Origin of the sequence: Arcicella gelida (genome assembly GCF_034931025.1) — a bacterium.
GTDB lineage: Bacteria > Bacteroidota > Bacteroidia > Cytophagales > Spirosomataceae > Arcicella > Arcicella gelida.
On sequence record NZ_JAYGIL010000007.1, the window covers coordinates 1 to 57,671 of the forward strand.

At 36.8% G+C, this 57,671-nt stretch carries 37 protein-coding genes (1 of these 37 running past the window's edge); 26 read left to right on the plus strand and 11 right to left on the minus strand.

Annotated elements, in window-relative coordinates; translation table 11 throughout:
- On the plus strand, nt 1-1,029 hold a 1,029-nt coding region (locus VB776_RS07255), incomplete at its 5' end, for a serine hydrolase domain-containing protein (RefSeq protein WP_323327514.1).
- On the opposite strand, the gene VB776_RS07260 is transcribed toward VB776_RS07255, so the two are convergent.
- A complete protein-coding gene (locus VB776_RS07260; protein ID WP_323327516.1) occupies nt 995-1,189 on the minus strand; it encodes a hypothetical protein in 195 nt (64 codons plus the stop codon). The genes VB776_RS07255 and VB776_RS07260 overlap by 35 nt on opposite strands.
- Nucleotides 1,190-1,384: 195 nt before the next feature.
- On the opposite strand from VB776_RS07260, the gene VB776_RS07265 reads away from it, so the two are divergent.
- The gene (locus VB776_RS07265) at nt 1,385-1,777 is read left to right on the plus strand and encodes a hypothetical protein (protein ID WP_323327518.1); all 393 of its coding nucleotides are present in this window, start codon (nt 1,385-1,387) and stop codon (nt 1,775-1,777) included.
- A complete protein-coding gene (locus tag VB776_RS07270) occupies nt 1,777-2,082 on the plus strand; it encodes a hypothetical protein (RefSeq protein WP_323327520.1) in 306 nt (101 codons plus the stop codon). Before VB776_RS07265 ends, VB776_RS07270 begins: the two co-directional genes overlap by 1 nt.
- A gap of 292 nt (nt 2,083-2,374) precedes the next feature.
- Here VB776_RS07270 and VB776_RS07275 read toward each other — a convergent pair whose 3' ends face one another.
- From VB776_RS07275 to VB776_RS07295, 5 genes are read right to left on the minus strand one after another with little or no spacing between them, the layout of a single operon-like run.
- Complete coding sequence (locus VB776_RS07275) at nt 2,375-5,485, minus strand: type I restriction endonuclease subunit R (RefSeq protein ID WP_323327522.1); 3,111 nt, start codon at nt 5,483-5,485, stop codon at nt 2,375-2,377.
- Nucleotide 5,486: 1 nt separating this feature from the next.
- Entirely contained in the window at nt 5,487-6,647 is a 1,161-nt protein-coding gene (locus tag VB776_RS07280) for an AAA family ATPase (RefSeq protein ID WP_323327524.1), read from the minus strand.
- Nucleotides 6,648-6,661: 14 nt separating this feature from the next.
- Nucleotides 6,662-7,816 carry a restriction endonuclease subunit S gene (locus tag VB776_RS07285; RefSeq protein WP_323327526.1) on the minus strand — a complete coding sequence of 385 codons (1,155 nt, stop codon included), beginning with the start codon at nt 7,814-7,816 and terminating at the stop codon, nt 6,662-6,664.
- A 19-nt stretch (nt 7,817-7,835) separates the two neighbouring features.
- On the minus strand, nt 7,836-8,852 hold the full coding sequence (locus VB776_RS07290; RefSeq protein WP_323327528.1) for a PDDEXK nuclease domain-containing protein: 1,017 nt from the start codon (nt 8,850-8,852) through the stop codon (nt 7,836-7,838).
- A gap of 3 nt (nt 8,853-8,855) precedes the next feature.
- Complete coding sequence (locus tag VB776_RS07295; protein ID WP_323327530.1) at nt 8,856-10,403, minus strand: type I restriction-modification system subunit M; 1,548 nt, start codon at nt 10,401-10,403, stop codon at nt 8,856-8,858.
- Nucleotides 10,404-11,097: 694 nt separating this feature from the next.
- Here VB776_RS07295 and VB776_RS07300 point away from each other — a divergent pair.
- The 4 genes from VB776_RS07300 (at nt 11,098) to VB776_RS07315 (ending at nt 14,736) form a co-directional block, all read left to right on the plus strand.
- Complete coding sequence (locus VB776_RS07300) at nt 11,098-11,550, plus strand: DUF1281 family ferredoxin-like fold protein (protein WP_323327532.1); 453 nt, start codon at nt 11,098-11,100, stop codon at nt 11,548-11,550.
- A 774-nt stretch (nt 11,551-12,324) separates the two neighbouring features.
- Complete coding sequence (locus VB776_RS07305) at nt 12,325-13,059, plus strand: DUF6577 family protein (protein WP_323327534.1); 735 nt, start codon at nt 12,325-12,327, stop codon at nt 13,057-13,059.
- A gap of 5 nt (nt 13,060-13,064) precedes the next feature.
- On the plus strand, nt 13,065-14,123 hold the full coding sequence (locus VB776_RS07310) for a nucleotidyl transferase AbiEii/AbiGii toxin family protein (RefSeq protein WP_323327536.1): 1,059 nt from the start codon (nt 13,065-13,067) through the stop codon (nt 14,121-14,123).
- A gap of 457 nt (nt 14,124-14,580) precedes the next feature.
- On the plus strand, nt 14,581-14,736 hold the full coding sequence (locus tag VB776_RS07315; RefSeq protein ID WP_323327538.1) for a hypothetical protein: 156 nt from the start codon (nt 14,581-14,583) through the stop codon (nt 14,734-14,736).
- Nucleotides 14,737-16,019: 1,283 nt separating this feature from the next.
- On the opposite strand, the gene VB776_RS07320 is transcribed toward VB776_RS07315, so the two are convergent.
- The gene (locus VB776_RS07320) at nt 16,020-17,483 is read right to left on the minus strand and encodes an ATP-binding protein (protein ID WP_323327540.1); all 1,464 of its coding nucleotides are present in this window, start codon (nt 17,481-17,483) and stop codon (nt 16,020-16,022) included.
- A 722-nt stretch (nt 17,484-18,205) separates the two neighbouring features.
- Between VB776_RS07320 and VB776_RS07325 the strand changes: the two genes are divergently transcribed.
- Entirely contained in the window at nt 18,206-18,679 is a 474-nt protein-coding gene (locus VB776_RS07325; protein WP_323327542.1) for a DUF1281 family ferredoxin-like fold protein, read from the plus strand.
- 103 nt (nt 18,680-18,782) lie between these two features.
- On the opposite strand, the gene VB776_RS07330 is transcribed toward VB776_RS07325, so the two are convergent.
- Nucleotides 18,783-19,652: a helix-turn-helix transcriptional regulator gene (locus VB776_RS07330; protein ID WP_323327544.1), complete on the minus strand. Its 870-nt coding sequence runs from the start codon at nt 19,650-19,652 to the stop codon at nt 18,783-18,785.
- A gap of 254 nt (nt 19,653-19,906) precedes the next feature.
- Here VB776_RS07330 and VB776_RS07335 point away from each other — a divergent pair, with 254 nt between their 5' ends.
- On the plus strand, nt 19,907-20,773 hold the full coding sequence (locus VB776_RS07335; protein WP_323327545.1) for a sugar phosphate isomerase/epimerase family protein: 867 nt from the start codon (nt 19,907-19,909) through the stop codon (nt 20,771-20,773).
- Between the two features lie 31 nt (nt 20,774-20,804).
- Nucleotides 20,805-21,524, plus strand: coding sequence for a 3-keto-disaccharide hydrolase (locus VB776_RS07340; protein ID WP_323327547.1), 720 nt, complete (start codon nt 20,805-20,807; stop codon nt 21,522-21,524).
- A gap of 324 nt (nt 21,525-21,848) precedes the next feature.
- Here VB776_RS07340 and VB776_RS07345 read toward each other — a convergent pair whose 3' ends face one another.
- The gene (locus tag VB776_RS07345) at nt 21,849-22,445 is read right to left on the minus strand and encodes a hypothetical protein (protein ID WP_323327549.1); all 597 of its coding nucleotides are present in this window, start codon (nt 22,443-22,445) and stop codon (nt 21,849-21,851) included.
- A gap of 115 nt (nt 22,446-22,560) precedes the next feature.
- Between VB776_RS07345 and VB776_RS07350 the strand changes: the two genes are divergently transcribed.
- From VB776_RS07350 to VB776_RS07375, 6 genes are all read left to right on the plus strand, one after another.
- Nucleotides 22,561-22,728 carry a hypothetical protein gene (locus VB776_RS07350; protein WP_323327551.1) on the plus strand — a complete coding sequence of 56 codons (168 nt, stop codon included), beginning with the start codon at nt 22,561-22,563 and terminating at the stop codon, nt 22,726-22,728.
- Between the two features lie 558 nt (nt 22,729-23,286).
- On the plus strand, nt 23,287-26,403 hold the full coding sequence (locus tag VB776_RS07355) for a SusC/RagA family TonB-linked outer membrane protein (protein ID WP_323327553.1): 3,117 nt from the start codon (nt 23,287-23,289) through the stop codon (nt 26,401-26,403).
- Nucleotides 26,404-26,421: 18 nt separating this feature from the next.
- Nucleotides 26,422-27,963, plus strand: a complete 1,542-nt coding sequence (locus VB776_RS07360) for a RagB/SusD family nutrient uptake outer membrane protein (protein ID WP_323327555.1) — start codon at nt 26,422-26,424, stop codon at nt 27,961-27,963.
- Nucleotides 27,964-28,225: 262 nt separating this feature from the next.
- Nucleotides 28,226-30,613, plus strand: a complete 2,388-nt coding sequence (locus VB776_RS07365; protein ID WP_323327557.1) for a glycoside hydrolase family 95 protein — start codon at nt 28,226-28,228, stop codon at nt 30,611-30,613.
- A gap of 274 nt (nt 30,614-30,887) precedes the next feature.
- The gene (locus VB776_RS07370) at nt 30,888-34,100 is read left to right on the plus strand and encodes a SusC/RagA family TonB-linked outer membrane protein (protein WP_323327559.1); all 3,213 of its coding nucleotides are present in this window, start codon (nt 30,888-30,890) and stop codon (nt 34,098-34,100) included.
- Nucleotides 34,101-34,120: 20 nt separating this feature from the next.
- Nucleotides 34,121-35,746 carry a RagB/SusD family nutrient uptake outer membrane protein gene (locus VB776_RS07375; protein ID WP_323327561.1) on the plus strand — a complete coding sequence of 542 codons (1,626 nt, stop codon included), beginning with the start codon at nt 34,121-34,123 and terminating at the stop codon, nt 35,744-35,746.
- Between the two features lie 224 nt (nt 35,747-35,970).
- Here VB776_RS07375 and VB776_RS07380 read toward each other — a convergent pair whose 3' ends face one another.
- A complete protein-coding gene (locus tag VB776_RS07380; RefSeq protein ID WP_323327563.1) occupies nt 35,971-36,834 on the minus strand; it encodes an AraC family transcriptional regulator in 864 nt (287 codons plus the stop codon).
- 234 nt (nt 36,835-37,068) lie between these two features.
- Nucleotides 37,069-41,259: a hybrid sensor histidine kinase/response regulator transcription factor gene (locus tag VB776_RS07385; RefSeq protein WP_323327565.1), complete on the minus strand. Its 4,191-nt coding sequence runs from the start codon at nt 41,257-41,259 to the stop codon at nt 37,069-37,071.
- Between the two features lie 177 nt (nt 41,260-41,436).
- Between VB776_RS07385 and VB776_RS07390 the strand changes: the two genes are divergently transcribed.
- From VB776_RS07390 to VB776_RS07435, 10 genes are all read left to right on the plus strand, one after another.
- Nucleotides 41,437-43,899 carry a glycoside hydrolase family 95 protein gene (locus VB776_RS07390; RefSeq protein WP_323327567.1) on the plus strand — a complete coding sequence of 821 codons (2,463 nt, stop codon included), beginning with the start codon at nt 41,437-41,439 and terminating at the stop codon, nt 43,897-43,899.
- 58 nt (nt 43,900-43,957) lie between these two features.
- Nucleotides 43,958-46,489: a glycoside hydrolase family 2 protein gene (locus VB776_RS07395; protein ID WP_323327568.1), complete on the plus strand. Its 2,532-nt coding sequence runs from the start codon at nt 43,958-43,960 to the stop codon at nt 46,487-46,489.
- Between the two features lie 279 nt (nt 46,490-46,768).
- Nucleotides 46,769-47,884: an acyltransferase family protein gene (locus VB776_RS07400; RefSeq protein WP_323327570.1), complete on the plus strand. Its 1,116-nt coding sequence runs from the start codon at nt 46,769-46,771 to the stop codon at nt 47,882-47,884.
- 63 nt (nt 47,885-47,947) lie between these two features.
- The gene (locus tag VB776_RS07405; protein WP_323327572.1) at nt 47,948-50,149 is read left to right on the plus strand and encodes an alpha-N-acetylglucosaminidase; all 2,202 of its coding nucleotides are present in this window, start codon (nt 47,948-47,950) and stop codon (nt 50,147-50,149) included.
- Between the two features lie 70 nt (nt 50,150-50,219).
- Nucleotides 50,220-50,780: a Crp/Fnr family transcriptional regulator gene (locus VB776_RS07410; protein ID WP_323327574.1), complete on the plus strand. Its 561-nt coding sequence runs from the start codon at nt 50,220-50,222 to the stop codon at nt 50,778-50,780.
- Between the two features lie 100 nt (nt 50,781-50,880).
- Nucleotides 50,881-51,261 (plus strand): ferredoxin reductase domain-containing protein, encoded by a 381-nt coding sequence (locus VB776_RS07415; protein WP_323327577.1) that lies wholly within the window; start codon nt 50,881-50,883, stop codon nt 51,259-51,261.
- A 60-nt stretch (nt 51,262-51,321) separates the two neighbouring features.
- Nucleotides 51,322-52,341, plus strand: coding sequence for an efflux RND transporter periplasmic adaptor subunit (locus VB776_RS07420; protein WP_323327579.1), 1,020 nt, complete (start codon nt 51,322-51,324; stop codon nt 52,339-52,341).
- A gap of 8 nt (nt 52,342-52,349) precedes the next feature.
- The gene (locus tag VB776_RS07425; RefSeq protein ID WP_323327581.1) at nt 52,350-55,460 is read left to right on the plus strand and encodes an efflux RND transporter permease subunit; all 3,111 of its coding nucleotides are present in this window, start codon (nt 52,350-52,352) and stop codon (nt 55,458-55,460) included.
- Entirely contained in the window at nt 55,450-56,793 is a 1,344-nt protein-coding gene (locus VB776_RS07430) for a TolC family protein (RefSeq protein ID WP_323327583.1), read from the plus strand. The genes VB776_RS07425 and VB776_RS07430 overlap by 11 nt, the downstream gene beginning before the upstream one ends.
- 61 nt (nt 56,794-56,854) lie before the next feature.
- Nucleotides 56,855-57,671 carry the 5' portion of an adenylate/guanylate cyclase domain-containing protein gene (locus VB776_RS07435; RefSeq protein ID WP_323327585.1) on the plus strand. 257 nt of this gene lie beyond the right edge of the window, so the window shows 817 of its 1,074 coding nt (coding positions 1-817); the start codon lies at nt 56,855-56,857; the stop codon falls past the right edge of the window.

Here is a 57,671-nt window from a genome sequence, read left to right on the forward strand (position 1 = left end):
TATGGACAAGAAAAAGACGACTATTCTTCCAAAATAGATAGTTTAATCAAAATGACAAATCCGAGAAGTTTCAACGGAGTAATTTTGATTACTCAAAAAGGTAAAACAAAATATAAGAAAGCGTTTGGATATTCAAATTTGGAAAACAAAACTCCTTTAACAACCAAAGACAATTTTATTATTATGTCAAACAGTAAACAAATTACAGCTGTTTTGACTTTAAAAGAAGTTGAAAAAGGGAAAATTGATTTACAAAGTCCAGTTAGAAAATATTTACCCGACTTACCCCAAACTTGGGCAGATACTGTTACAGTCCATCATTTATTGAACTTCTCTGCTGGAATAACTGATATTGACAAACCCTTGATTTTTAAACCAAGTTCTGACTTTAAATATGGCAACACAACTTATATAATGCTTGGAAAGATAATAGAAAAAGTTACTGGCAGAAGATATATTGATGTAGCAAATGACTTGTTTAAAGAATTGAAAATGAAAAACACATTTTGTTTCGAGCAAGGGAAAGAACAAAATAGAGTTCAAGGTTATCGTAACACAAACAATAATTTTACAATAGTAGAAAAGCCAATTGAAAATAATGATATGGTTTCTGCGGCTGGAATTATCTCAAATGTAATTGACCTAAATACTTGGGACAAATTATTACACAAAGGAAAAATCCTAAAACCAGAAACCTATAAACTAATGACAACTTACAGCATTACTGCACAACATAACGCTTTTGGAAAAGAAAAAATAGGTTACGGTTATGGCATAAGAATAAGTGACAAAACTCCAATCAAATATGTAGGACACACAGGGGGCGGTTCAGGTTTTGTATCATTTAAAGTGTACTTCCTAAAAACAGACGTGGACGTGGTTGTATTAGAAAATCAATCTAATGAGAACATAGATTTATTCTATGAATTTGAAATTAAAATTAGAGAAATAGTAATGAATAGTAGCTTAATAAAAAAAAAACTGCTACCAATAGCTAAGGTTTCGTGGTGGCTGAAAGCCAAACCATGAAGGCATGGTGGACGGCTAGTCTTGAACTTAACTTGGGGTAGCGGTCGGCTTCGATTGTTTCTTTTATGGAGTTGTCGTTCGATTTGAAGATTTTGCAAGAGTAGGTTTTGCCTGCTTTTTTTGTTTTTAGGGCTTGTTTCTCATTTATAGTTATACCCATGTTTTAAAGTAAGTCTTTCGAAAATTGTTAGTCCGTTTGACCAATTAAATCTAAAATAAGCGAATTGTTTAGAATTACTAAGAAAACAACTACTTTAGGAAGTACAAAAACTGGCGCAACAATACAAAAAGTACTACAAAACTTTCGCATATTAGCGAGATGTGTGTGGCACTTTAACGAAACATGCACACACTAATGACAACAAAGCATTATGACATATTTCTTGACGACAAACTAATAGGAACGACTGAACTTGATAAAGCAGATGCACCTATGGGTGTTGTATTTGGACTAATACATTTTACGGACAATATTTTAGATTACAAATTTTTTAAAAAGTACTGTCTTGATAACAAAATAGAATTAGTGGACGATTACCCTGATGACAAATTAATTTCAACTCGAACAATAGAGAACTTAAAAGTTATAAACGAAAACGGAATAGAAATAAAAGCATTAGGAAACCAAATTAGTGGAATGGACGGAGAGGAATTTGAAATCACATTAGAAGGAGTAGCTTATCCATTCTTTGAAGAAGAGTTTCTACATCACGTAAAAGCATATAACAACCAATTCAAAGAAAGCTAATGACAATAGACAAAATTTTAGAAATTGGTATTGATGACAAAGAGCGACTTTTTATTAAGCCAGACAGAGAACGCTTTAGTTTGATTTATAGAACAGCAACAGAGGTTCATTGGGACAACAACAGGCTTTTTCTCTATTCGCCAAAACCAAGAGAGTGGACGTATTTTGATTGGTTCAGACAAATTACGGGTGTGACAGAAACTGAATGTAACTGCAAACTTATTTTGACGGATGTAACAGAATGGACAAATGTATCAGATGAACTAAAACAAAAAATAATTGAATACCAAAAAGCGACCGTATAACGTCGATAGTAGTTGCAGAACCCACTCCCCCAAATCCCCAAACTAGTCGTAGGTTGTTTCCTACGACTCAAAATGTTAAAGAGCGTCACGCAGTACAATGTATCAGGGATAAATATTCCTTTTGCCTTGCAACATTTTAATATATTCAATAAGCCCTTTCGAGCGTGAGGCTCTTACTTGTTTTAGGTCTTAGAGAGCCCTAAGACTAGTTGGAGTAAAAATAACTATCTAACGAGATGGTATAAGAAAATGTTGACCAGTTAGTACTATTTTTACAAATAGCTTCCTGTCGTTAAAGCTGGCCACCTACACCCTTAAACTTCTCAATAAAGGCAGTAATCTTTTGAAAAATACGTTGCTTTTTGGTTAAATACTGTGGATTTAATGGACTCATCTTGGGTAAAATAGCATTCAGTTCTGTTCCGTTTTCCGAAGCATATTCACGCTTTAAGGATGTTGTAATATATCTTTTTGCTGCTTCTACATTCAAATTCTCTTCTGTAATTAGTTCAGAAGCCTCCATTTTCTGTTTATCTTGAGCATAAGAGAAGAAAGCATCTATAATGTTTGCTTTATCTTGAATAGCATCAAGCTCTGTTTCATTAATAAAATCAACAACCAAACTTTCTTTTGCTCTATTGGCTATGCTGGCACGGATAACCCTACGAATTTCTTCTATTAACTCAACTTTATCTTTATTTTTTTTATTGTTTTCAAAAATTAACTCAAGAATATAGTCTAAGTTGATCTCTTGTGATTTAAGCAGGTCTATTTCAAAAACTACATCATCCCAATCAATTTTTGATTCTTCGGTTGCTGCCCCGCTTTTTTGCTGTCTTAGCCAGTCACGAATATCATTATAAGTAGAACGATAATCTTGAACAGTTCTTTCTTTTAGCAATTCAATTGCTTGCATACCAGCTATATCGTCATCCGTTACAAAATGAGTCGCTTTAAATGCCTCTACAGCTTCGGCATCATGTATATCTATTGTTTGAAGTGCTCTTACATGCGTAAATTCATCATAATTCTGTAATATGTTTTCTACACGCAAGTACTCTCCAAATAGCTTTGAGAACTCTTTTTTGTCTTTCTCCGTAACTATTTCATCAGGATTTGGAAACTTCTCATTTAATTCTTTTACAATATCGCTATAACCTCTGCGTGCTTCTCCTGTGGCAATGTCCGTAAAGCCTTCCAAATATTCTTTGTAACTCTTTTCAAGGACTACGTTTTTGGTGCTGCTATCTCCAAACAGCGTAATGGCATCTATAGTTGCTTTTTCTAAATCTCTGAAAGTAACAATATTACCAAAGGTTTTTGTGGCATCATAAATACGGTTGGTACGTGAAAAAGCTTGCATTAAGCCATGATAACGCAGATTCTTATCAACAAACAGCGTATTAAGTGTAGGGGCATCAAACCCTGTAAGGAACATACCAACAACGATGATAAGGTCAACCTCTTTACTCTTTACACGTTTGGCAAGGTCTCGATAATAATCTTGAAACCCTTTACTATCAATACCATAATTCATTTTAAACATGGCATTATAGTCATTGATGGCTTTTGTTAAAAATTCCTTGGCACTGCTATCCATTGCTGAGGGTTCAAAAGTCTCATCCACGATAGTACCTATGGCATTCTGTTCTTCATTGGCTGCAAAGGAGAAGATTGTTGCTATTTTTAGTGGCTTATCGCCATCTTTTTGCAAACGGTTTAGTTCCTCATAATAACATTTGGCGGCATCAACACTACTTACTGCAAACATGGCATTAAAACCTTTGTTACTCCCTTGATTTCTATGGGTTTTTAGCCTGAAATTCTGTAAAATATATTGAGAAATTTCTTTGATACGAGCAGGATGAAGTAAAGCTGTTCTGTTTTCTGCTGCACTTAGTTTTTGCTCATCTTGTTCTGATTCTATCCCTTTAAACAGTGGACGAACATTGTTATAATCAACTTTGAATTTTAGTACCTTTTCATCTCTAATGGCATCCGTAATTACATAAGAATGTAACTCTCTACCAAATACACTTTGGGTACTCTCTGCTCCAAGAGCGTTTATTCCTGCGAAAATGGGCGTTCCTGTAAAACCAAATTGATAGAACTTTTTAAACTTCTTGTTTAAGTTCTTTTGTGCTTCGCCAAATTGTGAGCGATGGCACTCATCAAAGATGAATACTACTTGCTTTTGATAGATGTCTAAATCGCTCTCACTTTTCATGAGGTTATTCAGCTTCTGAATGGTGGTGACAATGATTTTGTTATCGTCCTTTTCAATATTCCGCTTTAAGCCTGCTGTACTGTCTGAACCGTTCACACTATCGGGCGAAAATTTCTTATACTCATTCATGGTTTGATAGTCTAAATCCTTTCTATCTACCACAAAGAATACTTTATCAATGAAACTCATTTGCGTGGCTAATTGTGCGACTTTAAAACTCGTAAGGGTTTTGCCTGAGCCTGTAGTATGCCAAATAAAACCGCCACTTTCGGTTTTGGACCAATTTTTAGCTTGATACGAACTAGCTATTTTCCATAATATTCTTTCTGTGGCTGCAATCTGATAGGGTCTCATAATTAGCAGCGTATCGCTGGTATCAAAAACCGAATAGGTGAGCAATACATTTAAAAGTGTTTGTTTCTGAAAAAACGTTGCCGTAAAGTCTTTTAGGTCTTTTATCAAGGTATTGTCAGCCCTTGCCCAGTTCATCGTAAAGTCAAAGCTGTTTTTATTTCGCTCTACAGTGTTGGCAAAATAACGGCTGTCTGTACCATTTGAGATAACAAAAATCTGTACATATTTAAAAAGAGAGTTTTTACTATTAAAACTCTCTTTAGTATAACGGTGTACTTGATTAAAAGCTTCTCGGATAGCCACTCCACGCTTTTTTAGTTCTACTTGCACTAAAGGCAAACCATTGACTAATATGGTTACATCATAACGGTTGGCTTGTGTGCCTTTTTGTTCAAATTGTGATATTACCTGTACTTTATTACGGGCAATATTCTTTTTATCAACTAAGTAGATATTTTGGATATGTCCATCATCAAATACAAAATCGTAAATATAATTATCATGTATCTTCCTTGTTTTTTCAACAAGGTTATCACTTGGCTTGTCTAAATATTCCTCTATAAATCGTTTCCATTCACTATCCAAAAAACTCATGTTGTTGAGTGCCTGTAATTGAACTCTTACATTGGCAAACATGGCTTCCATCGTGCTAAGGTCGGAGCGATATTCATAACCTTGATTCTGTAAATCTTGGATTAGCTCTTTCTCTAAAGCTGCTTCTGTTTGATAGCTAACAGATAATTCAAAAACTTCTGAAAGTTTAGTATATCTATCAAGGACTATGAAGTTATTTGATTCTGCGATGGTATTATACTGTGACATTTTATTCTGTTTCGCTATTATTAACAATTGTATTAAAGTGGTAAACGCTTTTTACTTCACTCACTAAGAAACTTAACACTCTCTTGTCATTATCATCAATAATTGAAATTTCTTCTCCATTATGTTTAGAATGACTTGAGAGATTGATTATTCGTCTATAATATGCTTCACGTGACTCTTGTGGCAAAAGGTCTTCCCATTTATTGTATCCAAGAAAGGTGGACGTTTTTTCTAAAATGTTACGAAGAAAATTATAGTGATACTTTTGAATATTCCCAGAAGCTATTGCCTTTTCAAGTTCAGATATAAGAAAAAGATGATAAGAAAAAGGTGAGTCTTTGGGCTGGACATCAAGTGAAAAAGTACCATCACTCAATTTTTCTAATCGTTTCTTTTCACAGTGTTTGGGTTTGTAACCAAAACGTGAATCAGCATTGTTAAATTCATTGAATAGCACATTATAAAATAAAGGATTGTGTGTTGTAATAATGAATTTTAATTCCGAAGTGCTTGACTTAATTAACTCCGCAATATTTACAGCCAATTCAATTAGATGTGTATCATCTAGTGAACTCACAGGGTCATCAATAAACACATATTTTAAATTGTCAAACTGATTGGTGGCTCGTTCGTCTGGTTCTGGAACGTTTAAAATCTCAACAATTTGTTCAAGTAGGCTGTAAAATACACACCAAATAAAATTACTTTCTTCTCCTTTAGATATTTTTACATTATTAACACTTTGGTCATCACCTCGTTCTATTGAAAAGGTTACCTCAGAAAAATCTGAGCTGAATCTTGCTGTTAAGAATTGATTAGTATAATGTTGAAAGTTAGAGACGATGTTACTATCAAGACCTTGGTCTTTAAGAAAACCGAGAGCTAAATTAGTAAAACCATTGGGACGTATGGTAAGTTTTCTAATTAGGTCAGTATCCAAATCATTATCCCAGTAGAACAAGTCTTCTGTAAACGCATTGTAGTACATTATTTTAATACTTGATTCTTTTTGTTCTTCTGTATCAGTCTCTTTGGGAGCTAACAATTCTTTAAATTCACGTGATAAGCGTGTTTTTCCTGTGCCGTTAAATGCGTAGATTAACTGCACTTTTTTTGTAGAATTCTTTAGTTCCTTTGCTATTTCGGTTAATGACTGACCCATATTATACTTTTAAATTACTCTTTTGGAAAAGTTAATAATAAATCTCGATAATACTCATACTGCTGCTTCCGTAAGGCTATCTCTTTTGGCAATCCTTCACTGATTGAAGTAGTGAGGGTATCGAATTTGTCAAGAATGGAAACGATACGAGTTTGTTCTTCTAGTAGTGGAACGGGGATAGGAAATTTAAGAAACATAGGTTTTCTCATGGATGTAACAGAGGAGCTAACAGAAGTTTTCTCTATGTAAGAATAGAAATTAGCTACGATATAATGATAAACATACCTTGGACTAATTTCTTTTACATTCGGTACAATCCTATAGGCTCTTTGGTGTAGTGCATATTTACCAACAGCCCAATGAAAAACCTTACCAACTCCCACGCCATCTCCTGCCGTAATAATGGACGTTTCATCAAAATCATATGTGTCCAACCTCAAAGGCGTAATACCTCTTGCATAAAAGATATAATCTCCATCAGGAATAGCATCTTGAGTATCATGACTACCTGTGCCAATGAAGGCTACCTCCCCCAAAGTTTTCCACTCCACTTCTCCCTCTTCAAAGCTTAGCAATTGCTCTCGATAATACTCATACTGCTTTTTACGAGCTGTTAGCTCCGCTGTTAGCTCCGCTGTTAGCTCCGTAAAAGTATCAAGAATACGGACAATTTCGGTTTGAGCAGAAAGGGATGGTACCGGGATAATCACTTTCTCAAAGCCTTTTGCATTAATCGCTGATATTTTTCCTGAAGAGATTGATTTTTTTATTTGATCATGAAAAAAGCTAGTTCTTGAAAAGTATGCTACATATTTAGGGTTTAATGAGCTTTTGTAAAAAAAACAGGCATCGTGAATAACGACATCTTCATCTCCTAACCACGCTGTACTTTTACCAATATCTTCAATCGTTTCACCAGCAGCAACAAAGACAACGTCTCCTTTAGATGCTGTCCGTAACTTAGATGCAAGTTCTGTACTTACAAATGATTTTGACTTATCAGCCCAAATACCATAGTGCGTGTACATTTCCCCATAATGAATACACGGTGTACCTTCTGAAATAATATCGGTTTTTACAAATCGTCTACCTCTAATAAACTCCCCAGTCTCCCCCAAAGTCTTCCATTCCACCTCAACGCCTTCTAATAATTTATCTAAATAGCTCATGCTTTTATTATCGTAATAATTAGTTGTTATAGGCTTTTATTTCATTGACCAACAAGTCTTGCAATTGGTCTTTTGGTAATAAAAGCTGATATTCTGCCACGCCAATGGGCTTATTGATGTCTTGGAGGGCAATTTCTACATCTAAATGGTCTTTATCGGCACAAAGAATAATTCCGATAGAATTATTTTCTGTTTCGCCCTTCTCCAATTTATCGAGCAACGACAGGTATAAATTCATTTTGCCTACATATTCGGCTTTAAAACTTCCTATTTTTAATTCAACAGCTATCAAACTTCGCAAACCACGATGAAAAAAAAGCATATCCACAAAATACTCTTTATTATTGTATTCTAAGCGGTGTTGGTTGCCGATAAACGTAAAGCCCTTGCCTAATTCCAAGACAAAGTTTTTGATTTTTTCTACCAATCGTTTTTCCAACTCCGTTTCTTTTACTTTTTCGATAATACCCAAAAAGCCAAGATTGTAACGGTCTTTAAACACTTCATTGGCATAATCTGCATCAATGGCGGAAAGTGTTTCATTAAAATTGTGCGATTTAATTTGTGTTTGATGATGGCTGAAGCTATCCATTTTGATAGCATTGAGCAACCAATCTCTGCTCCAGCCTTTGGCTATTGCTTCGTTAGCATAAAAAAGTACAGCTTCGAGCGACTGAACCTTATTGATTAACAACAAATTATGCCCCCATGGCAAAACTGCGACAGCCTGTCGCAGTTTTAAGTCTGCCAAATAGTAACGCTCATAAAACCGTTTCATATCCCACAAATTGCGGGGCGATAAGCCCATATCGGGAAATTCTTTTTTGAGGTCAACCGAAAGTTGATTAACCACGGCACTACCGTAACCTTCGGCTAATTGTTTTTCAGCAATCAACTTACCAAGATTCCAATAGATTGATTGTGTGGCACTGTTTAATTGTTTGGCAACAATTATTCTGGTTGTACGAATTTGCTCAACCGCTTGTTTCAAAATACTTTCGTATTCTTCTTTTTTTAGGCTTATTTCTTGGCTCATCGTTTAACCTTCAATCTCGTTTATAATGGCATCAATACTGCTACGTAGTGCATTTATTCTCTCTACGGTTGTGGCAATCTCTGCGTTTAATTGTACAATATCTACTTTCTCACGGGTATCTTTTGTTTCTATATAAGAGCTTACCGAAAGGTTATAATCGTTTGCTGCAATGATGGCATTGTCGATAGATTTAGCTACGTATTCAACATCAGCTTTGCTATCAAACATTGCCATAATCTTTTCAATGTGTTCATCATTAAGCACATTGTTATTGGTTGCTTTCTTAAAAAAATCTTCCCCACTTACATCAATAAACTGTGTTTTGGTATCAGGCTTATGTTTTGAAAGTACCAAAATAGTCACGGCGATAGAAGTACCAAAGAAAAGGTTGGGAGCTAAAGAGATAACGGTTTCCACAAAGTTATTGTCAACCAAATACTTTCTAATCTTTTGTTCTGCCCCACCACGGTAAAAGATACCCGGAAAACAAACCAAAGCCGCCCTACCTCTACCAGAAAGATAACTAAGGGCATGTAGCACGAAAGCAAAATCAGCTTTAGATTTAGGAGCAAGCACGCCAGCAGGAGCAAAACGGTCGTCATTAATCAAGGTAGGGTCACCGTCACCAATCCATGGTATTGAGTAAGGCGGATTAGAAACGATGGCATCAAAAGGTTTATCATCGCTAAAGTGTGGGTCTGTGAGCGTATTACCCAAAGCGATATTAAACTTGTCGTAATTGACATTGTGCAAAAACATATTCATACGAGCCAAGTTATAGGTCGTATGGTTTATTTCTTGTCCAAAGAATCCTTCTTCAATAATATGGTTATCAAAATGCTTTTTGGCTTGCAACAATAAAGAACCCGAACCCGCAGCAGGGTCGTATATTTTATTGACGGTGGTCTGCTTGTGCATGGCTAATTGAGCAATCAGTTTAGATACACTTTGTGGCGTAAAAAACTCACCTCCCGACTTACCTGCATTAGCGGCATAATTAGAAATCAGAAACTCATAGGCATCACCAAAAAGGTCGATTTCGTTATCTTCAAAATTACCAAAGGTCAGTTCAGCAACACCTTTGATAACCGCAGCCAAACGGCTGTTTTTATTTTCAACGGTATTGCCAAGCCGTGTACTGGTCGTATCAAAATCAGCAAATAATCCCTTTATATCATCTTCAGATGGATAACCGTTTGCTGAACTTTCGATAGCGTCAAAAATAGCTTTTAAGTCGGTATTAAGATTAGTATTGGTATTGGCAGTTTTAGCAATATTTACAAAAAGTTGACTGGGATAAATAAAATACCCTTTTGTTTTGATGGCATCATCTTTTATATCGTGAGTAATATCATTATCTGGATAGTTTGCGTAGTTGACACTATCATCTCCGCCTTCGATATAATTGGTAAAGTTTTCACTGATAAATCGATAGAACAGCGTACCTAATACAAACTGTTTAAAATCCCACCCATCCACTGAGCCACGTACCTCGTTGGCTATTTTCCATATTTTAGCTTGTAATTCTGCTCGTTGATTTGTACTTATCATTTTTTAATAACTCTTTGGGGTTTAATATCGTTTCCAATACTTCTTTCATGCTCTTCATTCCTGTTTGAAAAATGGTCGCTAAGATAGACCTAATATTTTAACTATCTCCTTTTGCAATATAAAATTAATGGATTTATTACCAATCCTTCTGTCTGTTGTCCGCTAAAAGGTTAACGTTAAAAATTTGTGTTTACTCTTGAAGTTCTATTGCTAATTTTCAATGGCTTCTTTGGTATGTGCATTTCTTGTTACTCCAAATTCTGCTGTATGTAAATACTGGTTAGTGTAACTAAATATACCTTCCCAAAATGCCTTTTCCATAGACTTCCACATAAGTTTTTATCCAAGAGCTAGATGCTGTTTTGTTCCATTTCAAGAGCAAAGGTATGAACGTGTTCTTAACTCAGGAACAAGGTCGCAGCCCTTGGGTTTGCCAAAAAATCTCCACCCATGCGGGTCGTATTTATTTGGTAAAACCTTGTTCCTGCTAAACACTAACCTTTTATGCTCGTGAAACGAAACAAAGCATACTCCGACTCTTTATACGAATAAAAAAAATGTCAGACATGAAAACATACAGTATTGAAAATGGCAATAAAGTGAAACGAAACAGCACCACCTCTCATTGCCGAATAAATCTAAATAAATCACATCAAATTCAATAATATAAAATATGGCAAATTGGTGCAGTAATATGGTTGTCTTCGAGGGAAGTACCGAAGCAATCAAACAGATACAACAGCTTTTCGAAGCAATGAAGGAAAACGAAGAGAAAACCGAAAAAGGGCAACTACCCGACTTTACAGACAATACTAACGGAGGTTATTTTTTCAATATCTATTGGAACGAGGGAGACGAAGGCATATTTCAGTATGAGACAAGATGGGCACCCAATTCCGAAATATTAAGAACGATAGCAGAACGGTATCTTTTGAACTTTACTCATGACTATGAGGAAATGGGCAACAATATATACGGTAGAGCAAGTTACCAAAATGAAATACTGGACGATGTATGTTTAAGCGATGAAGAATTGGAATTATATTCGTTTGACGAAGAAACAGATACCTATCATTTTGAAGGAGAAGTCTACGAAATTGAATATGAGATATTGGAAATTCTTCTGGAACGAAAACTATCTTTCTGAAATTAACAGATTTAAAGGTTTGTTGCCTCAATGTAACAAACCTTTAAAAGCTATAATTGCTCTAATGTAAAGCATACTAACTTGATTAAGAATATCTTTTTACCACAGTCTGGCAGATTTTACCAGAAGAAAAATTTGAGGGATACGAAACCAAGTTTAAAGAAGTGAACTGTATTAATTCTTTACTTAACATAATATTTATTATAATTCAAATCATATGCTACTGATTTAACTTGACACTTAAACGTTAAGTGCGTGAATATCAAGGAATTGAAAAGAAATAAAAAAATCGTAAATGTTCCTTTACCTCCGAAAAGTAGGAAGAATTTACCGTGTTGGATTCGTATCTTCCAAGGAATTAAAGACGGATTTGCACATGGATTTCAAGCGGGTTCGACAGTTGAACCGCTGGTATTTTAAACATCGAATTCTTCCATATTTAAAACCTAAAAGACGAAAGCCCATGAAGCCAGAAATCAACAAAACCAAAGACCATATGCTACTGCAGAAATGATACAAAAAAACAAAATGTTCAAGACACAATAAATCAAAATTATAGTCAAACAGCACCACTTGTGGATAGGTATTGCAAGGAAATAAAAATTAAACGATTGAAAGGATTGCTAAATCAAATGTCTGAAAAAAGAGAAAACACAGAAATATAAATAATAACTATCATCATAATTATTTCCTATTTATCGGCACATAAATACATTTGCTGCCGAAATATTAATTTTATATCTTTGTGATTGAAAATTAATATTTCGTAAGAAAATGAAGATTCAGAATATACATACGACTGATTTACGTCCAATTTTTGTGAAAAATCATGAATTGGATAGAGAAAGTATAGAAGACTATCTCAGAACGATTGGTAACTATAATGTTGAATATACCTTGAACAGTCTAGTTAAAAATGGTTTGCTCGAAAGAACAGGAAGAGGAAGATATTCACTTGGATTGAAACGGCAAATTTATTCCCCACCCTTAGAAAACGAAATCAAAAGAGTTTACGGATTAATTCAAGAAGAAAAACCATTACTTGAATGTTGTGTTTGGAGAACCTCCATTATCAATGAATTTACCTTACATCAAGCGGGGCGATTTGCCCAAATAGTTGAAATAGAACGAGACGGATTAGAAGCAGTCTTTGATTTATTACGTGACCATTACCCAAATGTCTATCTAAATCCATCGGATGAATTATTGGATAGATATATCGTTTACCAGAATGATGCTATCGTTATCGTTCCTTTAACCTCAGAAGCTCCAACGCAAGTTATTGATGGTATCAGAACGATAACAATTGAAAAACTTTTAGTGGATTTAATAGTTGATGTTAAACTTTATGAGTCATTTCAAGGAGCAGAACTTGCTTATATTATCAAAGAAGCATTCCGTAAATATCCAATTAATAAAGATAAAATGTTACGATACGCCAGGCGACGACGGAAAGGTAATAATGTTGAAAGTATGATTGAAATGAGTTTACAATTAGAAGATTTTTAAAAATTATGATTGATAAAAAAGTAAGTCACTCCCTTGAATGGCTCAATAAATTTTCTCAGTTAAATAACGGTGCGGATAAAATTTTGGTTGAAAAAACGGTGAGGGCATTAACTTTATTAGAAGGTTTAGTCGAAAGTAAACTGAATTTTATTTTCAAAGGTGGAACGGCTTTAATGTTGATGCAGCAAAATAATCCCAAAAGACTTTCGATTGATATTGACATTATTATCCCCAAAGTATCGGATGATTTATTAGATATTTTGAAACAAGTGTCAGAAAGTCAAGGATTTAGTAGAGTTGAAGGACAAGAAAGAAATTCTGAAATAAATATTACAAAAGAGCATTTTAAGTTTTTTTATATTCCCACACACCTAACAAATCAGTCAGAAGACTATATATTATTGGACATCTTGTATGAAGAAAATCCATATCAAAAAGTAGTTAAAACCCCCATCAATTCACCATTTTTGTTTCAAAACGGTGAGAGCCAAACAGTTAAAACTCCTTCATTTGAAGATATACTTGGGGATAAAATGACAGCTTTCGCACCCAATACAACAGGTATTCCATACTATAAAGGGAAGTTTTCAAAAAGTATGGAGATTGTTAAACAATTGTATGATGTTGCCAATTTATTAGAATCAATCAATGACCTTTCCATCGTTAGAAAAACATTCAAGCGTTTAGCTCAAATAGAATCACAATATCGTGAATTAGAGATTACATACGATGATGTATTGCGTGATACTTACCAAACGTGTTTATGTTTGGCTCTGCGAGGAACAGATGGAATAGGGAATTTTGAAGAACTCCTTTCTGGCATCAAAAAGGTAAGCCGATTTATGTTTTCAGAAAATTTTAGCTATGAAAAGGTAGTAGTAATGACAGGTAAAATTGCCTACCTTACCCGTTTAGTAGCTAATGACGAAACCGAAGTACGCCTTTTTAAAGGAGCAAAAACCGTTAAAGATTTATTAATAGTACAACCACACAATACTAAACTAAATAAGCTGAAAAAGCAGTACCCAGAGGCTTTTTGGTATTGGTGGCTGGCGACACAATAATTATTGAATGTTAAATTTCATTACGAATTTGAAGATAAATTCGTAATACTCCTACAACACCAAACATTTGAAAAATAAAAACTACTAAAAATAATTTTGAATAAAATAATGGCAAAAATAGTAGAAGAAAGATTTGATTTATTTTCTTAAAAGATTAACCCAACAGCCACAGAACACAATAAAGTAATCAAGCATAAAAAACGGCACATCGTTGCCTAAAAAATAAGCTCAATTGTTTTTTTTAAATATAGGTTCTTATGGCAACGGAACAGGAATAAGACATCATTCTTATACAGATTATTTTGCAGTCTTACCCTCCAAAATGTTACATTATAATTCATCTATGGCGTTACGTGAAACCAAATAAATATTACAAAGTACATTTTCTAATACAAATAAAATTGAAGTTGGAACGCCAGTAATTAAAGTTCCATTTGGACAATACGCTTCTGAAACGATGGAAATAATACCTTGTTATTTTTATGGACTAAGCAATACACCACTTAGTCAATTTGAGTCTTTCAGAATTCCTGATGGAAAAGGCAATTGGTACACTTCGAGTCCAAAAGCACATAATGTGTATGTCGAAAATCAAAACAAAAAAATTTGGTAGATAACTTAAATCGTTAATTAGATTAATAAAATCATGGAAATACTATAATAATGTTTCTATTCAATCTTTTTATTTAGAATTGAGTGCTACTAAATATCTTAAAAAAGAAAAGAATCTTTTTTAAGATAAGTTGGATATGTTTCATTTTTGTCTGTTTTTAAGTCGTATCACAAGTTTTAATCCTGACCATTTTTCGTCAATGGCACAAACTTTTATGTCCACCAATCCATTGTTAAGTGCTATGCCCCGAACTATATTTCCGTCTAAGTCGGTTTCAATCTTTGCTGATTTTTTATACCACGAAATCCAAATTATTCCGTTTTCTTCAATTTCTTGTTGCAGCTCTTTTATATCCTTGCTCAGTTGTGCTGTACTTTTTGCGAAATAATGAATGAAATCTTTTTTGCTTTTTTTGTCCGTAAGTTCTTTTATGTCTTGGACCCTTCATGATTATAAATACATTGATTGAAAACTTTATCTTAAATGGTTAATTACTTGTTCTATTCAATCAATTACTAAATCTATTAGACAACCCTTTTGTTCCCCCCTCTCCTTTCGTTTTCCAAGAGTATATTTCCCTAACTACGCATTCAATGTTCTTTCAATTCTGTGAGATATGAGAAAAACAAACTTGCACAAAAGAAAGTACTGACCATGTTCTAAAGGGTGGATTATCAATTTTATTCCACCAGATGTTATGTTCATATTTACTCGCTTTATCAATAAATCGAAAATAGGAAAGTATGTAAAAATCTGAAATACAATAAGCTAGTTAGCCAACTTTAATCCCAACTTAGAAAGATTAGTAATAAATCCACTTTTTCTAATTCATATAAGGTTTTGGTAATTGTACCGCCAGAGTCGATGTTTTTGTATTTTACTAATTTTCCTGTGTTGAATGCCCCACCCCTTCTCAAAAGTGTTTTTAAGATTAATTAATGTTTTTCCGTCATCTCTAAATAAAGAGGAAAATATATATATCGGCTAACAATAAATGGATTTTCAGCCAAAATATTAAATAATGGATAGTTTTGGCTGAAAATATAAAATGATTTCGTTGATTTTTAATGAAGAATTAACGTGAATTGTATTATACTAAAGATGTTTTTTAAAATACAATAATTATATCTGGTTATCGCACGACTTAATCGATTTTTAGAATAGTTATAGTTTCTCTATCCGAAACCTTTAATTCTTAAGCCTATTCAACTTTTGTTTAAGGTAGCTTTTTAAAATCCCAATCATTTGTATTCATTAGTCCACTCAAACATCTGTTCAAACTATCAGAGTGACTCGTTCATCCAGTTAGATTTTTGTATTAAAGTAACAACTCCTATATTGTATGCGTAAATGGCTGCAGGAACAAAAGTAATGTTCAGATTATCTAATGTCCTATTACCTGTTTGATCTATGGTAGTTACCAAAGTAGCCTTAAAATTATTTTGATTGCAAAAATGTAATAAACTGTTTAACTCCTGTGGTTTATCAAAATAGCGATTACTCCATTTAACTTCTACACACCATTGTGGTCTAAATAATTTATTATCAATGAGAACAATATCTACTTCGCCTTCAGAGCGTCCCATTTTCCAACGTGCATATTTTAAGTCAAGATTTTCCCTGTGCATCCATTGAGAAAAAATAGCAGTCTCTACCATATTTCCTGACTCAGTATCGATTTCTTGTATTGGTGAAAACAAAGCAGTACGTAATGATGGATTGGTTAAATACACTTTGAAATTAGTAATCCGTTTGAATTTCTTGGCGTTATCATCAATTTTGTGAATGACCTTGATTAAAAAGGCGGCTTCTAAGTATTCTAAGTACTTCTTGATGATTTCTTTTTGAATACCACTGTCTCTCCCTAATTTTTCATACGAAAATTCATTACCTGTATTATAAGCTAAGTAACTGAAAAAGCTATTGAGTTCCTGAACGTCTTTAATGCCATATAAACTAGGTAAGTCTCGCAACAGAACTTTATCAACAATATCGCTTTTTACATAGCGACCCATATCACTCTGAATTTTTTCGGACAATACTACTTCTGGATATCCGCCATAATTAAGATAATGAAAAAACTCTTTATTTAATGCCTTATTATCGTGCGTAGTAAAAAATGGCACATCTTTTCCATTATAAATAATTGACTTAGATTGTACTAAATGATTCAATCCCTTAAGATGTATGTATTCATGAAAAGTCAATGGAGGTAACATAAAATCGGTAAATCTACCAGCACCACTTTCTGAACTTTGCAATCGTAAAGCTGCAGCTGCCGAACCAGAAACGATAAACTTTGTTTTTGGGTAAAAATCGACTAATACTTTGAGATGACGTTCCCAGTCCTTTAGGTATTGAATTTCGTCAAAAAACACAAAACACCCTTCCAGACTGTCTAAATGAACGGCTTCTTTTGCCAACAATAATATGTCCTCTAATCCCAGTTGCATATAAATGGGATTATCGATGCCGATGAAAAAGATTTTTTGAGGCGAAACCTTTTCTATAATCAATTCTTGTATGGCATGAAACATCATAACCGTTTTGCCTACACGACGTGGCCCCATTAAAACCACTGCTCTTTTTATTTCGGTTTCTTTTACAAAAGGATAGAACAAATCAAAATATAGTCTTTTTGACATATCCATGTACGTTTGTTGTACTTGACCAGAGAGCCACCAAGGGTTTTCATACTGCAAACGTTCTATTCTTTTAGATGTTGGAATAATATTATTAAAGTTCATAATTTTATTTATTTTCATGCAAATGTAAAAATAAATAAAATAAATATATCTTATTTTTACAAATTAAAACACTTTAAGCTAGTTTGTTTATTATTAATGGTTTATTTCCACCACTCCATCACCACTAAATGTTAGCAATATATACCTACTGAAAGGCTCTGTAAGTAAAGCTTATTCTTAAATAATATTACACTAACTCATGTTTTAACACAACTTAGAGGATTTTAGAATCATTGCAGTTTCACTATCCAAATATTTTAATTCTTAAACCTATTTAACTATTGTTTGGCGTAACGTTTATAAGTCTAAATCATCGACATTCTACACTAAAGCAATATTTCGTAACATTTCCTAAATGCTTTTTACATTGGCTTCCACATAGGCTTTTATTCAAGAGCCAGAGCTGCTTTGTCCCATTTCAAGAGCAAAGGTATGAACGTGTTCTTAACCCAGAAACAAGGTCAAGCCTTGGGTTTGCCAAAAAATCTCCACCCATGCGGGTCGTATTTATTTGGTAAAACCTTGTTCCTGCTAAACACTAACCTTTTATGCTCATGAAACGAAACAAAGCATACTCCGACTCTTTACACGAATAAAAAAAATGTCAGACATGAAAAAATACAGCATTGAAAATGGCAATAAAGTGAAACGAAACAGCACCACCTCTCATTGCCGAATAAATCTAAAAAAATCAAATCACCTCAAACTCAATCAAACAATCTATGGCAAACTGGTGCAGTAATACGGTTGTCTTCGAGGGAAGTCCCGAAGCAATCAAACAGGTACAACAGCTTTTCGAAGCAATGAAGGTAAACGAAGAGAAAACAGAAAAAGGGCAATTGCCCGACTTTACAGACAATACTAACGGAGGTTATTTTTTTAATATTTATTGGAACGAGGGAGACGAAGGCATGTTTCAGTATGAGACAAGATGGGCACCCAATTCCGAAATATTAAGAACGATAGCAGAACGGTATCTTTTGAATTTTACTCATGATTATGAGGAAATGGGCAACAATATATACGGTAGAGCAAGTTACCAAAATAGAATACTGGACGATGTGTGTTTAAGTGATGAAGAATTGGAATTATATTCGTTTGACGAAGAAACTGATACCTATCATTTTGAAGGAGAAGTCTACGAAATTGAATATGAGATATTGGAAATGCTTCTGGAACGAAAACTCTCTTTCTGACAGTAACGGCTTTAAAGGTTTGCTCCCTTAATGGGACAAACCTTTAAAAGCTATTATGGAGTGATGCTTGGCGTAAGTCTTCTATTAAAATGAAGAGCCTTTTTTATTTTTTTAATTGCCATTCATGCCTATAAGCCAAAGGCGTTACTCCATTGAACCGTCTAAACATTCGATTGAAAAAAGACTGACTTCCATAACCTGATTCGTAGGCAATAGTTTCTATACTTTTTTCGGTATGAGCCAATAATTTACAAGCATGAGCAAGCCGATACTCATTCAATGCTTCTTTGAAGGTTTTTTGTGTATGTTTTTGAAAAAAACGACAAAAGGAAGAATCGGTAAAATGCAATAATTGTGCTACGTCCTGGCTGCGAATGTCATCCATGAAATGATTGGCGATATAATTAAAAACCTTATCAATACGCTCAATACTAAGAGAAGGCATTTGTGTGTTCATAGTTGCTTCTATACCTGTATAGTTTTCGTTTGACATTAAGTGCAGAATTTCAAAAAACACAAATAATTGCTCTACTGGCTGAACGCTAAAAAGCTTTTCAAAATGTTTGTGGAAAAAAAAGTGTTCTGCTTGCAACCGTAAAATTATACCTTGTCTGGATGCCGTTAACATCTGATTGATTTTTTCAAATTCGGGAAATATTGCTGAAATAGTATCTAATTTTTCAGGCAAAACCTGAACTAAATATTCTTCATATATCTCATCTTCAAATCCAAAATCAAAACAACGATGGGGAATGTCAGAATGTAATAATATAATTACTCCACTATCGTAGGGTTTTACCACATTGGAAATATATAATCTTCCTTTTCCTCGTGGTATATAAACTAGTTCAATTTCTGGATGGAAATGCCATGAAAGTTTTAAACATGATGACTTAGCACGATAATGTTTTAACAGTAGAGAACTTCCAAACTTGGTTGAAATAACTTCAAGTGCTATTTTTTTAGCCGTCATTTTTCCGGTTTATGTGTCAAATTATATAAGTATGACAATTTAGTACAAAAAATGGGAAATCAGATTAAAGAGACTACTTTTTATAAAAGTTTATTTTGCACTTATATTTTAACAGTAAAGGAAGCGCTTATAATCTTATAGTAAAGTTTTTTCAAACAGAACTAGTTTAATTTCTTTAGCTATTTTGGTTATTCTTAAGTGCCTTTTGTTTGATAGCTATGATTTCAATTATTCAATCTTAACAATAGTAATCAATGGAACGGAGACAATTTTTAAAAGCATTAGGTGTTGGAGCTGCAAGTTTAAGTTCTCTAGATTTATTTGCCACAGGCAAAAAAGTAAAATCTATGGGATTACAACTTTTCTCAGTTCGAGAATTTATAGCAAAAGACTTAGAGGGTACATTAGAAAAAGTAGCTGCTCTTGGCTACAAAGATTTGGAAATATATGGGTATAACGGCACTTTTTTCGGTAAAACAACAAATGAATTTAAAACGATTCTTAAAAATACAGGAATAAAAGTCGTAAGCTCGCACCATCCGGCTGGTATTGGTATAAAATCGAAAGGTTCGTTAACAGAGGGCTGGAATAAGGCTGTAGAAGACTTAGATAATATTGGTGCTAAATATATGGTTTGCCCATACTTGTTTCCGCAGGAACAAACCAATGAAACCTATGCTATGCTACCCGATTTATTAAGCAAGTCAGGCGAAGTTACAAAGTCGGCAGGTATTCAGTTTGCCTATCATAACCACGATTTTGAATTTAAAGAATATAATGATTCCACGCTTGTTTTCGACCATATAATCACAAATACACCAGCCGATTTGGTTAAAATTGAGCTGGATTTATATTGGATTATAAAAGCTGGTTACGAGCCAATTAAATATTTTGAAAAATACCCAGGTAGATTTCCGCTCTGGCACGTAAAAGATATGGAAGATGGTAGCAAAGGGATTACGGAAGTAGGACACGGAACTATTGACTTTGATAAAATTTTTGCAGCTCGTAAGATAGCGGGCTTAGAGCAGTGGTTTGTGGAACAAGATATAACCAAAGGGAATATGTTTGAAAGTATCAAATCAAGCCACGATTATTTATCAAAAAAGAAATTCAAATAAGTAGAGTCATAATCTTAAAACTAATTTAAAAATGAAAAAAATATTATTGCCATTTTTTTTTACTGTAAGTATTCTCAGTACATTTTCACAAACCAGTGCACAAATAAATCAATTATCAACTAAAGAGAAGAAAGAGGGCTGGGCATTATTGTTTGACGGTAAAACAAACAATGGATGGCATTTATACAACAAAGGAAAAGAGGCTTCTGCTTGGGTCGTTAAAAACGGAGAATTGAAATGTGATGCAACGATTTTGGATGTAGAGCGAGAGGACTTAGTCACAGACAAGGAGTTTGAAAATTTCGATTTAAAGTTTGAATGGAAAATTTCAAAAGAAGGAAATAGTGGCGTTTTTTTTAATGTTATCGAAAAAGAAGATATTCCAAAGGCGTGGGCTTCTGGGCCTGAATATCAATTATTGGAAAAATCACACCATGATTACGCATTCAGTGCAAAAAAGCGTTCAGGTTGTTTGTATGGCTTTTATGAGCAAAAAAAAACTGCTCCTGATAAACCAGCAGGTCAATGGAATCAATCGGAGATTAAGCAAGTCAATGGAAAAATTGAATTCTATTTGAATGGTGTTCTTACTGCCACAGAAGACTTGAATAGTGAAAATTGGAAAAACTTAGTAGCTAATTCAGGTTTTAAGGCCTTCCCAGAATTCGGAAAACATACCAAAGGTCGCATTTCTTTACAAGACTGGTCAAAAGGTATTTCCTTCCGAAATATAAAAATCAAAGAATTGTAAATGTTGATACCAATACTGAGGGGAAGATAGAAATGAGCGCTTAATATCATGTTAGGACAGAAAAAAACTGTCGCTACCCAATAAGTTGTTTTTTGATTTTTAAATACAAAGCAAAACTGCATAGGAGCAAGAAGGTTTCATTTTCCTGAATAGGAATTCAAAATCAATTTTTGAAAAATGTGCCTCTTTGTGTGCATGGTACTCAGGCGTACCAATCGATGCTTGAACTTGCTAGATTTAGAGCAGGTTCAAGCATCATAGTATTGTCGCAAAAAGTTCTGTTTATGCAGCAAGTCAACAAAGTTTCGGTGATGGTGCAAATATTTAGATGGCATAAGCTGTATTGGACTCTGCTGATAAAAGCTTCCCTAAAAGTTTTCTTGTTTTAACACTACCATAATTTTTAGTAGCTCGTTCTAATTTCTTCACATCAAAGAATTGTCTCTTTGAATAAACCTTTTCCAAAACTTGTTCTTTGTCTTCTGCTAAATTTTCCAAATTATTAACAAGGTCAACAAGTAAAAATTCCTTTGTTACTTTCTTTGGAAAATGGGGCTTTATAAAAAAAGAAAACGTTCTTTTACCAAGCATAAACTCTCCATGACGCTTGTGATTATACACGACACGCTTGTTATAGAGCTGGGTAGTCCCAACGCCTAAACTATTATAGAGATTAGGTGACATCAATAAAAAGCGGTCATCCTTCAGAAATTGCTGTACCAAGATTTCTTCGTCTGGTGGTGTCTGTCCAAAAACTGTTTGGCTGGAATAGTAATAAAGGCCCTGTGACAATTTTTGAAGCACCTTGCTTTTTACAAGTTCCTGAACATGACGATCTACAGACTTAGACCATTGTTCCAAATCTGCTCTGCGATATACCCTTCCAGGCTTTAGATGTGCTTTCAGTTCATCAAGTTTCATAACTACTTCCTTTTAATATAGTGTATATGAATGTGTATGAATGTGTATGAATGTGTATAAATATGTAAGATTTTTCATTTAAAATTCATGCAAAAAAATCATTTAATTATCAATAATGCAAATAGTTGAATTTGCTTATGTTTTCCTTGTCTCGGAAGATTGTTGGTTGGCTTTGCAACCCACTTTGGAAGCCAAAGATTCAGTGGGTCCTTTAAAAATGGCTCTGCAAATTCGTAAAAAGAAGAGTGAATTAGTTCATCATCGTAACGACGATTCGGTCTGACCGTGGTGTTCAATAATGCTATTGGGTTTATGCTGATTTGATTCAAAAAGCGTGCATCAAAATGAGTATGTGTTCTTTGGTATAACCTAATGAAAATTCTATGACAGAAAGATTCAACCTAACCCATAAGAAGAGTTCAATTTTGGGAATAGATTTGTATTTAAAGGGTCTTTGATGTAATAAATTGATTAAAGTAGTCCAAAAAATCAATTTGGAGATAATATATCAATCTCAATCATACGCAAAAATAAAATCTAAATAACCATCATTCCTTCCTAGCCACTCCGAAACCATTTTTTACCTATTTGCTTATATTCTCCTTAAAACTCTCCTTCACTCAGCTTTAAATACTTAAATAAAAGTCCAAAATATTACAATATGTTAAAATAGCTGATTAAATGGATAGAATCCTATCATTGATACTTTATTTATATATTTTCTTTGTATCGTTCAATGAAAATACCAAATCTAAGGCCTTAGTTATTCGCTATAAATCATTGATACGAATTAATAGCTTTAAAATCAGACAAATATAACATTGATTAGCTAAGTAAATTTATGGAAAACAAAACTTTACGTAATTGGAGTGCCCTTTTGTTGTCTTCAGTTGTAGCGTCTTCTTTGACATTACAATCAACACAAGTCTTGGCAGTTCCCAGTATCAACCATCCTTATTATAGTGATAAGCGAATTGAGGCAAATTATACGTTACAAGATCGGGGTATCACAGGAAAAGTAATTGACGAAAATGGTCAAGCACTACCTGGAGTAAACATCAAGCTCAAAGGTACTACCAAAGGTACAAGTACCGACAGCAATGGTGATTTTAAACTTTCAGTTCCTGACAAAGGAAATGCAATACTTGTACTTTCGTTAGTTGGTTACAAAACACAAGAAGTGACTGTTGGAAGTAAGAATTCACTTGATATTATAATGAGTGTTGATACCAAAGATTTACAGGAAGTAGTTGTCGTGGGTTATGGTACTCAAAAAAAAACAGAGTTAACGGGTTCTGTAGCGGTAGCTTCTGGTGAACTGCTTAATAAACGTATTGCGACCAACCCTGCAACAATGCTACAAGGTCAATTACCTGGTTTACAAGTTGTACAAGGTTCAGGTGAACCCGGTAATGAAGGTGTTAGTCTAAGAATTCGTGGTGTTGGTACATTTAGTGGTGCGGGTAATGACCCACTCGTCATTGTAGATGGTTTGCCCGGTAGCCTTAGCTCTATCAACCCTAATGACATTGAGACGGTTTCGGTATTGAAAGACGCATCTTCAGCTGCAATTTATGGGGCAAGAGGTGCTAATGGGGTAGTGCTTATCACTACCAAAAAAGGAAAATCAGGAAAACTGGTCTTTAATTATACCTACAACAATGGTATCACACAAGCAACTAAGCTTCCTGACTTGATTACTAATTCAGCCGAGTTTATGGAGTTGAACAACGAAGCAAGAGTAAACTCTGGATTAAACCCTATATATTCGCAAGCTACAATTGATTTGTATAGAAACGCCACTGACCGTGAGAAATACCCTAACCACAATTGGTTGGACGATATTTTCCAAAAAGTGAATGTACAAAACCATTACCTCAACGTAAGTGGCGGCAAAGACAATACCAATTACAGCGTTGGTTTGGGTTATACAAGCCAACCAGGTGTAATGAAAGGTTTTGATTACAAAAAATATACTTTGCAATTCAACCTTAATTCTAAGGTAAACGATTTTATTTCATTTGGTACGAATACCCTTCTCCGCTATGGTAAACGTATGGGTGCAAGACAGGGTTCGGGCGATTTATTTTTAGCAACCTTAGCTCAGTCTCCATTATACAAACCAAAATTGTGGGATGGTAGCGGTCGTTATACATTCAGAGCTTTCTCGAACGAAGCAGGTAACAAAAACCCTTTGGCAATTGCTGAAAACGTAAATGCCTCTACTGACGACTACTACGCACAAGTAAACGGCTATGTAAATGTAAATTTGGCTAAAGGATTGGTTTGGGAAACACGAGGTGGAGCTAACTTTACTTTCTATAAAACCTATGATTTTAGACCAAAGATTCCGATGTATTTGTATTCTGATTTGAGTGCAGCAGGGAACGTTGACGTAGGAACATTAGGGCTTTATGTATCACAAAATAATAGTTTATATACGGTAATTTATAGCCAGTTGAACTATGATAAAACTTTTGGCGACCACCACGTAAATGCTTTGGCGGGAGCTCAACAAGAACAAAATAAAGACCAGTTCATGAGTGCTTTCAGAAGAGAGTTTGCTTCTAACCTTGTACAAGAATTAGACGCAGGACCTGCAGAAGGCATGAACAACAGTGGTACTGCTTCTGAATGGGCGATTAGGTCGTTTTATGGTCGTTTGAACTACGATTATAAAGGCAAATACCTTGTAGGTTTAAGTACTCGATATGATGGTACTTCTCGCCTTCCAACTGATACTCGTTGGGGTTTATTCTACGCTTTCTCTGGTGGTTGGAGAATATCGGAAGAAGCATTCTTGAAAGATGCTAGCTGGTTGACTGATTTAAAATTGAGAGGTTCTTGGGGTAAATTAGGAAACCAAAATATCGGTACTTATCCTTATCAAAATGTATTGACTGCCACAGCTTATCCATTTGGTAGCTCCCTTACAACTGGCTACTATGCTGGAGGTTTAGTGGACCCTTCACTTACTTGGGAAACTACGCAAACTTTAGACTTTGGTCTTGATCTCGCTTTATTAAATGGTCGCTTGAATATTACAGCTGATTGGTACGACAAACAAACTTTCAATATCTTACGTGGCTATCAAGTACCTCTTTATGTTGGTTTAGGAGCACCTACTGTAAACAACGGTAGAGTGAAAAACACAGGTTTTGAGTTGGATGTACAGTACCAAGATAAAATTACTAACGATTTAGGGTATAAAATTGGAGGTAACATTCAAACATATAAAAATACTTTAGTTGAGTATGGTGCTAAAGAAATTGGTGGCAATACGATTCGTGAAGAAGGTCGTCCTTTAGATGAATTCTATTTATACCAATGGGATGGTATCTTCCAAAACCAAGCTGAAATTGACGCATGGCCAACGCAGCCTATCACTCCTAGACCTGGAGATTTGAAAATTAAAGATGTAAATGGCGATGGAAAAATTGATGCTAACGACAGAACCTACACGCCTGGCCGTTATCCTGTGGCTTCTTACAATGTCAATTTAGGTTTAACGTGGAAAAACTTCGATTTATCGGCACAGATTTTTGGTTCATTTGGTCAAAAAATTTATGTGAATGGTTGGGGGGTAGAACCGTTTAGACAGGGTTCTGTGCCTACTACTGATTGGAGAAACAGATGGACTCCTACGAATCCTTCTACTACAATGCCAAGAATTTACATTGCAGATGGTTATCCTGCGGTACAAAACTATGCTTCAACTTTCTATTTGAAAGATGCTTCGTTTGTACGTTTGAAAAACTTACAAATAGGTTATAACATTCCAAAAGTAGTGCTTGATAAAGTGAAACTTCAATCTTTACGAGTGTATTTTGCAGGAGATAACTTGCTAACCATAAGCAAATTCCCTGGACTTGACCCTGAGCGTACAAGTATCAGTGGTAACTACGTTTCGTATCCGCAAAATCAGGTATTCACATTTGGTCTTAATGCTCAATTCTAAAATTTGAACTTCTTTATTATGAAAACATATAAAAAAGTATCTTGTCTGCTTGCTTTATCGCTTACTTTACTTCAGTCATGTAAAGAGAATGCCTTAGAAGTAGCTCCTCTTGATAGGCTATCCACTTCCGTATTCTGGAAAACAGAATCTGACGTACAATCGGCTCTGGCGGGTTGTTATGCTTATCTAAAAACTGGTGGTGCTCCTGTTTCGTTGTTTTACCAAGCAGGATGGGATGCCCTCACAGACGATGCTTATAGCCAATATCCTTGGGATGCTGCTATTCAAGACATCAGCTTTAGTGGTCCAACCCCCAATACTGGTGGTTATGTTTACAATAGCTATGCAGTTAGCTATCAGGCTATCGCTGCTATAAACAATCTGTTGGCAAACGCTGGAAATATTTCGATGGATGCCGCAGCAAAAACCAAATACCTTGCCGAAGCAAATTTCTTGCGTGCGTATTTTTACTTCCAATTGGCTCAACTTTATGGCAATGTGATTATTACAACACAACCAGAAGCTACTACTTTCAAAGAGTCTAAAAGTAAATCAACCAGAGATGAGGTACTGACATTGGTTATCCAAGATTTAGATAAGGCTATTGCTGGTTTACCAGACATCGCATATACTGACGGTCATGTGGTGAAAGGTGCGGCTCAAACACTAAAAGCAAGAGTACTGTTGTTCCAAAAGAAATATGCTGAGGCTGCCACTTTATCAAAAGCGGTTATTGATGGAGGTAAATTCAAACTTTCAACTAATTTCAGCGAAATTTTCTATAAGCCCGGACAAACCAATAACAACGAGATTCTATTCTCTGTAAAGAACTTACCTCCAAATTCATACCCTGTACAAGGTATCGACTTGGTTATTGGTAACTGGTTGGCATTACAACCTACGTTAGACCTTGCCAGTGAGTACGAATGTAAAGATGGTTTACCAACTTCATCTTCGCCATTGTACAACGCTGCTACTCCTTACGAAAACCGTGACCCTCGTTTGAGAATGACCGTTTTTGTAGATGGTGACGATGAATCGAAAGGATGGAAAAAATATAATGGTTCGCAAACGGTATTCAAAGCATTTACCAACAGTAATACTACAGGTTTGGCTATCAAGAAAACCCTAGATCCAACCCAAAGCGACCCTGGTTATAGTACAGTAAGTAGCCAAGATATTGTATTGATGCGTTATGCAGAAGTATTATTGAACTACGCAGAAGCTGAAAATGAAGCCAATGGTCCAGCCAATGCTTATGCTGCTATCAACCAAGTTCGTGCCAGAGTTGGAATGCCTGCTTTACCAACAGGCTTGACACAAGCACAAATGAGAGATAGAATCAGACACGAACGCAGAGTTGAATTGGCTCTTGAAGGTTTCCGTTATTTTGATTTAAGAAGATGGGGGACTGCCGTACAAGAATTGAATGGTTTTGAAATTGTACCAGGCAATACCAACCTTAAAAAGAAAATTTACAAAACTACTTTTGATTACTGGCCAATTCCACAAACTGAAATCGACCGTACAAAAGGGTTAGTTCAAAATTCAGGATACTAAGTCCTAGTATTAATACCCTACCACAGATATGAAATACTACATTTATTATCTGTGGTAACTTACAAATATTAGTGTAACATTTTTTAGTGGTGAGTGATACTTTTAAAAATTGATAGTCGGTTTTTAAAAGTATCATTCACCACTTTTTTTAGAAGGACGAAGTCTGCAACAGCTTTCGAGTTACAAAAATGCAGTAACCAAAGTATTATTTCTTTTAGCTACCAACGCATCATTTATACTTATATATTTATAATCCTAATCCATGCTTAGAAGTCTTTTATTTTTGCCATTCTTATGTTGTTCTTTATTAAAGAACATAGCAAAGTCCCCCAATCAAAGTCACCATAAAAATACTCTAAATTACTATTTTAACACACCAGCCTCCAACTGGAACGAGGCTATTCCTATTGGCAATGGGAGAATGGGTAGTATGATTTTTGGCACTGTTAATCAAGAACTTATCCAAACAAACGACGATACCTTTTGGTCGGGAGAACCCCGTAATATTCAAAAACCTGGCACATATCAATACCTCGAAGAGATAAGAAAACAAATAAAGCATGGCAATACCTCAGAAGCCCAAAAGCTCATCAATAGCCACATGCTTGGTGCTTGGAACCAAAGTTATATGCCTTTGGCAGATATTTTACTACGAATGAATCAAGATGAAACCCAAGCAACAGCATATAAAAGGTCATTAGATTTATCAACAGGCATTGTTACGATAGCTTACAAGCAAAAAGAAGTCAACTACAAAAGAGAAATCTTTGCTTCTTTTCCACAGCAAGCCATCATCATTCGTCTTACCGCAGACAAAAAAAAGGCCCTCAATCTCATCGCATCTCTCCAAAGCTTGGTCAAATACCAAACCCATTCTGCCAACCAGCAGCTCATCATCAATGGTCAAGCGCCCATTCATATAGAACCCAATTATCAAGGCGTACACCCCCCCATTTACCAAGATAGGCATGGAATGCGTTTTGAAGGGCGATTATTTATTACTGAAACCGATGGACAAATTCTTGCTGATAGCAACCAATTAAAACTACAAAATGCTTCTTTTGCTACCTTAGTTTTTGTAGATGCCACCAGTTATAATGGTTTTGATAAAGACCCTTTTTCAGCAGGAAAAGACGAAAAAAAGCAATGCGAAGCATACAGTAAAGGCTTGTTGGGAAAGTCATATCAAGCCATACGTCAGGCACATATCAAAGATTACCAAGCGTTATTTGGACGTGTAAATCTTCATTTGGGGACAAGTACTGAAGATAATTTTCCTTTAGACCAACGCATCAAAAACTATAACAAAGACAAAGACCCAGCCCTTACAGCCTTGTATTTTCAGTTTGGCAGGTATTTACTGATTTCTTCTTCTCGAAAAGGCTCGCAACCAGCTAATTTACAAGGCATTTGGAGTAATTTATTACAACCAGCATGGAGTGCCAACTGGACAATCAACTGCAATGCTCAAATTAATTATTGGCCTGTCGAGCTTGCCAATTTATCTGAATGTCATTTACCGCTTTTAAATTTAATTCGAGAAACGACAGTAGATGGTCAAAAAACAGCCAAAAACCTATACAATTCCCGTGGTTGGATGGCTCATCATAACATAGATTTATGGCGAACCACTTGGCCAGTAGGCGGCAATGGCCTTTGGGCGATTTATCAAGTGGGCGGAGCATGGCTATGCCAGCATATTTGGGAGCATTATTTGTTTACACAGGATAAGCAATTTTTGGCTGAATACTTTCCAATTTTATACGAAGCATCCCTTTTTTATGTCGATAATTTGCAAGAAGATGGCCAAGGTTATTTAGTTACGAATCCGTCTGAGTCATTTGAAAATCATTATTTTAATGCTAAAAAAGAAAAAGTATGGGCTTGTGAAGGAGCTGCACAAGATATGCAAATTATCCGTTCATTATTGAAAAACACCCTCCAAGCGTTTGATATTTTGGGAAAAGACCAAACCCAAAAACTAGAAATTGCCCGTGTCTTAGCCCGATTAGCCCCAATGAAAATAAGTCCACGAACGGGGCAATTACAAGAATGGAACGACGACTGGGATGCCGCCGAGCCATTCAACGGGCAAGTACCGCATGGTTGGGGGCTTGTTGCCAGTGATTTAATCACCCTTCATCAAACGCCCGATTTAGCCAAAGCCATTCGTCAAACCATCACCTATCGAAAACCCGCTTATGCCATGAACACGGGCAGTTGGTCGGGGGCATTTGCTGCTAACTTTTGGGCGAGATTAGCCGAAGGCGACAGCGTACAAATGGTTTTAGATAGACATTTTTCAAAAGCCCTTTACACCAATTTGACCTGCCAGTTTACTGGATTTTGGCAAATTGACGGCAACCTCGGCATGACTGCCGCCATAGGCGAAATGCTTATGCAGAGCCAAGGGGGCGAAATAGCCTTATTGCCTGCTTTGCCCTCGAAATATCCTACTGGTTACGTAACAGGTCTGAAAGCAAGAGGTGGCTACACCGTAGATGTATTTTGGGAAAATACCAAACTTACAAAAGTAGTTATAAAATCACGTTTAGCAGGCAAGGTATCGATACGTTATAAAGATAAAGTAAAACAATTAACAGTAAAACCTTTGAGTAGTTTTACGTTAACCGACGCAGATTTTCTATAAACTAATTGACTCAATCTTGTATTGTTTAAAAACCCCAATAAACAGCATTTATTGGGGTTTTTATCCTTAAAATATATTATTTATTATAAAATATTACAACAGGTTAAGATAGCTTACTAAAAAGATAATAACCACCAAAAGCCTCTTTTTTAATATATTTTCTTTGTATCGTTCAATGTTTAACAATAAGGCCTTAGTTACGTTTCTAACATTGAGATACGTTAAAAGCTTTTATATCAAATTATTTACAATCATTGATTAGCTGAGTCATTTTATGGACAACAAAACTTTACGTCATTTGAATGCTCTAATTCTGTCATCGGTTGTTGCTTCTTCTCTAGCAATTTACTCCACACAGGTTTTAGCGTCAACAATCAATCAACCTTATTTTAATAATAAGCGTATTGAGTCTAAATTCTTCCAAGACCAAACAATTACGGGCAAAGTAGTTGACGAAAATGGTCAAGGATTGCCAGGTGTCAACATCAAGATTAAAGGTACTACTAAAGGTACCAGCACCGACAGTAAGGGTAGCTTCAAATTTACGATTCCTGACAAAGGAGATGTAACATTGGTGTTTTCAATGATAGGCTACAAAACCCAAGAAGTAACAGTGGGTGGCAGAACTGTTTTTAACATCGTACTTTCCAGCGACAACAAAGCCTTAGACGAAGTAGTAGTGGTAGGTTATGGCTCACAAAAGAAAAACGACGTTACAGGTTCGGTGTCGGTAATCAAAGCCTCACAATTTGAAAACCAACCATTGACCAACGCAGCACAGGCTTTGGCAGGTAAAGTAGCTGGTGTAAACCTTAACCAAAACTCAGGTTTGGCAGGTGACGACAACTCTAAGATTGTGATTCGTGGAACAGGAACACTCGGAAACTCAGACCCCTTAATCATTATTGATGGAGTTATTGCTACTACCGAATCGACACCACAATTCAATGCCAGTGGTGGAAGTGTACCAAGCAAATCTATCAACCCGCTCAATTCTATCGACCCTACTGATATTGAATCGATTACCGTATTAAAAGATGCCTCTGCTGCTTCTATTTATGGTTCGAGAGCTTCAAACGGGGTAATTTTAGTGACAACTAAAAGAGGAAAAGAATCAGCGAAACCCACAATCAAGTACAATGGCTATTATGGGGTAAGCTCGGCTACGAGTCTTCCTAAGATGGTTTCTAATACCATGGATTTCATGACCTTAGCTAACGAAGCTGCTGTAAACAGTGGGAAGTCTCCATCTTTCTCGACTGCTACCATGAATACATACAAAGGTTTTGGTAATATGACGAACACCAATTGGATGGACTTGCTTTTCAAACAGTCGGCAGCTATGTCACAACACGACTTGTCGATTTCTGGTGGTAATGCCAATACCAATTACTATATTTCATTTGGTGTATTGAACCAAGATGCTATCGTAACACAAGGGAATTATCAACGCTACAATACTCGTTTGAACATTGACTCAAAAGTATTAAACAACTTCAAGGTTGGAACAAGCTTAACATTCAGTAGAGGCGAACAAAATATGCCATCAAGCGACATTTTGTATGTGTCGGTACTTGATGCTATGCGTGCTACACCTGTAATGCCTGCTTATACCAGCGATGGAAAGTTGGCAATCTTGGATGGATATTCGTTTTCGGCACTCAACTCTATCCAAGCAGGTAATGCCTTGGCAAGGTCGGCGGCCAATCAGGTAGTTTCTACCACACAATCGTTTTTAGGCTCGGGCTATGCCGATTGGGAAATTATCAAAGACCTTCATTTAAGAGGTAGCGTTACGGTAAATATCAACCCTTACGACCGCTTCGACTGGGCATCAAACCTTACAGGCTACAACTGGCGTTATCAAGAGTTATTGACACAAGGGTATAAATTGAGTGATTTGACAGGTGCACTTTCAACGTCTTCGTTGACATTGACCAACAGCGAATCAAAAAGAATCAACCCTTATGCTCAATTATCATACAACAAAACTATTGGCAAACACCAAATGGGAATCATGGGGGGCTATAGCTATGAGAAAAATACATGGACTTACAACTATACTTCTCGTAGAAATTTCTCATCAAACGAAACAAGAATCCTTTCGGCGGGCGACCCTTCTACTCAAAACAACGGAGGTACTGCTACCCAAAACGCCTTGGTTTCTCAGTTCGGTAGATTCAACTACACGTATGATGGTAAATACCTTTTTGAAGCTACAGTACGAAGAGATGGGTCTTCTCGTTTTGGGGTAAATAACCGTTTTGGGGTTTTTCCAGCTTTCTCTTTAGGTTGGGTAATGACTTCCGAAAGTTTCATGAAGCAACAAAATGTGATAGACTTCTTGAAAATCAGAGCTTCTTGGGGACAATTGGGTAACCAATATGCTTCCTCTGATTTCCCTTATGTAGCACTGATTGGTTTTGGTAACAACTACAACTTCAACAATGTTACGGTAGGCGGTGCTGTACAAACGACTTATGGCAACCCAGACCTTAAATGGGAAACTTCTACTACGACCAATATTGGTTTCGATTTGTTCTTATTCAAATCAAAACTTAGCATCGTAGCCGATGCCTATCAGAAAAATGCTAAAGGTATCATTTATAATACGCCACTGCCTTCTAATACAGGTTTCTCCTCTGTTACTTCAAACTTAGCAAGTGTACAAAACAAAGGGATTGAATTGGCGGTAAACTACAACGACAAAATTGGAGATGTATCATTTAGCATTGGAGGCAATGCAGCCTACAACAAAAACGAGTTGGTTTACATCAACCCTGAATCGAGTGATGAGAAAGATAGAGTAATCGATGGAAATTATGCCCTTTTGCGAGGTCAACCCGTTGATGCCCTTTATGGCTTGAAAGTTATAGGTATTTTCCAAAATCAAAGCGAAGTAGATAACTCACCTAAGCAATTCAGTGGTACAGCTTCTGGCGATTTGAAATACGAGGACTTCAACAAAGATGGTAAAATTGATGCCAACGATAGACAAGTACTAGGGAAAGAGTCTCCAAGTTGGGTGTATGGATTTAATGCTTCGGTATCGTACAAAAAGTTTACCTTATCGGCTCAATTCCAAGGCATTGGAGATGCTCAAACGTATGGCTCTTATGAGTATTTTATACCAACGTTCCAAGGCTCAAACTTTGGCGAACAGTGGCTCAATCGTTGGACACCAAGCAACCCAAGTACAACAATGCCTCGTGTATGGGATACTTCTGGCCCAAATACACAAATGACCAACTCTTTCTTCGTACAAGACCGTTCGTTCTTGAGAATGAAGAATATCACGTTGGAATACAACTTTAAAGATTTGGTTAAAACCAATTTCTTTAAAAACCTTAAAGTATATGTAAGTGGTCAAAATTTACTTACGTGGACAAATTTCAAAGGATTTGACCCAGAAAAGAGTGCTCGATTAGACAGAAGTGGTATTCCACAAGTGAAAATATTCTCTGCGGGCGTAAATGTTGAATTTTAATTGATGTAATATACTGGATTATGAAAAAAATATGTATTCTAACAGTAATGTGTTTTTTATTGAACGCATGTACTGATAAACTGGAACTAAGTCCTTTAGACTCGATAAGTACCCAAAATTTCTTCAAAACACAAGAAGACTTTGACCTTGCCGTAAATGGTCTATATAACTATATGCAAGGCAAAGGAAATGTTGGACGTAACGGCGTTTATGCTGGAGATTTGTATTGGGAAGTAGCCAGTGATGCGGCATACTTCCAGTTTTCGTGGCATACACCTTGGTACGATATTTCTAACGGAAACCTTGCCCCAACTACCGATAACGTAAGATTCATTTGGGACTATGGTTACAGAGCTATTGGTTGGGCCAACACCATATTAGACAATATGGATAAGGCAAGTATTGATGCCAATACCAAAAAAATATACGAAGGAGAAGTAAAGTTTTTACGAGCAATTACCTACCTCCGAATGGTAAGTTTGTACGGCGATGTTCCTTTGGTTTTAAAACAATTGCCTGTTAGTGAGGCAAAAGTACCGAGAGATTCAAAAGAATCGGTTTTAACACAAGTAGTTGCCGACCTTGACGAAGCTGCACAGAAATTGTCGCTTACTCCATTCAATAGTCAAAAAGGTAGAGCCACTAAACAGGCTGCTTTAGGGATGAAAGTAAGAGTCTTAACTTATGCGGCAAGTCCACTTTTCAATCCTTCTGGTGATACCAAAAAATGGGAAGCTGCCAAAACTGCCGCTTCTGAATTGATGACAATTGCTACGCAGAACCCTACTTTAGTTGGTTTGGAATCGAGCTATGATAATATTTTCTCGGTAAGCAACGAAGACAATAAAGAAGTACTATTCAATATTGAATACACCGCCAACAACTCGCAAGAAGGTGGTAATAATTTGCTTCCTTTTGGTCCTCGTACTTTGCCAACTCAAGGTGGAGTAGCTGGTGGCTGGGGTTCTTCGGCAATTACGCCTGAATATGCCGACTCATATTTGATGAAAGATGGTTTAACTGCCGCTACTTCGCCCTTGTATTCGGCAGCAAATCCTTGGGCAAACAGAGACCCTCGTTTCTATACAACTTATTTTGTGGCGGGCATTTCAACATTGCCTGATGGCTCTATCTTTAATATCGACCGTGTAAACAGTTTTCCTGGTGGTACATTTCAAGCGGCATATCCGATGTCTATTCGCAAAGGTGTTGACCCATCTGCCAAAAACCAAGCATACGATAACGAACAAGCGCCCAATACCATTGTGTTGAGATATGCCGATGTACTACTCATGTATGCCGAAGCTCAAAACGAAATTAGTGGCCCAGATGCAACTGTATATGCCGCTATCAACCAAATTCGAAGCAGAGCTGGTTTGCCCAACTTAGCCACAGGTTTATCGAAAGATGCTATGCGTACAGCTATCCAAAATGAAAGAAAATGGGAATTAGGCTACGAAGGAGTAAGGTATTTTGATATTCGCCGTTGGAAAATTGCTGATGCTGTTCTGAACAACTTACCCAAAGGCCCAACCCTCAACGTAACCCCTGCGAAGAAATTTGTAGCAACTAAGCATTATTGGTGGCCACTTGCTCAAAGTACAATTGATGCCAACCCTAAACTCATTCAAAATGATGGCTACTAAGTTAGTGATTGAGTTAATTGTGAGTTAATTTATTAATTATAAGACACTTACAATTTTCAATTACCACTTAATGCCGTAAGGAGTACAAAAAAGAGTTAAACAGTATGCCAAACATAAGCATACCGTTTAACTCTTTTTTAATCATGAAGTACTAATGCAAAATTGTGAACTAGTGGATTGATTATTAACACTTTATACCCAAACAATAAGGGCATTTGCATGACTTATCGAACATAGGTTTTTTGATAAATAGCTGGGCTTGCACCTGTTAATAATTTAAATTTTTCGTAAAAACAAGTAAAATTATTAAAGCCACTTTCATAGCAAATTTGCTTGAGTGTCAAATGACCATTGAGCAACAATTTACAAGCATAGCCAACCCGTACTTCCAACAAAAAACGAGAATATTGCTTGCCTGTTTTCGATTTAAAATACCTACAAAAGGAATTGGGAGCTAAACCTACCAAAGATGCTACTTCGTCTAAACTAATTTTGTTATGAAAATTTTGCAGGGTGTAATTATATATCATATTGAGTCGCTCGTTTTCAATATCAGATGTTTCGTGCCGAAAACCAATAGAAGCCAATAAACTGCTATTATCGCACTGACTGGCAATTTGCAAACTTTCCATCAATAACATGAGGCGGTAACTGCCTTCTGCATGGTATAATTTTTCTATTAAATCGGCTACTTTTAGTTTTAGGTTTTCTTCCAAAAAAATACCTCTTTTGGCTCGTTCCAATACATACTTGATGCCTTTATTTTCGGGTAAATTGAGAAATCTGTCACCCCAAAAATTTTCTGAAAAATGTATAACCGTTGCATAAGGAAACTTAGCATGAGTGGCATAATCCTCATGATCGTAATGCCAATAGTGCGGTAAATTTGTACCTATTAATACAACATCGCCAGCCTTAAAGCGACGGATGCTGTCACCAACAAACTGAGTGCCACTGCCTCTGTGAAAGAGCACCATTTCTACCTCGGCGTGGCAATGCCATCTTGAATTGACATTGGGCATGAGTTCCTGACGAATACTGAATGAACGATTCGGCACAGTTGCAACTTGTAAAAGATGAGGTTTCATAAGTGATGTTGCCTAATAATCCTGATTAATATGACCATTTGCTTTCAAGTATTATTTATGAGAAAAAAGTAAAAATTCCTGCTATTTCATAAATAATCATTTGAATAGTACAAATGTAGGTGAGCTTTAGGCAGTAAATCGGGGGGATTTAATTCAAAAATGAGGGCGAAATAATACCGTCCTCATTTATTTTATCTCTTGACTAGCCATAGGCAACAATTTTTATGTACAAAGCTATTTTTTATTCGTTTTAGCATACTCCGAGGGCGAGCACCCAAATAGCTCTTGAAAATGTTGTCGAAAATATTTTGAATCTTCTATGCCAACCATTCCCGTTACTTCTGAAACCCTTAAATTAGATGTACTCAAGAGTTGCGCCGCCCGCTTAAGCCGTACATCTCGAATAAACTCAACGACTGATTTGCCTGTAATACCTTTGATTTTTCGGTATAAAACAGGCTGACTCATGCCTAATTCCTTCAACAAAGCTTGCACATTGAAGGCGGAGTTTTCTAAATTTTCTTCGACTATTCTCATAGCTTTTTCTAAAAATACTCGCTCTTCGTCTGGAATAACAATGTGGGTTGGTTCTTGTAAAATTTGCTTGCTATAATACTCCTTTATCTTGAGCCTGTTTTGTAAAAGCGTTGTCACTTTTGTAAGCAATACATGGGGGTTGAAGGGCTTGCTAATATAATCGTCAGCCCCCATTTCCAAGCCCTCAATTTCATGGATAGATGCCGTGCGTGCAGTAAGTAACAATACCGGAACATGAAGCGTTTTGGGGTTATTTCGTATCATTTTACAAAGCTCTAAGCCGTTTACCTCGGGCATCATAATATCACTGATAATCACATCTGGCATAGTACTTAGGGCTTTTTCGTAGCCTTCTTGTCCGTCAGTAGCAGTACTTACTTGGTATACTTTTTCAAATAGTTGTTGTAAATACAGGCGTATTTCGGCATTATCCTCTACAATGAGTACATGCCAGTTGGATTGATGCCCTGTCTTAAATAATGATTGGTCGGCTTGTGTTGTACCATCAGATGAGGTGATACTTTCCATAAAAACATCTTCTTCTTTAATAAGGCTTTGGGTAGAAATATGCTCTTTACCTAAAGGTAGATGAACAGTAAACGTTGTGCCAACTCCTACGGTACTACTTACACTTATTTCACCGCCATGTGCTTTTACAAATTGCTTTACTAAAGACAAGCCAATGCCTGTACCCATTACTTTGAGCGACTCTGTATGAGCTGCTTGGTAATAGGGGTCAAAGATTTTTGATAATTCTTTTGCCTCAATGCCAATGCCTGTATCTTTCAGACTAATTACCAAAAAGTTATCATTCAATTGCTGGTTTTTCCATACCGTAGTCTGTGTAGATGACCCAACTACGGAAATACGCATGGTGATGTTACCTTTGGCAGGTGTAAATTTAAAGGCATTAGAAAGTAAATTGAGGAGTACAATTTCTATTTTTTCTCTATCAATATAAAAATACACCTCTTCATCGGGCATTTCAAGGGTATATTCAATATCCAATTCTTCGCCTTTTATACCAAAAATCCAGAAGATTTCTCTTAAAAAAGTTATTGCTTCAGTTTTTCTGTACTGCATAGAAATAAGCCCTGATTCTACTTTTCTAAACTCTAAAAGCTGATTAACCAACTCTAAAAGCTTACGGGTTTGGCGTTGTACCAAATAGGCCTTTTCAGATAAACCATTTGATGACGACCTAATGGCTGTAACTAATTCTTCGATTGGACCTAAAATGAGTGTAAGTGGCGTGCGTAATTCGTGCGATACATTAGTAAAAAAACTAAGTTTCATTTCTGATAACTCCTTTTCTTTTTCATACTTTAAGCTTTCTATCAATAATTGTTCTTTGAGTTTTCGTTGGGTTTCAGTAATTCGATAATAAATCCATAAACCACCGGCTACGATCAGGGTATAAATCAAATAAGCCCACCACGTTTGCCACCACGGGGGCAAAACTACCAACGAAAGTGTAGCTGGCTCTTTCGACCAAATGCCATCCCCATTGGCTACTTTTACTTCAAAAGTATAAGTACCTGGAGCAAGATTAGAAAAATTGACGTTGCGTTGCTGTTGTGTAGTTATCCAATCGTCACTTAGCCCAATGAGGCGATAAGCGTAAATATTTTTATGGGGATTGGTATAATTAAGTCCGACAAAGTCGATAGCAAAGTTATTTTCAAAATAGTTTAATACAATTTTGGTCTGTTTATCTATAACTTTATTGAGTAAGACCCGCTCATCAAGTGTATCACCAACCTGTACTAGTTTGTTACCCACACGCAAGCCAACAATCTGAGGAATAGGGGCAAACGTATTGATTTTAATGGTATTGGGTTGAAAATAAGAAACGCCGTTAATACCCCCAAAGAAGAGCGTTCCATCAACAGCTTTCCAAGCTGCCCCTACCTTGAAAGAGTTACTTTGTAGCCCATCGTTTACATCATACCTAATATACTGATTGTTTGCAGGATTAAAACGATAAAGTCCTGTGCCACCAATCCATAAAGTACCATTTTCATCTTCTAAAATAATTTCTACGTCTTGCTCTGGCAAAAACGCATCATAACGCTGAATGACATCTTTCCCTTGGGCGTTTACATACAGTTTGTGCAAGCCACCGCCAATAGAACCAATCCACAGATTACCTTTTTTGTCTTGTTGCAAAGCCCATATATAATTGTTTTTTAGACTTTGTACATCGCCTTCTTGGTGCGTAAATCGGTGTAAGAATCGAATCCCTCCTTGTTGAATTTGGTATTTATACAATCCTTGTTTAGATGCAACCCAAAGTAAATGTTTACTCGAATCATAGAAAAAAAAGGTTACTTCTTGAGGCTGAATAGAGGTTTTTACTGGGAAAAAAGGCTTGATACTTTCGTCATTAGGATTAAACAAACAAATGCCTACGGAAGGTATTGCCAGCCACATTTGTCCATAAGCATCTGTACATAGAGCCGAAACAATACCTTTACCAAGTTTATGTTTTACTAGATAGAACTGTCCATCATTGCCTAATTTATAAAGCCCTTGTGAGTTTGTACCTACCCAAATATCTTGCCTACTATCTTTTACAATAACCGAAACATCAAAATTGAAAAGCCGATTGTTTACATTTTGTACATGGTATTTTTTGTACTGTTTACTACGAAAATCATACGAAACGATACCTCCCCAAGTACCTATCCAAAGCAACTGACGGGCTTCGTCTTTGCAAATTGCCTTGATGTAATGGGTAGGTTTGAAACGACTACCGATTTTGTCGGGACATAACTGTCCGAACTGTTTTTGTTGCAAATCTAACTTACTTACACCACCTGCTTGGGTCGAAATCCATAAGACTTTAAATTTATCTTCATAAATATGCCTAATTCTTCTTAGGTTAAAATCAGCTCCACCCGTTTCGTTGTCTTCAAATTTAATCATTTTCTCTTCTACCAAAGGTAACTCTCCTGCAACAGTCTTGGGTTTTGCCTGAATCATGACCAAACCTTTGGTTTCGCTTCCAATCCATAAATTATTATACGAATCTAAATGTAGCGCATAAACCTCAGAATATTCACTTTGCAGCCTGTAGAGCTTTTGGTATTGCCCCTTTTGATTGGGCAACCAATAAAGATGATTTTCACTTGCCACCCATATATTTTTGTGTTGGTCGATAAGTAGTTGGTCTATGTATTTCGCCTCAAACCAAGGTGTATTTACCAACATATTAGTGCGAGGTAAAGCGTAAAAAAGCCCAATAGAAGTACCAACCAATATATTATCCTGGGCATCTATCCCTATGTTACTTACCTGAAAATTGGGATTGCTCCGAGCAGGAGCAATTTGTATGATAGCCGTAATAGCTGTTTTGTTTCGTCGTTGTAATTTATAAAGTCCATTTTTAGCTGTGCCAACCCATAAATTACCTTCCGTATCGGAGCTAATACAAGAAATATGGGCACTTTTCAGTGTTTTCACCAACACCACCATCGTTTTTACCAAGGTAAAATCTAATGCTTGAAAACCATCTTTTGTGGGGTCATATATATAAATACCGTTACTTTCTGTACCAACCCACAAAAGGCTATCGCTACCCACATACAACGATTGTATTCTATCGTTTGGCAAAATCAATTGGTCGTTTTGGGGTAAATGATATGGCTTAAGTTGATATCCGTCATATCGGCACAAACCTTTGTTCGTAGCAATCCAAACGAACCCTTGTTTGTCTTGTACACTTGCCAGTGCATCGCTATGAGGTAGCCCATCTTCTACAGACAGGCGTTCAAATTTATACTTATTGGGGTCGAATTGAGCCTTACTTTTGACCACACTTACCAACAAGAATCCCAGTAGTAGTAAAACTTTACCCCCTTTTATTTTATCAAATATCACATCCATAATCATTACTATTCAATTTAATAAAAGAAGCACCAAATAGTATAATATACCCATGATTGAATGAAATACCCTCCTTATTTGGATATTTATACCGCCAAAAATATAATAAAAATACGATAGTTTTGCATAGATTTAATAACGACAAAATTATCATTACTTACCTAAGACTCTCTCGTGATGTTAAACAAGTTTACAACTTCGTGTATTTTATGTAGTATTTTTGTACGTTTGGCTTTTGCCCAACAGCAAGTCCCGTTAAACGTGTGGTACAAACAACCTGCCAACGCCACAACTGCCGATGTTAATAAAGGTTGGAACAACGACCCCGAATGGCTCAAAGCTTTTCCTATTGGTAATGGCTTTTTGGCTGGAATGGTGTTTGGTGATGTCAATCAAGAACGCATTCAACTCAACGAAAAAAGCTTGTGGTCGGGAAGCCCAAGCGATAACGACAACCCGGACGCATCGGCTTATTTGACCCAAATTAGGCAATTACTTTTTGAAGGCAATTATAAAGAAGCCAACGAACTAACCAATAAAACTCAAATCGCCAAAGGTGTTGGTACGAGCAAAGGAAATGGCACAAACGACCCTTATGGAAGTTATCAATTATTAGGCGATTTAAAGATTGATTTTGAAAAAAATACTGCTTACTCCAATTATACCCGTAAATTAGACCTAAGCAAAGGGCTTGTAAACATTGCCTACACCCAAGAAAGCGTTGATTTTAGAAGAGAAGTGTTTGTGAGTTATCCAGACCGTGCCATGCTCATTCGTTTTACCACCAATAAAAAAGGAGCTTTGAGCTTTAAGGCATCGCTTTCTCGAACAGAACGTTTTGCAGTACAGACCTTAAAAGACCAATTATTGATGACTGGTAGCATGGATAATGGCAACAAAGGCGATGGCATGAAATACGCTACTCGTTTGAAAGCCCTCAGTCAAGGCGGAAGTATCTCTTATCAGAATGGTGTGTTGGAAGTGAAGAATGCCAATGAGGTTACTTTATACGTGGTTGCTTCTACCGATTACAAACAGGCATATCCAACTTTTATTGGCGACAATCCAGTAGAAACTACGCAAAAACAATTGGCTCAGGTAACAGCCAAGCCTTATGCGTTGGTACTAAAAAATCATACGCAAGATTTTTCATCTTTGATGAGCAAAGCAAGTTTAAATTTATCAAAAATAAGTACTGATACTATTCCAACTGATGTGCGCTTGACCAACAATTCTACTGCCAACGATTTGCATATACAAGAGTTGTATTTTCAGTTTGGTCGCTATTTGTTGGTATCGTCTTCGAGAAAAGGAAGTTTGCCTGCCAATTTGCAAGGAATGTGGTCGAATAAAATCCAAACCCCTTGGAATGGCGACTACCACGTGAACATCAATGCTCAAATGAATTATTGGCCTGCCAACGTAACAAACCTTGCCGAATGTAATACGCCCATCCTCGAATTGATTCAGTCAATTGTAAAACCCGGCGAACGCACGGCTGCTGTTCAATACAAAGCCAAAGGCTGGATTGTGCATCCTGTAACAAACGTGTGGGGCTATACCGCACCGGGCGAGCATCCAAGTTGGGGTATGCACATAGCTGCGGGTGGTTGGGTTTCTCAACATTTGTGGCAACATTATACCTACACAAAAGACAAAACGTATTTACAAAAAGTATATCCAACGCTACTCAAATCGGCTGAATTTTATTTAGATTGGTTGGTGCAAGACCCACGCACAGGCAAGCTTGTTTCTGGCCCTACTTCCTCGCCCGAAAACAATTTTTATGCCCCCGATGGCTCGGTGGTTTCGATGAGTATGGCTCCTTCGCATGACCAAGAAGTAATTCAGGAAATTTTTAGTACTGTGTTATTGGCAGCCAAAGACCTCAACGACAACAATCCACTTTTAAGTAAAATAAAAACAGCCCTCAACAACCTGATGCTTCCTAAAATTGGTACGGATGGCAGGTTGATGGAGTGGGCAGAAGAATTTAAAGAAAGAGATATTACCCATCGCCATGTATCGCATTTGTACGCCCTTTATCCGGGTACTTGGATAGATGCCTACAAAACGCCTGACTATGCCAAAGCTGCTCAAAAATCGTTGGAAGTACGTACCGACGTGGGTACTGGATGGAGCTTGGCTTGGAAAATTAGCTTTTGGGCAAGGTTGAAAAACGGCAATAGGGCACATCAATTATTGCAAAACTTACTGAAACCTACCTACAACAACACCATCAATATGTCGGATGCTGGTGGCACGTATTATAACCTTTTCTGTGCTCATCCGCCTTTCCAAATTGATGGCAATTTTGGCGGAACGGCTGGTATTGCCGAAATGCTCTTGCAAAGCCACGGAGGTGAAATAGAGTTATTGCCTGCACTTCCTAACGTTTGGGAAAAAGGTGAGGTGAAAGGTTTGAAAGCACGCAATGGCTTTGAAGTAGCCATTCAGTGGAAAAATGCAAGCTTGAAACAAGCTACCATCAAATCGTTGGTTGGCGAAAAATGTGTAATTCGTACTCAATCGCCAGTAGCTATCAAGGGACTTACCGTAAAATCTGTAAAAGATCCTTTCGGCTATACAACCACTTTCAACACCACAAAAGGACGTGTTTATCTTGTAGAATCACTTTAAAATTTATCTTTATTAACAGATGAAATGTAATAGTAAGTTTACCCTACCCATAGGGTTAATGGCATTGCTTTGCCTTTTCAGCAGCAACTTGCAAGCACAGTCGGTTAGGAGTAAAATCAATATCAACCGAGCGTGGAAGTTTTTTTTAGGCGATACAACTCAAGCCGAAAAAGCAACTTTCAGTGATAAATCATGGAAAAACATCAACCTTCCTCACAATTTTAGCTTACCGTATTTTCAGGAAGCTCGCTGGTATGTGGGCTTTGGCTGGTACCGCAAAACGATTACCGTACCTGCTTCTTGGAAAAATAAAAACATTGCTTTAGAATTTGAAGGTGCGTTCCGTGAAGCCGAAATATTTGTCAATGGTACATTGGTAGGTACACACGCAAGTGGCTACACTGGCTTTGCTGTAGATATTACCAAAGCCCTGAAAGTGGGTGATAATACCCTTGCTGTTCGCTTGTCGAACCACTGGAGTCCGAGAATTGCCCCACGTAACGGCGACCACAATTTTACAGGGGGTATTTATCGTGACGTTTCGTTGATTGTCACCAATCCGACGCACGTTACATGGTACGGAACTTTTGTAAAAACGCCTAAGGTTTCGGCGAAAGAAGGTCTTGTATCTGTAAGTACCGAAGTAGAAAACAAAAGTAATAGCAGTAAAAAAATAGAGCTTCGCACGTCTGTTTTTGACCCTACTGGCAAAGTGGTAGATACATTTTCTTCTACCCAAACGATTCCTGCCAATACTTTGGCAACATTCGAGCAAACAGGTAATAGCATTTCTCAGCCCAAACTTTGGCATCCAGAACATCCATTTATGTATAAATTGGTAAGCAAATTATATGAAAATGGTAAGATCTTGCTTGATCAATACGAAACACCTTTTGGTTTCAGGTGGGTAGAATGGACAGCCGATAAAGGCTTTTTCTTGAATGGCGAACATTATTATTTCAAAGGTGCAAACGTACACCAAGACCATGCTGGTTGGTCGAGTGCCGTAACGAATACAGGTTTTTACCGAGATGTGCAATTAATCAAAGACGCAGGATTTGACTTTATCCGTGGGTCGCATTACCCACACGACCCTGCTTTTGCCGATGCTTGCGATAAATTAGGGATGTTGTTTTGGTCTGAAAATAATTTTTGGGGTGTTGGCGGTGCTACGGGTGAAGGTGGTTGGTTTCAAGGACCAGGTACTTACCCTTACTACGATGAAGATAGCAAGCCTTTTGGCGAAAGTTTGAAAACCAGTTTAAGAGAAATGATTCGGGTCAATCGTAATCACCCTTCTATCATTACGTGGAGTATGTGTAACGAGCCGTTCTTTACGCATCAAAGTACCATGCCAAAAGTACGTGAACTTTTGAAGGAATTGGTAGCATACAGCCACCAACTCGACCCAACACGGGCGGCGGCTATCGGTGGTTCGCAACGAGGAGAAATTGATAAATTGGGCGATATTGCTGGCTACAATGGAGACGGTGCAAGGTTGTTTATCAAACCGGGTGTTGCCAGTGTGGTAAGTGAATATGGTTCGGTGATTGATTTTCGTCCGGGCAAATACGACGCTGGTTGGGGCGATATGGAATCACAACCACAATTTGAATGGAGAAGCGGACAAGCCATTTGGTCGGGTTTTGATTATGGTACGCACGCTGGGCAATTAGGACAAATGGGAATCATTGATTATCAGCGTATTCCAAAAAATAAATGGTACTGGTACCGTAAAACATACTTAGGCATAGAACCACCAGCACCAACCGTAGCAGGAACACCAGCTCAACTCAAATTGAGTGCCGATAAAACCGTGATTCAACAAGCCGATGGAACAGACGACGTACATTTGTTGGTAACAGTACTGGATGCCCAAGGCAGAGAATTGAGCAGTTCGCCAGATGTAACGCTCACCTTGGTTTCTGGCCCAGGCGAGTTTCCGGGTGGTTCATCCATCACTTTCTCCAATAAATCTAATATTGCCATAAGAGATGGAAAAGCGGCGATTGAGTTCCGTTCACATTATGCTGGCACGTCGGTTATCAAAGCTTCTTCGGCTGGCTTGCCCGATGCTTTTATTACCATTGTTTCTAAAAATGCCCCTGTATATTTGGCGAGTAAAACGCCCAAAATTGCAGAGCGTCCTTATGTGAAATTTGACGACATCATGCCTGCCGAACGTAAAGGAAAAGTGAATTTGGTATTCAACCGTCCAACCAGAGTATCAAGCGAAGAAGCAAGCCATACAGGGCGTTATGTAAACGATGGTTCGCTTCAAACCTATTGGCAAGCACAAGGCAATAACAAAGTGGCATGGTTACAAATCGACTTAGAAAATACCTACCACCTCACAGAAATAAAACTTGCCTTTCCGCAAGATGGCCTTGTTGATTACAGCATTGAAATTAGTAACGATGGCATCAATTGGATAACCTTATCAACGCAACACACACAAGTAAGCAAAGAAACTTTACTTACGCATACTTTTAAAGAAAAAGTAAAAGCTGGGCTGGTTAGAATTGCTTTTAGTACCCCAAATAGTAACTCAATCATCGGTTTAAGCGAGTTTGAAGTTTACGGAGAGTAAGATTGAAAAATAGATTATAAAGTAGTGAAATTGGCTATGCTGTTTTACACATAGCCAATTTAGTTTGATGATGAATAATACCTTTGCTTAAAATAGACATCAATTTGATATCTATGAAGTCAAACTTTAATTAAAGTGTAAATACAGCATTAAATCAACCTTTAATGTTTGTATAGTTATTCATCCTAATGAAAAAAATATATGAGATACCGTTGTCCGAATGCTTGACTAGTTCAAGAACTAATATTATTAGGATTTAAATATTTGTGGTTTAAAAGTATGCAAAAAAGTATTACTTCTGCTCGCTTAGTTTCACTGGATGCACTCAGAGGCTTCGATATGTTTTGGATTATTAGTGGAGAAGGGCTTATTCATGAATGGGCCAAAGCCTCTGGCAATCCGACTGCCAACTGGATGTCGAGTCAATTACATCATTCTGAATGGAATGGTTTTACCTTTTACGACCTAATTTTCCCTTTGTTTATCTTCATTGCTGGTATTTCTATGCCATACAGTATTGGCAGGCAATTGGAAAACCCAAAAAATACGCTATTCAATATTCTAAAAAGTTTATTCAAAAGAGCCATTATTTTAATTATCCTCGGCACTATTGTCAATGGCTTATTCAAATGGCAAGGTTATGAAAATACTCGTATCGCCAGCGTTTTAGGACGAATAGCTCTTTCTTGTTTCTTTGCAGGTTTGATATTTCTTTATACCAATCTTAGAACCCAAATCATACTCTTTTTTACCATCCTTCTTGGCTACTTTTTAATGATGAAATACATTCCTGTTCCAGATTTTGGAGCTGGTGTATTGACGAAAGAAGGAAACTTAGCTGCTTACCTTGACAGACTTTTTCTTCCCGGCAAGCTTCACCGCAAAGTATATGACCCCGAAGGTTTACTTTCAACACTGCCTGCTATTTGTAATGCTTTGTTGGGCGTTTTTACAGGGCATTTCTTACGTTCCTCTACCTTCTCTAAATTCAAAAAAGTAGCTTCAATGGCTGCCGTTGGCATTTTACTAATTGTACTCGCTTGGCTTTGGAATCCATTTTTCCCTATCAATAAAATCCTTTGGACGAGTTCCTTTGTACTCTGTTCGGGTGGTTTTAGTTTACTTTTCATGGCTTTCTTTTACTTAATTATCGACGTACTCGAAATCAAGTTTTGGATAGCTCCATTCGTTTGGATTGGTATGAACTCCATTACGATTTACTTGGCTGCTCATGGTTTAATTGATTTTGAAGCCACTGCTATTTACTTATTCGGTGGATTGATTAGTAAAATAGAGGCTTCATGGCAAGCAGTAGCTTTGGCAGGCGGAATCGTGATAGTACAATTAGGATTTTTATACTTTTTATATCGTCATAAATGGTTCTTGAAAGTATAGTTTCAAGTTCAGTCACTTTTATGAATCAGAACAAAATCATTATCCAATACTCCACTAAAAACTATGTCCAAATTATTTAACCAAAGTATTGTATTGCTTTTACTTGCTGTGAATTTTGCTTATAGTCAGGCAGATTTAGCAGCTTCAAAGGCATTAATCAAACGTATCATTCCGCAAAAAGCTCAGTATTTTGAGGTAGCCAATATTCCACAAGAAAATGGGAAAGATGTTTTTGAAATTGAAAGTAAAAGCGGAAAAATCATCTTAAAAGGAAGTTCGGGCGTAAGTATTGCTTCTGCTCTGAATCATTACTTAAATGAGTACTGCCACTGCCAAATCACTTGGAATGGCACAAACTTACAGCTTCCGAAAACCTTGCCCGTTCTTAAAACCAAAGTTCATAAAAACACTTCTTTTGAATATCGCTATTATCTCAATTACTGTACTTTCAATTACAGTATGAGTTGGTGGGACTGGAAACGTTGGGAAAAGGAAATCGACTGGATGGCTCTTCACGGAATCAATATGCCTTTGGCAATCACGGGCGAAGAATATACTTGGTACGAAGTTTATAAAGAAATGGGGTTTAGTGATAACGACTTAGCTTCGTTTTTCAGCGGACCAGCATATTTTTCATGGTTTTGGATGGGAAATCTTGATGGCTGGGGTGGGCCTCTCCCACTCAGTTGGATGAAAAACCATAAAAATTTACAAACAAAAATTCTTGCTCGCCAAAGATCTTTGGGCATGACGCCCGTTTTGCCTGCCTTCACAGGACACGTGCCGTCGGCTTTCAAAGAGCATTTTCCAAAAGCAAAACTAAAAGCGACCAACTGGACAAACGGCTTTGCAGATACTTATATTCTCGACTCGGAAGATCCACTTTTTGCAGAAATCGGAAAGAAATTTCTACAAAAACAAACACAACTTTTTGGAACAAATCACTTCTATTCGGCTGATACTTTTAACGAAAACGAACCACCAACCGACGACCCCGCTTTTTTATCAAAACTAAGTACTAGAGTATATGAAGGCATGAAACAAGCCGACCCAAAAGCCGTTTGGGTAATGCAAGGATGGCTATTTTATAGCGATAGAAAATTCTGGAAAGAACCACAAATCAAAGCTTTGTTGGATGCTGTTCCGAATGATAAAATGTTACTCTTGGATTTGGCAACAGAAATTGAACCCGTTTGGAAACGCACACAAGCATATTATGGCAAACCGTGGATTTGGAACATGCTTCATAATTTTGGAGGAAACGTAAACCTTTTTGGAAGAATCGAAGGCGTAGCCAATGGCCCAATTCAAGCCTTGAATAGTCCGAATAAAGGAGACTTGAAAGGAATAGGTTTGACGATGGAAGCCATCGAGCAAAACCCTGTTTTATATGAACTCACGATGCGTCATGTGTGGGAAAATACTCCTTTAGATTTAGACAAATGGTTGGATACTTATATACTGAATCGTTATGGGAAACTTACGCCAAAAACTCAAGAAGTATGGCAAATTTTGAAAAAAACAGCCTATAACGGAAAAGATATTCGTGATGGAGCAGAATCAATCATTACAGGTCGACCGACTTTCGATTCTACTACTATCTGGACAAGAACCAGACTCAACTATTTACCTAAAGACCTTTTACCAGCTTGGAAATTGATGGTAGAATCTATTGAAGATTGTGGCAAAAACGATGGTTTCCAGTACGATTTAATCGACATCAGTCGTCAAGTATTGGCAAATTATGCCTTGCCTTTACAGAAAAAATGGGTAACTGCTTATCGACAAAAAGACTTAGCGAATTTTAAAAAATACAGTCAGGAGTACATTGAACTCATTGAAGATTTAGACCAACTATTGGCTACCCGAAAAGATTTTATGCTTGGTCCATGGATAGCCTCAGCTCGTGACCAAGGGACAAATCCAGCCGAAAAAGCTTTGTACGAACAAAATGCCCGTGATTTAATTACGCTCTGGGGTGATGCCAACAGTCCTCTTCACGAATACGCCAACCGCCAATGGAGTGGTTTATTGAATGATTTTTATAAACCTCGTTGGCAACAATTTTTCAATAAAGTAACGCTTGCCTTAGAAAAAGGCGAAAAAATGGATACTGAGGCTTTTGAAAAAGAAATCAGACAATGGGAATGGAAATGGGTAACAAGCCAAAAGAACTTCCCTACCCAAAGTATAAATCAAGTAAATGCGGTAGCACAATCGCTTTATAAAAAGTATTATACAAAAGTTTACTCCGTTTATGAATAATAACCCTTAACACAAAAGTACATCTTTCTATTAAAGATGTACTTTTGTGTTACTCATATATTAAAAATCGATGGATTTAATACAATTTTTCAATAAAGAAATAAAATTTACAGAAGAAGAAAACGAAGTATTAGCAAAGTCTTTTAAGGAAGAAGACTATGCCAAAGGCACTACGATTATCCAACCACATAGTTTTTCAAAAAAAGTTTATTTTATCGAAAAAGGTTTACTTCGTTGTTATTATTACAAAGACGGAAAAGACATTACGCATTTCTTTTTTGATGAAGATACCTTCACTGCTCCACTCAACAGTGTTTTTTATAATAAAGAAGAGCCTTATGGCTGGGAAGCTTTAGAAGAAACAAAGCTTCGAGTAATTCATTATGATGATTTACAAGATTTATTCATCAAATACCCAAGTATTCAACGTTTCTTTTTTGGTGTTTCTTTAGACATCCTCAATGCCTTTGCTCTCAAACTTGAATATCTTCAATTTCATAATGCCGAAGAGCGTTATGCCAATCTTCTTGAAACAAGTCCTAAAATTTTACTTCGAGCGTCATTAGGGCATATTGCCTCTTATTTGGGCATTACTCAACAGACTTTAAGTGTTATCAGAGGCAGAAAATAATTTTAGCCTTTTTTCACTTTTTAATATATATGAAAAGTTTTCACCATAATTCATGCGTGCTTTGCATTGTCATTAATCAATCAAAAAGGCATAGAGAAATATGGAAACGCATCATATCTTTTTGGCATATCATACAGGAATCGCTTCTGTTTTTCCTGTTATCAAAGAAAGACTGGCAAATCATGCCCAAGTCTCTTTACTTTATTTTTCATCTAATCATCTTTTCGATTTTCGGAAAGAATTACACATTCTCCAGTGTCATTTTAGCTCACAATTGTATATCAGTTATGAATCTTCTTACACTGAAAAGGACGGTTTACTGAATCAAGACAATATCGAGGCGGTTATCAATGCCAATACTGCTCCAACTATGTGCTTTACAATTTCGGGAAATCCTCAATTTTCAGAAAGAATCAATGAAGTACTCCATTTTTTAGGCATGAAAAATATCATCATGCAAGAGCAATACTTTGTTGCTTAATGATGTCCCAAGTAATTTTTACGCTAATTCAATTCATCCAATCTATCAAATCACAAGCACATGAAATTTTATATCATGCCTGTTGCCCTATTGCTTTTAGCGTGCAACAGCGAAACAAAAGAAGTAAAAAAAACAGAAGTCATTCTTGTAAAAACCGAACAAGTAGCCAACACAAGTATCAAAACAGACATTGCTATCAGTGGTAGCGTTGAAGGCTCAAGTACCGTTCGCTTGGGTTTTATGGTTGGCGGTAAAATCAAGAGTATCAATACCAAAGAAGGTCAAAATGTTTCAAAAGGACAACTGATAGCCTGTTTAGACCCCAGTAATTATGTAATCGCCAAACAATTGTCGGACGTACAAGTAAATGCCACTACCGATGAATACAACCGTCTGAAACAGTTACGTACAAGAGGAAGCGTTAGCGAAAGTGACTTCTCTAAAGTTTCTTTTTCCTTGGAAGAAGCCCAATTACAACAAAAACTCCAAGCCAAAAATGTAGAAGATACCAGGTTGTATTCGCCTATCAGTGGTGTTTTGCTAAGTAAACAAACAGAAGTTGGGGAAATTGTGGGCGTAGGTACGCCCCTATTTGTACTTTCATCAATTCAAAAAGTACTTGTATCGGCTTTTATTCCAGAATCTGAACTCCAACATATCCGCATCGGACAAGTAGCCCATATTTATATTGGTGCATTGGGTAAAACTTTTGAAGGAAAAGTAAGCGAAGTAGGAGCTGTTGCCGACCCAGATACCAGAACATTTACCGTAAAAGTTACCGTAGAAAACAAAGGTTTGCACATTCGGCCGGGGATGATTGCTGAGGTAAAATTGAATAATAGTCAAACAAAAGAAAGCATTTTATTGCCATCGTCTTGCATTGGTAATGATGCCAATAGCCAAAGCTATGTTTATGTAGTGGACAAAACATCGGGCAAGGCTTTCAAACGTAATGTGAGCCTCGGTAAAATCGTCAACAACAAAATTGAAATAGTTGCTGGCCTATCCTTGGGCGAAACCGTAGTAACATCAGGACAAACGAAGCTTTCAGACGGCTCTCTTATCACCCTTTCAAAATAATTAGTCACATGAACTTTATAGAAGCAGCACTTAAATATAAGCATCTTACGCTCTCGGTCTTGTTGATGCTCTTTGCCATTGGCGTAAATTCATTACTCGAAATGCCTCGCCGAGAAGACCCCAAAGTGACGATTCGTCAGGGACTTGTGATTGCACTATTTCCGGGAGCAAAACCCGTACAAGTAGAAAACCAAGTAACCAAAAAACTGGAGCAATACCTTTTTCAGTACGAAGAAGTAGATAAAACCAAAACCTATTCTACTACCAAAGACGGCATAGTGATTATCAATGTAGAACTTACCGAAAAAGTAAAACAACCCGATATTTTTTGGAATAAACTCAGACATCAGTTGTTGATTTCAAAAGAAGTGGACTTACCCAAAGGCGTGCAAGGCCCCGTTGTGGACTCCGACTTTGGTGATACCGAAGCGATGGTGATTGCCTTAGAAAGTAATAGTGCCACTTATGAACAGCTAAGGGCATATACCCAAAAAATGGAAGCCGCCATCCGTACTTTGCCTGCGGCTTCAAAAGTAAAACGTATTGGCGAACAGCAAGAGGAAATTGTGGTATCGTCGAGTTCTGAAAAATTATCTCGTTATCGCATCAATCTTGGGCAAGTAGCCGATTTGTTGCAATCACAAAATAGCATCAATGCTACGGGAAAAGTAAAAAGCGAAAATGCGGAAACTTCACTTTATACCAGTGGCTACTACCGCACAGAAAACGATTTGGCGAATCAAATCATCGGTAATTCTGCGGCTGGGGCAGTGGTAAAATTGGGCGATGTGGCTTCTTTACAAAGAGATTATGCCGAGCCAGAAAGTATTATCACCGTGAATGGCAACAAAGCCATGTTGCTTTCTATACAAATGCACGAAGGCAACAACATCGTAGATTTTGGCAAAGAAGTTAAAGCCAAAATTAAAGAAGCCCAAAAGTTGATTCCTTCCAATATCAAAGTAACCACCTTGGTATCGCAGCCCACTTTGGTCGATAAAAATATTTCACACTTCATCAAAGAGTTTTTTCTGGCAATAGTTTCGGTAATTGTGGTTGTAATCCTGTTGTTACCTTTAAGAATTGCCTCGGTAGCGGCGATGGCAATACCCGTAACAGTAGCCTTGACTTTTGCCTTGATGAACACCATTGGTATTGAATTACACCAAGTTTCATTGGCGGCTTTGATTTTGGTATTGGGAATGGTGGTGGACGATGCCATCGTAATTGCTGATAATTATGTAGAACTGTTAGACGAAGGCGTAAACCGCTGGGAAGCCGCTTGGCGAAGTGCCTACGACCTCATCATTCCAGTGTTGGCGGCCACAATTACCATTATTGCCTCGTTTATGCCAATGGTTTTGCTCAGAGGTTCTACGGGTGAATTTATCTTTACTTTGCCCATTACGGTTGCCATTGCCCTTATTGCCTCATACTTTGTGGCTTTGGTACTTACGCCTTTGTTGTGCTATACTTTTATCAAAAAAGGTTTGCATAACCACGGCGAAGAAAGTAGCCACAAGAAAGAAAAAAAATCGGTCTTGACCTATATGCAAGATGGCTACAATGTAGCATTAGACTGGTGTGTTAAATTCCCTAAACTGACCATTTTGGGAAGTATGATTTCGGTAGTGGCGGCGTACTTTTTGATGACTCATGGGGTAAGAGAACTCTTTTTTCCACCAGCAGAACGCAATCAGTTTATCGTAGAAGTATGGATGCCCACAGGCACAAAAGTTGCCAAAACACAAGAGGTCATTTTAGAAGCCGAAAAACTTATCAAAAAAGATAAAAGAGTAAATGATTTCGCTACGTTTGTGGGTACATCGGCACCAAGATTTTATTACAATTTCGCCCCAGAAGTACCAACAACCAATTACGGAATTATTTTAGTAAACACAACCAACGAAAAAACGGCCGAAGAACTTAGCGAAGAACTCAGAGAAAAAGTAAAAACCCTTACTACCGAAGGTACTTTTTTTGTAAAACTCATGCAACAAGGTTCGCAATTGATTGCTCCCGTTGAAGTACGAATTATAGGCGAAGACATCGCTCAACTTAAAAATATTGGTAGCCAGGTCGAAAGCATTTTGAAGAAAAGCAAAAGGAGTTTTTTAGTAAGAAATGATTTTGCAGAAGATAGTTATGGTATTGATATAAAAGTAAAAGAAGAAGCCCAAAAACTTGGTTTTACTACGTCAAGTATTGCTCAGATGGTCTATACTGGTTTTAGTGGTTATCCAATTTCTACGATTTATGAAGGAAATAATCCTGTAAATATTGTATTACGTTTGGACAAAGACCGCCGAAAAGATGCACAAGATGTAGAAAATACATATCTGACATCGCCTGTAACCAATGAAGATGTACCCCTACGACAAATTGCTGACTTGATTCCACAATGGCAAACTGGTAAAATAATGCACCGAAACGGCGTAAGAACCCTAACGGTACAAAGTGAAACCATGCCAAATGTTTTACCAGCCGAATTGCTTGGTGAAATAAAAGATGACACCGAAAAATTACAATTGCCAAGCGGTTATCGAATTGAATATGGCGGCGAAGAAGCCAACAAAGACGAAGTATTTGTTGATATGGTGAGTGCCATGCTGATTAGTTTAGTACTGATTTTCTTTATCTTACTTTTCCAGTTCAAAAATCTCAAAGAAGCATTTATCATTATGCTAACCATTCCTTTGAGTTTGTTTGGAGCAATCTTCGGATTATACATTACAGGAAACAACTTTAGTTTCACCGCTTTTATTGGCTTGATTGCCCTGTCGGGAATTGTAGTTCGGAATGCCATTATTTTGGTGGACTATACTAATATTTTGATTCAGCAAGGCATGGACATCCGAACGGCAGCTATCCTTGCAGCTCAACGTCGCTTGCGTCCTATTTTTCTTACGGCTATGGCGGCGGCTATTGGGGTAATGCCAATGATTATTTCTAAATCTGCCATGTGGGCACCATTGGCCAGCGTACTTGCTTTTGGGGTGGTCTGGAGTATGATTATGGCATTGCTAACCGTGCCAGTGCTGTACATTGGTTGGATAAAGCCCAAAGACAAAACTCAATTTTCACAAGATTCAAAAACACTTGTTTCCCATGAAGCTTAATATCAAAAGCAAAATTTTATTGCTACTCGTTTTATTAATGAATGCTTTTGGCTTGAAGGCACAGTCGAAGCAAGCATATTCTTTACCACAATTGATAGAATCAGCCATGAAAACCAATCAATTACTGACGATTAAAGATTGGCAAATTCTGGAAAAAAAGAGTAAACTCCGTGAAGATAATATTAGAAAATATCCTGCGGCGTCAATGGACGGAAACTATCAATATAATTTCAAACTGGCAGAATTGACTATTCCTGCGGGTGTACTTGGCTCGGTAACAACCAATACAGGTACAGAACAATTACTACCACAAGAAAGCAGTAAATTTACCCTTGGCGAACGCCATACTTATGGCATGGGTTTGTCTGTATATCAGCCAATTAGTCAGCAAGGGAATATCAAAACAGGTTTAGACCTCAACCGTCTTGATATTCAATTAACCGAAAAAGAAAAACTAAAAGCCAGTCAGCAATTACGTTTGTCGATTGAAAAACTGTATTATGGCGTATTAATCGTTCAGAAAAAAGCAGAAGAATCAAAAGCAAAATTGGCACTTGCCAAAGCCAAACTTTATGATGCCGAAGGAGCGTTGAATGCAGGGAAAATCATCAGTGTAAGCATTGCAGGTTTACAAGCAAGTATTGCCGAAGAAGAACAAAACAATATGAAACTGACAATGCAAGTACAAGATTATCTCAGTGATTTGAGCTACCTAAGCAATATCAAGGCTGATTCATTAGTCATAAAAGATATAGATTTGCGTAACGAATCGCTGAAAGTATTGGACGAATATAAAGCTGATGCTGTCGCCAATCCAGATTTGCAAATAGCACAAATTACAAAGGAAAAAGCTTTACTTGGCGTAAAAGCGGCCCAACAAGGAAATATTCCAGACCTTGGAGCTGTTGCAGGTTACTCGTATCAATACGGAAATCCGATTTTACCAACGGTAAACTTTTTTGTTGGGTTAAATCTGAAATGGAATTTACAAGACCTCTTCACCAACAAAGAAGTGTTGAACCAAAGAACTTTTCAAGTAAGGCAAGCTGAAGAAAATATTTCCTATCTTAAAAATCAGTTGAATAGCGAAGTAGAAAAAGCTTGGCGAAAAATAAATCAATCAAAAATTCTGATTGGCGTTGCTCAAAAAGTAGTGAAGTACCGCCACGATGCCCTTAAAGAACAACACGATAAAAGTGCATCAGGCATGAATATTAAAACAGAAATGCTTGAAGTACAAGCCCATTTGGCACAAGCCGAAGCAGACCTTTATGCCGCCGAATTATCCTACTTGGTAGCTGTGGCAGAACTTAATAGTTTAATTGGTAAATAAAATTTTTACTTTTCATTAGCCACTGATACTCTACTCTGTGTATTAGTGGCTAAACAGATGTATGGCAAATGTTAAAATACCTTATCACAAAATCATCACGACACTAATGCTTTCAGCTTTATACACTGCAGGAATTGGATTGTTCTTTTATGTAAAGTTATTGGGTACAGAAGAAATCATTCTGATTAAACAAAGCTCTCGTTTTGTGATTGTTCCGCTAAGTATGGCAATTGGTTTTTGTATTTCGCTTGTCATCGGCATAGCTGAATTACTTGTGTTTGAAAAATGGACAAAATATTCATTCCTAAAATTTGTACTTTATAAATATGGATTGATTATCACTACCATCATTTTGGGCGAAATTAGCTTATTTATCATTTTTGAAAATAAAAATGAACCGATAGAGAATGTTCTCAACGACCTCCCTAATTTTATCAAAAGCGATACTTTCATCGCTGTTTTTATTTATTTACTGGTGTTTAGTATTGCCCTAAATATTTGGGCAGCAGCTACCGAATACCTCGAACCTGCTGCCATTTTAGATTCACTCGTTGGGCGATACAAACAACCTAAAGAAGAAACTTTGACCTTTATTTTTATTGATTTAAAATCTTCTACACGCTTGGCAGAAAAACTTGGTCATAAAACATACAGCCAGTTGGTAGATGAATGTTTTGCCTTATTGACCGACTTCCTTTATCAGCACAAGGCAAATTTGTATCAGTTTGTGGGTGATGAAGCCGTTTTGTTTTGGCAAAGCGATTATGCCAGTAAAACCGCTGCTCCTATCAATTTGTACTTTGATTTTTGCCGAGCAATTGAACACAAAAAACAACATTTTTTAGCAACATTTGGTGAAGTACCCCATTTCAGAGCCG

What these genes read in the sequence shown, in the direction of transcription:
- VB776_RS07270 (WP_323327520.1), top strand. Translation starts at nt 1,777, where the DNA reads ATGACAATAGACAAAATTTTAGAAATTGGTATTGATGACAAAGAGCGA.
- VB776_RS07325 (WP_323327542.1), top strand. Translation starts at nt 18,206, where the DNA reads ATGGCAAACTGGTGCAGTAATACGGTTGTCTTCGAGGGAAGTCCCGAA.
- VB776_RS07420 (WP_323327579.1), top strand. Translation starts at nt 51,322, where the DNA reads ATGAAATTTTATATCATGCCTGTTGCCCTATTGCTTTTAGCGTGCAAC.
- VB776_RS07405 (WP_323327572.1), top strand. Translation starts at nt 47,948, where the DNA reads ATGTCCAAATTATTTAACCAAAGTATTGTATTGCTTTTACTTGCTGTG.
- VB776_RS07305 (WP_323327534.1), top strand. Translation starts at nt 12,325, where the DNA reads ATGAAGATTCAGAATATACATACGACTGATTTACGTCCAATTTTTGTG.
- VB776_RS07320 (WP_323327540.1), bottom strand. Translation starts at nt 17,483, where the DNA reads ATGAACTTTAATAATATTATTCCAACATCTAAAAGAATAGAACGTTTG.
- VB776_RS07340 (WP_323327547.1), top strand. Translation starts at nt 20,805, where the DNA reads ATGAAAAAAATATTATTGCCATTTTTTTTTACTGTAAGTATTCTCAGT.
- VB776_RS07295 (WP_323327530.1), bottom strand. Translation starts at nt 10,403, where the DNA reads ATGATAAGTACAAATCAACGAGCAGAATTACAAGCTAAAATATGGAAA.
- VB776_RS07395 (WP_323327568.1), top strand. Translation starts at nt 43,958, where the DNA reads ATGGCATTGCTTTGCCTTTTCAGCAGCAACTTGCAAGCACAGTCGGTT.
- VB776_RS07365 (WP_323327557.1), top strand. Translation starts at nt 28,226, where the DNA reads ATGCTTAGAAGTCTTTTATTTTTGCCATTCTTATGTTGTTCTTTATTA.
- VB776_RS07360 (WP_323327555.1), top strand. Translation starts at nt 26,422, where the DNA reads ATGAAAACATATAAAAAAGTATCTTGTCTGCTTGCTTTATCGCTTACT.
- VB776_RS07390 (WP_323327567.1), top strand. Translation starts at nt 41,437, where the DNA reads ATGTTAAACAAGTTTACAACTTCGTGTATTTTATGTAGTATTTTTGTA.
- VB776_RS07370 (WP_323327559.1), top strand. Translation starts at nt 30,888, where the DNA reads ATGGACAACAAAACTTTACGTCATTTGAATGCTCTAATTCTGTCATCG.
- VB776_RS07345 (WP_323327549.1), bottom strand. Translation starts at nt 22,445, where the DNA reads ATGAAACTTGATGAACTGAAAGCACATCTAAAGCCTGGAAGGGTATAT.
- VB776_RS07425 (WP_323327581.1), top strand. Translation starts at nt 52,350, where the DNA reads ATGAACTTTATAGAAGCAGCACTTAAATATAAGCATCTTACGCTCTCG.
- VB776_RS07415 (WP_323327577.1), top strand. Translation starts at nt 50,881, where the DNA reads ATGGAAACGCATCATATCTTTTTGGCATATCATACAGGAATCGCTTCT.
- VB776_RS07410 (WP_323327574.1), top strand. Translation starts at nt 50,220, where the DNA reads ATGGATTTAATACAATTTTTCAATAAAGAAATAAAATTTACAGAAGAA.
- VB776_RS07315 (WP_323327538.1), top strand. Translation starts at nt 14,581, where the DNA reads ATGGAAATAATACCTTGTTATTTTTATGGACTAAGCAATACACCACTT.
- VB776_RS07355 (WP_323327553.1), top strand. Translation starts at nt 23,287, where the DNA reads ATGGAAAACAAAACTTTACGTAATTGGAGTGCCCTTTTGTTGTCTTCA.
- VB776_RS07280 (WP_323327524.1), bottom strand. Translation starts at nt 6,647, where the DNA reads ATGGGTCAGTCATTAACCGAAATAGCAAAGGAACTAAAGAATTCTACA.
- VB776_RS07335 (WP_323327545.1), top strand. Translation starts at nt 19,907, where the DNA reads ATGGAACGGAGACAATTTTTAAAAGCATTAGGTGTTGGAGCTGCAAGT.
- VB776_RS07400 (WP_323327570.1), top strand. Translation starts at nt 46,769, where the DNA reads ATGCAAAAAAGTATTACTTCTGCTCGCTTAGTTTCACTGGATGCACTC.
- VB776_RS07330 (WP_323327544.1), bottom strand. Translation starts at nt 19,652, where the DNA reads ATGACGGCTAAAAAAATAGCACTTGAAGTTATTTCAACCAAGTTTGGA.
- VB776_RS07310 (WP_323327536.1), top strand. Translation starts at nt 13,065, where the DNA reads ATGATTGATAAAAAAGTAAGTCACTCCCTTGAATGGCTCAATAAATTT.
- VB776_RS07275 (WP_323327522.1), bottom strand. Translation starts at nt 5,485, where the DNA reads ATGTCACAGTATAATACCATCGCAGAATCAAATAACTTCATAGTCCTT.
- VB776_RS07265 (WP_323327518.1), top strand. Translation starts at nt 1,385, where the DNA reads ATGACAACAAAGCATTATGACATATTTCTTGACGACAAACTAATAGGA.
- VB776_RS07260 (WP_323327516.1), bottom strand. Translation starts at nt 1,189, where the DNA reads ATGGGTATAACTATAAATGAGAAACAAGCCCTAAAAACAAAAAAAGCA.
- VB776_RS07350 (WP_323327551.1), top strand. Translation starts at nt 22,561, where the DNA reads ATGCAAATAGTTGAATTTGCTTATGTTTTCCTTGTCTCGGAAGATTGT.
- VB776_RS07385 (WP_323327565.1), bottom strand. Translation starts at nt 41,259, where the DNA reads ATGGATGTGATATTTGATAAAATAAAAGGGGGTAAAGTTTTACTACTA.
- VB776_RS07380 (WP_323327563.1), bottom strand. Translation starts at nt 36,834, where the DNA reads ATGAAACCTCATCTTTTACAAGTTGCAACTGTGCCGAATCGTTCATTC.
- VB776_RS07290 (WP_323327528.1), bottom strand. Translation starts at nt 8,852, where the DNA reads ATGAGCCAAGAAATAAGCCTAAAAAAAGAAGAATACGAAAGTATTTTG.
- VB776_RS07300 (WP_323327532.1), top strand. Translation starts at nt 11,098, where the DNA reads ATGGTTGTCTTCGAGGGAAGTACCGAAGCAATCAAACAGATACAACAG.
- VB776_RS07285 (WP_323327526.1), bottom strand. Translation starts at nt 7,816, where the DNA reads ATGAGCTATTTAGATAAATTATTAGAAGGCGTTGAGGTGGAATGGAAG.
- VB776_RS07430 (WP_323327583.1), top strand. Translation starts at nt 55,450, where the DNA reads ATGAAGCTTAATATCAAAAGCAAAATTTTATTGCTACTCGTTTTATTA.
- VB776_RS07375 (WP_323327561.1), top strand. Translation starts at nt 34,121, where the DNA reads ATGAAAAAAATATGTATTCTAACAGTAATGTGTTTTTTATTGAACGCA.